Below are 57,671 nucleotides of genomic sequence, written 5' to 3'. Positions count from 1 at the left end.
CCCCAGGCTCGACCGGCTCGTGATCAAGGCGCTGCCGGACGCCGCGGCCCGCACCGCCGCCCTGCGCTCCGGCGGCGTGAACTGGATCGAGTACCCGAACCCGGACGACATCGACAGCCTAAAGGCCGACGGCGTCCAGATCGCCACGAACAGCTACGACCACCTCTGGTACTGGATCCTGGACACCTCCAAGGCGCCCTGGGACAACCCGCTGGTCCGCAGGGCCGCCAACTACGCGATCGACCGCAAGGCCATCGCCGAGAAGCTGCTGCACGGCACCGCCGACCCCGCCTACCAGACCGCGCCGCGCGCCACCGCCGCCTACGACCCCGCCGGCGACGTCTACTCCTACGACCCCGCCAAGGCCCGGCAGTTGCTCGCCGAGGCCGGCATCCCGAACGGCTTCAGCACCTCCGTCACCGTGCCCACCGGCGGCAGCGGCAACCTGCTGCCGGTGCCGATCGCCGAGGCCCTCCAGCGGGATCTCGCCGCCGTCGGCATCAAGGTCGAGCTGCGCACCACCGACTGGACCACGCTGATCGGCGCCGAGGCCAAGGGCCAGGTGGCGCTCGGCTCGGACGCCGTCGCCCAGTCCACCACGCTGTTCCAGTCCGAGGCGCTGCTCCCGCTGTTCATCGGCTCCAAGAGCCCGTTCTGGACCGGCCACTACGCCAACCCGCAGGTCGACGAGCTGCTCGCCTCCTCGGCCGCCGATGCCGACCAGGCCGCCCGGCAGGCCGGGTACCGCAAGGCGCTCGCCCTGGTCACCCAGGACGCGCCCTGGCTGTTCGTGGTCAACGACCGCAATCCGCGGGCCCTTTCGCCGAGGGTCCAGGGGCTCGTGCAGCCGCAGTCCTGGTTCCTCGACCTGACCACCGTATGGGTCCGCTGACCCGCGGACACCGCCTCTCCCCCGCCCTCGCCCGCCACCGCCGAAGAGCACCGCGCACCACAGGAAGGACGGCCATCCCGATGACCGACCCGCACCGACCGCACCACCACAGCGGGACCGTCCCGCCCGGCTCCGCACACGGCTCCGCACACGGCTCCGCGCACGGCCCCGAGCACGCCGCGCCGCCCAAGTGGGGCATCACCCTCCCGCTGCCCGGCCTGACCATCGACCGGCACCGGTTCCTGGTCGAGCGGCTGCCCGACCTCGGCTACACCGACGTGTGGAGCGCCGAGGGCGGCGGCACCGACGCCTTCACCCCGCTGGCCGCCACGGCGGCCTGGTCCCCCTCGCTGCGGATCGGCACCGGCATCGTCCCGGTGCACACCCGCGGCCCGGCCGTGCTCGCCCAGACCGCCGCGACACTCGCCCAACTCGCCCCGGGCCGACTGCTGCTGGGCATCGGCGCCTCGGTGCCCGCGCACGTCACCGACATCAACGGCATCCCGTTCGACGAGCCGTTCAAGCGGACCAGGGACGTCCTGCGCTTCGTCACCCGGGCGCTGCGCGGCGAGTACGTCACCGGCGGGTTCGACACCTTCGACATCACCGGCTACCGGCTGCCGCACCCCCCGACCGAGCCGGTCAAGGTCATCCTGGGCGCGCTGCGGCCCAACATGCTCCGGCTCGGCTTCAACGAGGGCGACGGCGCCATCACCAACCTGCTGTTCCCGCACGACGTGCCGAAGATCCTGGACGCCGTCGGCCCGCAGCCGCCCGGGAAGGAACTGGTCGTCAAGGTCTTCGTCTGCCCCACCGACGACACCGACTACGCCCACCGCGCCAGCCGGCCGTTCCTCGCCTGGATCCTCAACCGCGAGCCGTACCGCAAGTTCCACGAGTGGCTGGGCCACGGCGAACTCCTCGCCGAGACCCACCGCCTCTGGGCGGCCGGCGACCCGGAGAGCGCCCAGAAGGCGCTGCCCGACGAGGTCGTCGACGGGCTGTTCATCAGCGGCTCGCCGGAGGAGTGCCGGGAACGCATCCTCGCCTACCACCGCCCCGGTGTCACCACCATCCAGCTGTACGTGTCGCTGCCGCCCGAGGTGTTCGTCAGCCGCGCCAAGCTGCTCGACACCCTGGCCCGGCTCGGGCCGGCCGCCCTCTGACCGTCGCGCCCCACCCGTCCCATCCCCTGTCACCCTCACGACGCTCACGACCGGAGGCGAGCCGTGCCACTCGAAATCCGCGGCGGGGTCCGCGCCGCACCCGTCCCCGGCCACACCGCGCAGGAACGCCAGGCCCTGCGCTGGGCCCCCGACGGCCGCGACCGCACCGCCGACCCCGCGTACGTCACCCGCACCGCGCGGGAGAACGAGGAGGACGGGCTGGACAGCGCCCTGGTGGTGCAGTCCAGTTCGTGGCCCGACCCGTGGCTGGTGGCCTCGTGGGCCCTGGCCGCCACCACCCGGCTGCGCATCGCGGTCGCCCACCGGGTCGGCACCACCGCGCCGACCGTCGCCGCCCGCTCCCTCGCGACCCTGGACCGCCTCTCCGGCGGGCGGGCGGCGGCCCACGTCATCATCGGCTCCAGCGACCACGACACGGCCCGCGACGGCGACCTCCTGGACAAGCAGGAGCGCTACCGCCGGGCCGACGAGTACCTCGACCTGTTCACCCGCTACCTCGCCGCCGACCAGGACATCGACCACAAGGGCGAGTTCTACACCGTGACCGCCGCCCGGCCCGGCCTGCACCCCAGACCCGGCGGCGAGCTGCTCTCCTTCGGCGGCTCGTCACCGCAGGGCCTCGACCTGGCGGCCCGCTACGCGGAGGTGTACGCCGTCAGCCCGCTGCCGCTGCCGGACACTCGGCGGCGGATCGCCCAGGTCCGCACCGCCGCCGCCGCGCACGGCCGGACCCTGCGGATCTGGCGGCACGTCACCGTCGTCCTCGCCGACACCGACGAGGCGGCCCGCGACCGCGTCCGCCGGCTGCGCCGCGACGCCCTGCGCCTCACCTCCGGTAGCGGCGGGCCCTGGACGGAAGCCGTCCAGCTCGACCGCGACCGCGAGCGCGGCCGCTCCGACCCCTCCCGGGGCGACGAGCAGGTGGCCGCCTACATCCGCCGCTCCCTCACCGCCGCCTACGCCGGCTCCCCCGCCACCGTCGCCGCCCGCATCGGCCTGCTCCGCTCGGCCGGCGTGGACATCGTCCAGCTCGACCTCCCCGTCGAGACCGACCAGGACCGCGAGCTGCGCCGCAGCCTCGTCCGCCACCTCCGCGCCGGCCTGGGCACCCCCGCCGACCGCCGCGTCTGGTGACCGGCGCCCCCGTCCGGCCGGGGTCGAGGCGATCACCGCCTCGCCCCCGGCCGCGCCGGTCCCCTGACAGTGCCCAGATGTCTAGATGTTGGGGTTGATCGGACGGTCGCTGTCGGAGTGGTGCCAGTCGAACTCCTGGGTCTGCCCCATGCTCGCGTTCCGCCCCAGCGTCCAGAGTCCGTAGGAGGACCGCGGGCCCTGGTTGCCGACGTAGGTCAGGCAGGCACCGACGGCGTTGCACACACCGCGGTCGGTGTCGAACGTCCAACGCTGCTTCGGGTCACCCCCGTTGCACCCCACCGCCGTGGCGCCCGGGCCGTCGGACGGGCCGCTCGGGACGTGGCCCGACAGACAACGGCCGTCGTTGGTGCTGTGGATGAGGCCGTCCGGCGAGACGAACCAGAACTGGTTCCAGGAGCCGTCGCACGGGCGCAGGACGACCGGCCGGCCGTCGCCGTTGGTCTGCCGGTACTCGTCCATGCAGTAGTAGGTGCCGTTGGGGCCGCCGCTGGCCGGGCGGGCGAGCGCCACGAGGGAACCGTAGGCGTAGGGCTGCGGATTGACAGGGTCGGCCTGCGCGGCGGCGACGGGCAACGAGACGCTCAGGCCGATCGCGAGTGCCAGGGCTGAGACGATCTTTCGGGCGGACTTCATGAGGTCCGACACCTCCCTCTCTGACGGTGTGTCACTGCGGAATGCGGCCATCCTGACAGCGGGGGTGAGGGCCTGGGCCAGCTTTCCGAACGATCCCGAACAAACGGGAGTGTATGGATCTCGCCATTTGATTCACCTCAGTTGACAGGAACCCCCGGCGCGAAGAGGCTGTTCACGCAGGCTCGGCAGGGGGAGGACAGAGCTTTGACCTGGTCACCTATGCGCACCACAGCGGCCCGGTGCACCTGCCGGGCAGTCGAGGCCAACTCCGCTGTGACGCCAGCCAGTTCGCACTCCCTGGACGCACTCGCCGAGTCCCTCGCCCTGCTCCGGCAGGAGGCCGGCAGCCCCTCCTACTCGACCATCGTCCGGCGGATCAGCTCCGTCCGGGCAGCCCGCGGCGTCCCGGCCGGGGAACGCACACCCGGGCGGATCACCGTCTACGACTGCTTCCGCAGCGGACGCCAACGCCTGGACGTCGAACTGCTCTCCGACATCGTCCAGGCCCTCGGCGCGGACCCGGGCCCCTGGCGCCGCGCCTACCGCGCCGCCTCCCGGTGATCGCCGGCTATCCGCGGCCCGAACCCGGAGCGGCCGGGCCGGCCGGGGCCGCCTCCGGCTTCGTGTGGAGGATCTCGCGGGCCTGCTCCGCCGCGCGGACGATGCTCTCGGAGACGAAGTCGACGAAGCGGGCGATGTTCTCCAGGCGGGTGGCGGCCGGGGTCTGCGGGCCGAGGACGCCGACGCCCTGCCGCGCGACCTCGACGAGGTGGGCGGTGGCGCGGGCGCTGGCCATCATCGACTGGTACCAGACGTCGTCGTCGACGACGTAGCGCTCGCGGCGGCGCTCGTCGCGCTCCCGGCGGACGAGGCCCTGGCCGTCGAGGAACGCGATCGCCTTGGAGATGGACGGCGGGCTGACCTGGAGGTGCCGGGCCAGCTCGGACGCGGTGAGGCTGCCGCTGTCGGTGAGGGTGAGGCAGGCCAGCACCCGGGCCGTCATCTTGGGCATGCCGGAGGCCATCAGGACGGTGGTGTACGTCTCCTGGTACTCGCGCACGGCCTCGGCGTCGCGCCCGTGGGCCTGCGGGGGCGCCTCCGGCCCCCGGGGCGCGGCCGGCCTGCGCCGTTGGGCGCGGCGGCGTTCGGTGGCGCGGTGGGCCAGGTCGGCGCGGTAGGCGGTGGGGCCTCCGTTGCGCATCACCTCGCGCGTGACCGTCGAGGTGGGTCGGTCGAGCCGCCTGGCGATCTCCGCGTAGGCGAGGCCGTCGGCCATCCCCAGCGCGATCTGCTGGCGTTCCTGCTGAGTGAGCCTGCCTCCCGGCACCGCGATTCTCCCTTCACGCTTCCCTGAATGCCCTCACCATAGCGTTCACCCCCATTCCAGTGCAACGAAGACGGCGGCTGGCGTTGCGTTAAATCCAAAGCCACTGCAACGATAATTCCGCTTTCACCTGCATCGATACCGATTTCAAGCAACGGACTTGTTGCCACTATCCGTGAAGGCAACGTAGCGTTTCCATCATCAGAAACAACGAGCCGCAGCAGCCCGCCACCCCCACACCCGGAAGAAGGCACCCCATGACCATCAAGCAGCCCGTCTGGACCGGCATGGTCTCCGTCGACGACACCGCCCTGGCCGTGACCGACACCGGCGGGCCCGGCCGTCCCGTGGTCTACCTCAACGGCTCCTACGCCGACCAGTCGCACTGGCGGCGCGTCATCGCCGACCTCGGCGACGGCTACCGGCACATCACCTTCGACGAGCGCGCCCGCGGCAAGTCGAAGCGCTCGGCGGACTACTCGTTCGAAGCGTGCCTGCGCGACGTCGACGCCGTCCTCACCGCGAGGGGCGTGGACCGGCCGATCCTGGTGGGCTGGTCCTACGGCGCGATGCTCGCGGTGCACTGGGCCGCCCGGAACCCGGACCGCGTCCTCGGGGCAGTGTCCGTGGACGGCGCGTTCCCGCACGAGTGGCTCGACGACGCCACCCGGGAGCAGATCCGCAAGCTGTTCCGCCGGCTCAGCCCGCTGTTCCCGATCGCCCGCCGACTCGGCATGGCCGCGCGGATGAGCGCCGAGCAGCACGCCGAGATCAATCTTGAGATCAACGAGCTCTGCGCGCCCGCCGCCCTCGACCCGGTCTTCGACCAGGTGACCGCACCGGTCCGGTACGTGGTCGCCACGGGCGGCAACCTGGGCGGCGAAGCGAAGCTGATGGAACAGATCCGCACCAACCTCGACCCGGTGCTCGCCCGCAACCCGAACATCCGGGTCAGCACGAAGGTCGCGAGCAACCACTCCAAGATCCTGCGCAAGGACTTCCACGCCATCGCCGACACCGTCCGCGACCTCGCCGCCACCCCCGCGAGCGTGGCCGGCTGAGCCCCGCACCGACCCGAACCGGCCCTGCGGGGTCACCGCGAAGCGCTCGCACGACGGGCGGCCGTTCGGGCGAACTTCCCTCGGAATTACCGCGTTCGGGTGACGCGCGGCCGGCCTCGCCCGCCGGGGCCGTTAGCGTGACTGACCGTCATCGGCCGTCCGGTCGGACGGAGCTGCGCACAGCTCGGGGGCCGGGGAAAGCCGGGAGGCGGAGGCCTTCGCCGGATTCCCCACGCGCTGTCCGCTGTCCGCTGTCCGCTGTCCGCTGTCCGGGGACGATCCCGACACCGTGCTTCACCAGCTGGGAGGTTCTCCGCCATGCCCGTGTCGAGTCGATACCTGAACGCCTGGGAGGGCTTCTGGCGCGACGCACCGGCGGAGGCCGGCGCGGTGATCTGGGACGCGGAGCCGGCACTCACCGCGAGCGTGCACCTCGCGCTGTTCGACCCCTACCTCGTCGACCCGGCGCTGCCCGTCGTCGACGTCGGCTGCGGCAACGGCACCCAGACCCGCTTCCTCGCCGAACGCTTCGACCGCGCCCTCGGGGTCGACCTGTCCACCGCCGCCGTGGAGCTCGCCCGCACCCAGCATCCGGACGGGCGGGCCGAGTTCGCCCGGCTCGACGCCACCGACCGGCAGGGCGTGCGGGAGCTGCACGCCCGGCTCGGCGATGCCAACGTGTACGTACGCGCCCTGATCCACCAGTGCGAACCGGCCGACCGCCAGCCGGTCGCCGACGCCATCGCCGCCCTGGTCGGGGATCGCGGCCGGGCGTTCGTCGTCGAGCTGTCCTCGTCGGCGAAGGCCGTCCTGGCCGGCCTCGCCCAGAGCCCGCAGGGCCCTCCCCCGAAGCTGCGCCCCGTCTTCGAGCACGGCCTCGCCCCCGCCGAGGTCGTCGACTCGGCCTTCGGCGAACTGTTTCGCACCGCCGGGCTCACCGTCCTCGCCTCCGGCGAACTGCCGTTGTTCCTCACCGAGTTCGCGCCCGACGGCAGCCGGATCGACCTCCCGTCCCACTGGCTGGTGGTGGGCGCGGCCGGCACACCGCAGAGGTGACCCGGTGGGGGCGGCCGCCGGAACCGACCGCCCCCACCGCGTCACCCCCGGGTCAGCCGGGCTCCGCGGCCCCCGCCAGCCCGACCTGGGGGTGCGTCAGTTCCGTGGCGGGGCGGTCTGCCAGACTCCGGGAATGAGACGTCAACGGATCCTGGACCAGTTCATAGCTCGGGGGCCTGCCCGGGGGCAGGCGGGATGACCGGCGACGGACCGGACCTGCCCGGGGGTGCGCGCCGGGTCCCCTACCGTGATCCCGGGCTGCCGGACCACCGGAGTCCGCTGCGCTTCCTCTGGTGGCTGGTGCGCAGGCAGCGCGGCCGCGTCCTGCTCGGCTCGACCTGGGGCAGCCTGTGGATGTGCGCCCTGATGCTGCCGCCCTACCTGATGTCCAGGACGATCGACGAGGGCCTCCGGGCCCGCGACAGCGGCGCGCTGGTCTTCTGGGTGTCGGCCGTCCTCGTGGTCGGCGCGCTCATCGCCGTCCTCGGGATCCTGCGGCACCGCACCATGACCTTCGTCCGGGCGGACGCCGCGTACCGCACCGTCCAGGTCATCACCCGGCACGTCAACCGGCTGGGGACGACGCTGCCGCGCCAGGTGTCGGCCGGTGAGCTGACCCATCTCCAGGCCGGCGACATCGGCCGGATCGCGCAGACGCTGACCATCACCGGGCCCGGGGTCGGCGCGGTCATCGCCTACCTCGCCACCGCCGTCCTGCTGGTCCGGATCTCGGTCCTGCTCGCCGCGGTGATCCTCCTCGGGGTGCCGCTACTGGCCCTCACCGTCGGCCCGTTGCTGGGGAAGCTGCACGGCGCCGAGGGAGGCTACCGCGAGCAGCAGGGGGCGCTGACGGCCCTGGCCGGCGACCTGGTCGCCGGGCTGGGTGTGCTGAACGGCATCGGCGGCAAGCCGATGTTCGCCCGGCGCTACCGGGAGCGCTCGCAGGCCCTCGTCCCGCTCGGCTACCGGGTGGCCTCGTTCACCAGTTGGGTGCAGGCGCTCGGCGCCTGCCTGCCGGTGGTCTTCCTGGCCGTGGTGACCTGGCTCAGCGCCCGGATGGCGGCCGCCGGTTCGATCACGGTCGGTGAACTGGTCTCCGTCTACGGCTACGTGGCGGCCCTGCTGGTGCCGGTCTCCGCCTTCGTCGAGGGCGCGGACGACCTGCCGCGCGGGCTGGTCTCCGCCCGCCGGGTCATCGACATCCTGGCGCTGCGGCCGGATTCGACGCGCAGCCGGACACTGACGACCCCGCCGGAGGCCCCGGCGGGGCTGAGCGATCCCGACTCCGGCCTGCTGCTGCGGCCCGGGCGGCTCACCGCGCTGGCCGCCGCCCGGCCCGAGGAGGCCCGGACCGTCGTCGAGCGGCTGGGCGGCTACACCGACTCGGACGCCACCTGGGGCGACACCAGGCTCTCCGACTGGGTGCCCGCCGAACTACGGCGCCACATCCTGGTGTCGGACGACGACGCGTACGTGTTCGGCGGCACGCTCCGCTCCGCGGTGTCGATCCGCGGCGACCGCACCGAGGAGGAGCTGCGGCGCGCCCTGCACGCCGCCGCGGCCGAGGACATCGTCGACGCCCTGCCGGGCGGCCTGGACGCGCCGCTCGACGACCGCGCCGGCAACGTCTCGGGCGGGCAGCGCCAGCGGCTGCGACTGGCCCGCGCGCTGCTGGCCGATCCCGAGGTGCTGCTGCTGGTCGAGCCCACCTCGGCGCTGGACGCGCTCACCGAGGCGGCCGTGGCGGCCCGGATCGGCGCCGTGCGCGGCGGCCGGACCACCCTGGTCGTCAGCACCTCCCCCCTGGTGCTCGGCCGCGCCGACGAGGTGGTCCACCTGGTGGACGGCAAGGTCCGGGCCACCGGCACCCACGGCGAGCTGCTCGCCCGCGACCCCGGCTACGCGGCGCTGGTGTTCCGCGGCGGCAGCGACGACCACCCGGCGAGCGCCCCTGCGGACGCCGAGGAAGGCATGGTCCGATGAGCAACCCTGACACCCCCGACGCCCCCCGCCGCCTCCCGGTCGCCGACACCGCGACGGTGCGCCGGGCCAGTTGGCGCCTGCTGGCGGACGACGGCCGGGCGATGGGCGCGATCGTCGCCCTCACCTGCCTCGCCGCCCTCGCGGGCGTCGCCGGGCCGTGGCTGCTGGGCCGCATCGTCACCCGGGTCGAGAACGGCGAGCTGACGGTCGGCCAGGTGGACGGCTTCGCCGCGGCGGTCCTGGGGTTCGCCCTCGCCCAGCTGGTGCTCACCCGCTACGCCCGCTACCTCTCCCACCGGTTCGGCGAACGCGCCCTGGCCCGGCTCCGCGAGGAGGTCGTCGACCGGACGCTCGCACTGCCCGGGCGGTACGCGGAACGGGTCGGCGCCGGCGACCTGGTGACCCGCTCCTCGCTGGACGTGGGCACCGTGGCCGCCACCCTGCGCAACGCGGCCCCGGACGTCTTCATCGCCGTCGTCCAGGTGCTGGTCATCCTCACCGCGACCTTCCTGCTCGACCCGCTGATCGGGCTCTGCGCCCTGGTGGGCCTGCCGATCGTCTGGGCGGTGAGCCGCTGGTACCTGTCCCGGGCCCGGGAGGCCTACCTCGCCGAGGGGGCCGCGGCGGGCGGGGTCACCGAGGTCCTCAACTCCACGGCCCACGGCGCCCGGACCATCGAGGCGTACGGGGTCGGGGCGCGCCAGGACGGCGTGGTCGACCGGGCCGTCGACACCGCCTACCGGGCCGGGGTGCGCACTCTCTTCCTGCGGACCGTGCTGTTCCCGGTCACCGAGTTCGCGCACGCGCTGCCGATGGCGCTCGTCCTGCTGGTGGGCGGCCTCGGCCACCTCCACGGCTCGGTGACGCTGGGCGCGGTGGTGGCGGGCGGCCTCTACATGTGGCAGCTCGTCGACCCGCTGGACCGGGCGCTCAACTGGGTCGAGCAACTGCAGCGCAGCGGTGCGTCGTTCGCCCGCATCAAGGGCGTCGGCCTGGTGTCGCAGGAGCCGCCGGCCACCGGACTGCGCCCCGCCGACGACCGGATCGAGGCCGTCGGCGTGCGGTACGCCTACACCGGCTCGCACGACGTGCTGACGGACGTCGACCTGGTGGTCCGGCCGGGCGAGCGGCTGGCCGTGGTCGGCCCGTCCGGCGCCGGCAAGTCGACCCTCGGCAAGCTGCTCGCCGGCGTCGACGCCCCGGACGCGGGGCGGATCCTGGTCGGCGGCGTGCCGGTCGCGGACCTCGCCGCGGCGGGCGAGCTGGGCAACCGCGTCGTGCTCATCACCCAGCAGCACCACGTGTTCATGGGGACGCTCCGGGAGAACATGACGCTGGCCGCCCCGGACGCCGAGGACGCGGCGGTGCTGGCCGCGCTCGCCCTGGTGGAGGCGGACTGGGTGCGCGACCTCCCGGACGGGCTGGACTCGCTCCTGGGCACCGGCGGGACCGAACTCGGCGCCGCGCAGACCCAGCAGCTCACCCTGGCCCGGGTGCAGCTTGCCGATCCGCACACCCTGATCCTGGACGAGGCGACGTCCCTGCTCGACCCGACCACGGCCCGGCAGGCGGAGCGGGCGATGGCGGCCGTGCGCTCCGACCGCACGGTCATCTCCATCGCCCACCGGCTCCAGACCGCGCACGACGCGGACCGGGTCGCCGTCATGGCGGCGGGCCGCATCGTCGAGCTGGGCACCCACGACGAACTGGTCGCCGCCGGCGGGGCGTACGCGGCGCTCTGGCGGTCGTGGAGCGGGGAGTCCTGACCGGCCGCCGCTGAGAAAGCCGCCCGGGGGCGCCTGCGGTCAGGGGGTGTCGGTGCGCTTTTCGAGCCGGGTGCCGTGGCGCAGGGTGAGCGACATCAGGTCGCTGGGGCCGTCGAGTTCGAGGCGGTGCCAGCGGCCGCGGGGGACGACCACCGCGCTGCCGGCGGGCAGCGGCACCAGCTCGTCGGCACCGCCCCCCGCGCCGTCGCCGTCCCCGCCCGCGGGTCGGAGGTAGAGCCGCGCGCCGCCGGCGAGGCAGCACACCGCCTCGTCGGCCTCCGGGTGCATCTCCCAGTGGTCGGCGTGGACGTCGGCGTCGGTCTCCACGTGGAAGGCGCCGAGGTGCCAGATGTCCGGCGCGCCGCCGGCCATCTGCCGCTCGGCGGCGCGGACTTCGCCGTCGGGGTGGAAGTGCAGGGCCGAGGCGAACAGGTCGACGGCGGTGGGCGTCATGGCGGTGTTCCTTCCGGTCAGCAATTTCTATACGCGTAAGAAAACTAACCCCACACCATCGCCGCTGTCGACCCCTGGGGAAGAATGGACCCATGCCGACCGCACCGCGCAGGACCTCGGGCCGACCGCCCCGCATCTCCCGTGAGCAGGTCGTCGAGGCGGCCCGCCGGATCGTGACCGAGGAGGGCGCGGACCGGCTGACCATGCGCCGCCTCGCCTCCGAGGTCGGCAGCACGCCGATGGCGCTCTACCACCACGTACGCGACAAGGAGGAACTGCTCGTCCTGCTGCTGGACGACCACGCGGCACGGACACTGCGCCGGCCCGAACTACCCGCCGACCCGCGCGACCGCGTCGTCAGGTCCGCCGCCGCGATCCACGAGGCCCTGGCCGACTGCCCCTGGATCGTCGAGGTGCTCACCGCCGACGACCTGATGTCCGCGTCCGCGCTGTGGTTCGTCGAGCAGATCGTCGACGGCCTCACCGCGTGCGGCCTCACGCCGGAGCGGGCCGTGCAGGGGTACCGGACGATCTGGTACTACACCGCCGGCGAGCTGGTGGTCCGGGCGGCGGCGGCCCGGCGGCGCGCGGACGACGAGCGCGCCACGTACCGGGAGCAGGTGTTCGCCGGCCTCGACCCGGACGAACTCCCCCGCCTCGCCCAGGTCGCGGACCGCTGGGCCGCGCTGACCACCGACGACACCTACCTGGACGGCCTGCGGGCCCTGGTGGACGGCCTCGTCGCCGCCCGTTGACGCCTCGGCCCGCGGGCCCCCGGGTGCCTCAAGTCCGTTCCGGGAAGCGGGGCTTGGACTTGCCGTCGCCGAACGGGCCGGTCGAGTGCTGGAGCGAGTGCAGGATGGCGAGGCCCTGGCTGACGATGCCCGCCGCCATCTGGTTGACCCCGTCGCTGCCGTTGAGGACGGTGAGCTCGGCTCCGGACATGCCCCGGGCCGCCGCGTCGGCGAGGGCCGGCAGGTTCTCCACGATCCGGTTGGCCGCGATGAGCTCCTGGTTGCCGCCGCGCAGGGAGTCGGCCCGGGCGGTGTTGGCGTCCGCCTGCGCCTGGGCGAGCGCCCGCTCGCTGTAGGCGCTGCCGTCCGCCTCGAACTTCACCCGGTCGCGGGCGGCCTCGGCCAGCGTCCGCTGCCGGTAGGCCTCGGCGTCCGCCGGGCGCCGCACGTCGGCCTCCAGTTGCTGGGCGGCCAGCGCGGCCCGGCGCTGGGCGAGCGCGGTCTGCTCCTCGATGACGTCCTGGGAGGCCCGGGCCTCGGCGAGCGGCCCGGCCTGGGCGGCCCGGGCCCTGGACTGCTCGGTCTCGGCGAGGAACCCGGCCCGTTTGATCGCGGTGTCGCGCTCGTACTCGGCCTTCAGCGCGGCCGCCTGCTGCTCCCGCTCGGCGGCCTCCTGGTCCGCCTTGGCCTGGGCGATCCGGGCCTGACTGGCGACCGCCGCCACGTGCGGCGCGGCCAGGTTGTCGATGTACCCGGTCGAGTCCTCGATCTCCTGGATCTGCAGCGCGTCGACCACGATGCCGAGCTTCTCCATCTCGCCGTGGCTGCCCGCCATCACCTCCTGGGCGACCCGGCTGCGCTCCCGGATGATCTGCTCGACGGTCAGCCCGCCGATGATCGAGCGCAGGTGGCCGGCGAAGATCCGGCCGACGAGCTCCTCCATCTGGTCCTGTTCCGAGAGGAAGCGGCGGGCCGCGTTGGCGATCGACACGGCGTCGTCGCCGACCTTGAACACGCAGACCGCGCGCACGGTGAGCCGGATCCCCTGCTGGGTCACGCAGTCCTCGGCGATCTCCGCCTCCCGCAGGGCCAGGGAGAGCATGCGGACCTTCTGCTTGACCGGCAGGACGAGGCTGCCGTGCCCGGTGACGATGCGGAACTGGGTGTCCTGCGCCTGGTGCTTGGACCCGGAGATGAGCATCGCCTCGTTGGGTGCGGGAACGTGCCAGAAGAACATGACCGACCACCTGACCAGCTGGGATCCGAAACCGCGATGAGGGCGGCAACAGCTCTACTTAGGGCGGCAACAGCTCGACGATCACCGAGCGGGCCGAGATCGCGTCCACCACGACCACCCGGACGTCCCGGCCGACCGGCTCCGAGCACCAGGCCGCGAACACCTCCGAACCACCCCGGAGGGCGACCAGGACCTCGCCCGGGCCGCCCGCCGGAATGGGCACCGTCACCTTGCCGACGGCTCCGACCGGGCTCTGCCGGGAGTCGTCGACCGCGGGCGTGCTCTCTCGCGCCACCGGCGCCTCCGGTCCCCACGTCGCACCACCGGGTCGAGGACACCTGCGGCAACCGCCGACGGCGGCGGTGTCTCGACCCCTTCCACGGTACTCCGGCAACCGCCCCGCCACCGGCCGTCGCCGGCGACCACCAGGGCCGGCCGGACCGGCACCGGTCAGGGCACGGCCAGGGCGACCGCGAAGCCGTGGTCCGGGATGTCGAGGAAGCGCCGGTTGAACCGGACGAAGGGCTCGATGAGCAGGTCCACGAAGACCAGGAAGGCCACCGTACCGATGCCCACCGGGCCCCCCAGCAGCCAGCCGCAGAGCAGCAGCACTCCTTCGATCAGCCCCTTCGCGCACCAGAACGGCCAGGTCCAGCGGTGCCGGATGGTGATCGCCAGCAGGTCGATGGCCCGGATGCCGAAGCCGCTCATGATGATCAGCGCCGAGGCGTAGGCGCACAGCAGCGCGCCGAGCAGCATCAGCGGGTAGCTGCTCAGCCCCAACCAGGCCGCCGGCCGCAGCCATTGGAAGAGGTCGATCAGGCTGCCGCACAGGAAGAAGGTCACGAAGGGCGAGACCACCGGGCGTTTGCGGTTCCACGCCGCCCACGCCCCGATGCACACCACCGCGACGGCCGCCTGGCACAGGCCGATGGTGAGCGGCAGGTGCTTGAGCACGCCCAGCGAGAAGACGTCGAGCGGGTCGGTGCCCAGATCGGACTGGATGAAGAAGTGGGCACCGGTCGAGAAGACCACGCAGCCGGCCAGGTACACCAGCGCCCTGGGCAGTAACTCGCCCAGCCGCCAAGGTTTTCCGTTCGGATCGACGCCAGGGGGACGGTGCGACGCCATGGGTTCCTCCAGGGGGACGGGCGTCCGGCCCGTTGCCGCCCCCAGAGGCGCGGAGGCGGGCAGCGGCGCGGACACCGGGCTGTTCGGAAGCCGGGGCCCCGCCACCGAACTCCCGTCACACAGCTGGGAGTTCGACGCAGGGCCTCGGTCAGCCGCCGCCCGACGCCGTCACCGCGGCCGGTTCAGGCGAGCGACTGGTAGGCCAGGAAGCCGCCGAAGAGGATGACCCCGATCCCGGCGACCAGGTCGACGCCCTTCAGCAGCCGGGCGCTGAAGCGCCGGCGGAACACCACGACGCCCGTACTCAGCAGGGTGAACCACAGGAGCGTGCCGCAGCCGACGCCGACCAGCATGGACACCGAGGCGGGCAGCGTCCCGGTGACGTTCGCCGCCGTGGCCGCGGCGAAGGCGGCGGCCCAGTAGCCGATCGTCGCCGGGTTGGAGGCGGTGGCCGCCAGCGCCGTGCGGAACGCCGCCAGCGGGCGGACCACTTCGGGGTTCCGCTCGTCGTCGGTGGCCGCCTGGACCCGGAAGGCGGAGCGCAGCGAGCGCGCGCCGATGTACACCAGCACGGCGGCCCCGGCCAGCCCCAGGGCCGTCCGCAGCGCGGGGACGTCCAGCAGCCTGCCGACCCCGGCGAGGCCCAGGCCGGCGTAGGCGATGTCCACCAGGGCCGCGCCCAGGCCGATCGCCCAGCCGGTCGGGAAGCCGTCGCGCAGGACGCTGCGCACGCACAGCAGGCCGATGGGGCCGAGGGGCAGGGCGACCAGGAAGCCGAGGCTGAGCCCGGCGAACCACGCGGGGAGGATGTTCACCGCAGTCCCCCGCAGGTCACCGCGATCATTCCGGTCCGATGAAAGTCCCGGTGAAAGTCCCGGCTCAGGTCCCGGCTCAAGGCCCGGCGGAAGGCCTGGTGCGAGCACGTGCGCGACAATTCGCTCTGCCCCTCGTCACAACACCCGCCGATCAGGTCACTCGACGAGCTCCGATATGCCGAACCGTACCTCATCCCCTTCGGCGGGACTGAGATCTTCCGGCGCGTAGAACAGCTCGTACACATTGGTCGACAACAACTGACCGAGCCTGGTCAGCGCATACACGTCCGTGCCCCGTTCCTCCAGCCAGCCCTTGTCGATGAGCTGCTCGATCTCCGCCCCGAAGACGGCCTCCATGGTGACGCCGAACCGGTCGTGGAAGTCCGGCCGGTTGACCTCGCACATCTTGAGGCCGCGGATCATGACGCGGCGCATTTCCTGTTCCTTGGTGAGGTACGTGGCGAAATCCAGCGGAATTTGACCACTTCCGACCATCTCGTAGTACTTCTTGAGCGGCTTGACGTTGACGAACAGCCGGTCGTGGATCACGCTCTTCGACGAGACGCCGAATCCGATCATCGGCCAGGTCCGCCAGTAGTACTCCAGGAAGCGCGAGTAGTCGGCGCAGCGGTCGGGGTGGTAGTACCCCGTCGAGCTGCGCCGGGCGAAGCCCGCCGCCTCCAGCGCGTCGATGGCGTACTCGTACATCCGGCGCTCGTCCTGCGCCGAGGGGAGCGCCATCTTCCCGGACGTGATGAGCGAGTGGAACGCCGTCTTGGGCCAGATCTCCAGGCCGTAGGCCGTGATGCAGGCCGGTTCGAGTTCGATGGCCCGGTCGACGCTGCGCTTCCAGTCGTCCACGGACTGGTCGGGCAGCGGAAAGATCAGGTCGATGTTGGTGTGCGTGAACCCGCCGTCGACGACGGTGCGGAAGGCGCGTTCGGCGGTGGCCAGGTCGTGCGAGCGGTTGCAGATCTCCAGCAGCCGGTCGTCGAAGGCCTGGACGCCGACACTGAGCCGGGTGAACCCGGCCTCCCGCATCCGCGCGATCTTGGCCTCGTCGACCGTCGAGGGGTCGAATTCCAGGCCGATCTCCGCGCCCTCGTTGAATTCGAACGATTCCCGGCAGGCGTCCAGCAGCCGGGCCGTCTGGTCGCCGGTGAGGATGCCCGGCGTACCGCCGCCGAAATACACCGCGTCGACCCGGAACGCGGGGAAGGCCCGATTGGCGGCGAAGGCGCGGATCTCGCGTTCGAGCGCGTCGACGTACTGGGCGAAGTGCTGCTCGTTCCGGTTGATGTAGACGGTGTAGTCGCAGAATCCGCACTTGGTGATGCAGAACGGGACGTGCAGGTAGAGCACCGCGTTCTCGGGGCGGAAGTACTCGTCGTACTCGTGGTGCCGGTATTTGAACGGGTACGTGTGGATGTTCCGTCGGATGATCTTCTCGGCCATCTGCGGTCGCTCCTTCGTCGGGGCCGGCCTGGCGTGGTGGTGGACGGGTCCGGGGGCGGAGGCCGTCAGCAGAGGACCTGGAACGGGCGGACGTCGGCGGCCGCGTCGAGGGCCGGCCGGTCGTTGGGGACCACCGGGCGCCCGCACGAGACGAAGAGGTCGTCGTAGCGCTCCCGCGACCGCTCGCGGTAGTCGGCGGCGGAGCGGGCCAGCATCTTGACGACCTCCTCCGCGAGCATCAACTGGTACTGGCAGGACTCGGTGTTGAGGACGTTCACGTCGCCCGAGGCCACGTGGTTCTCCTGCCGGCAGCCCCCGCCGCACAGGTAGCGGGCCCAGCAGGACCCGCACACCCGGTGCTCGTCGACGGTGCGCCGCCACTCGGGGTGCTCCCGGGTGAGGCCCTCGGCCCCGGTGCCCACGTCGAAGCCCTGGTCACCGACCAGGCGGTGGCAGGGGCTGACGCTGCCGTCCGGGGAGTGCGTGTAGTACGTCCGGCCGCCCGAGCAGAACGCCAGCGCCGCCGCGCCCTCGGTGACCATCTGCACGGCCCGCTCGTACTCCAGCACGCCCTTGAACCGGTTGTCGGGGGCGAACAGCCGCGGGTAGTGGACCAGGAAGTCCTTGAACTGCTCCACGATGCCGGGCTGGAGGAAGTGGTTGATGTACTGGATGCCCTTCGGCTCGGACAGCTTCCGGTCCCCCAGCGTGAGGGCGATCGGCACCGTCGTGCCCTGCTCCACCGGGTAGACGCCCGGATAGATCTGGAAGTAGTCGAAGAGGTCGAGCCCCCACAGGTCGAGCACGCTCTCGGTGAGGCTGGGCTGCGCCGTCGCGATGGTCATCCGGGCCACCAGGGTGACGTCGTCGCCGCACGCCTCGCGCAGCCGGAACAGGTTGCGGATGATCCGGTCGTAGGAGCCCTTCCCGTTCTTGGACGGGCGGTTGGCGTCCTGGACCTCGCGGCCGCCGTCGATCGAGACCGAGACGATGAACCGGTGGTCGCGGAACAACTCCTCGACACCCTGGGGCATCAGGGTGAGGTTGGTCGAGATCCGGTGGACGAACTCGGTGCCCGAGCGCCCGGTGAGGTCGCGGGCGCGTTCGCAGATCTTGCGGATCACCGTGAAGTTCGCCAGCGGCTCCCCGCCGAAGAACTCGAAGCGGACCCGCTGCCCGGGCGCGGCGTAGCGGTGGATGAAGTCGAAGATCCAGGCGATCGAGTGCTCGCCCATCGCCTCGGTGATCCGGCCGTAGTCCCCGCCCTCGGCGAAGCAATACGTGCAGGCGAGGTTGCACACGTTCGTCAGGTTGACGTTGACCGCGAAGTCGGCGCCGTCGGAGAGCGCGCTCTCCCGGAGCCGGATGCGGTTGGCCTCCCGGCCGGTGGCGGCGCCGGCCTGCAGCCGCTCCCACGCCCGCCGCTCGTCCAGCCGCAGGTGGTCGACGCCGGAGGCCAGCCGCTCGGCGGTGTCCGCCGGGGCGAGCAGCAGCCGGTGGCTCCCGGTGATGAGGACGGCCGACAGGTCGTCGCTGAACGGCAGGACGCGGTAGTCGGTCCCGTGCCGCATCGGACCCGCCTGCTCCGTCGTGCTCGCGGGCCCGGTCATGACCTGGCGCGGGGCTGGAAGAGCGGCAGCGGCGAGACGTCCTCGTTCAGCGTTCCGGCGGAGGCCTCCACGGTCGGGAAGTGCGCGCGGTCGAAGACCTGGTGGAGGCTGGAGGTGCACTGCGGCGGTACGGCCACCTGGACGCCGACCTCGCCCGCCGTGCTCTTGGCCGCGATGTACCGGAAGCTCTCCTGCGGGGCCAGGTCGATGACCTGCCAGCCCTGGTCGGCGGCCGGGTCCCCGTAGCGGCGGTGGTAGGCCCGCACCGGCGCGGCGGAGGTGTTGCGCACCTGGACGTGCAGGGCGCGGACGTCGCCGTGCCAGTCGAAGCGGGCCAGGTCCAGGCCCTCGGCGGCGGGGAGTTCCGGCACCCGGGCGCGCGGGCGGGCGTCGGGCAGCAGGACGATCGGCGAGCGGGCGCCGCAGCCGATGCAGGCGCCGGCCGCGTCCAGGCCGACCAGGTCGGCGTTCAGGCCGTAGCGGGTGATCTGGAGCTGCCCGCACCGGTGGCACCAGGTGTTGGTCGACTCCGTGTCGTACACGTTCCCCAGGTAGACGTGGTTGAGCCCCATGTCCATGGCGACCTTGCGGGCCCGTTCCAGCCGGTCGACGGGGGTGCGGATGGTGTTGGTCATCTTGTAGTCCGGGTGGAAGCGCACGAAGTGCGTGGGCACGTCGGGACTGAGCCGCTCGCCGACGAACCTCGCCATGTCCCGGGCGGTCGCCTCGTCGTCGCTGAGGTCGGTGACCATCAGCGTGGAGACCTCGACGTGCTTCCCGGCCCGGAACACCTGCTCGGTGCCCTCCAGGACCGGTTCCAGCCAGCCCTTGGTGATCTTCCGGTAGTACTTCGGGTCCAGGGACTTGATCGACACCGAGAAGATGTCGATCACCGGGATCAGTTCCTCGATCGCCTCGCCGCTGATGAAGAACGCGGACTTGTAGAGGTTGACGATTCCCGCCGCCTTGGCGAGGGCGGCCGTCTCCACGACGAACTCGTGCCACACCACCGGGTCGTTGTAGGTCCAGGAGATCACCTTCACGCCGTGCCGGACGGCGATGTCCACGACCTCCTCGGGCGTGTAGTGGTAGACGTCCTTGTCCTCCACGTGGCGCGCCTGCGACGTCTTCCAGTTGTGGCAGTAGTCGCAGTTGAGCATGCAGCCGACGTTCCCCATCGAGAGGATCCGGGCGCCGGGCGCGTAGTGGAACACCGCCTCGGTCTCGATGGTCTCCTCGGTGGCGTGGACCGAGCGCCCGTAGTTCAGGGTCACCAGGCGGCCGTCCCGGTTGGCCCGGACCATGCAGAATCCGTGCTGGCCGGGGCGGATCCGGCAGTTCCGGGGGCTGAGATGACATCGGACCACGCCGTCGTCCAGGCGTTCCTCCAGCCTGGCGGGGCGCGGTTCCTTGTCCCAGGTGTTCTGCGACATGGCTGTTCCTTCCGTGCGGTGGTACGGACACGGTGGTACGGAGGCGGTGGTGCGGCGGCGACGGGTCGGGGCCGGACGGATCGGGGCCGGACGGGTAGATCCCGGACGGCCCGGCGCGGTCGTCCGCACCGGGCGGGCCCTCCGGATCAGGCCGTCGCCGGAGGAGGTGCGGTCACGTGCGCGGGGCACGCCGGGACGGGGCGCGCCGGGGCGGCGCGGTCGGGCAACCCGAATTCCCGCACTGCAGTGCGGAATTCGACATCGGCCCGCCCGTACATCCGCCCGTACATCCGCCCGTGGTCCGGAACCCCACTGTCCCGGTTTCTCGCTTTCACCGGGCGGGCCGGTTCCGCGCGGGTTTCCGCGGTCACGAACGTCAAGCGGATCTCACTTTCCCTCATGACGAAGCCACTGCTGAGAAAAACGCCTCGCGAAGAGGCCGAAGCGGAGCGGGAGTTCGGTGAGAAATTCGCCAACTGCGATGAGCTTCGGCGTATGGGCTCCCGCCTGTCAAGAAGTCCGCGTGCCGCCCGATCCGGCCAACACCTCGAAGCGGACAGCGCCCTCCGGTCGCAGCGGGGCGCAGGTTAGGCAAGCCTCACAAACGGTGATCTCGCGCCTGCCCAGCGGGTTCCCGGGCCGGGGAACGGCGGGGGCCGATCCGGCGGGGCGGCGCGGCCGGGATCGCCCGATGTGGGAGGAGGGCCGAAAATCGCCGCCGGTCGGCGGAATACCTGCTGTCACAGAGCCGATCGGCCGCCCCACCCGCCGCTCGCCGAGCACCGGTAAAGGCGGTCCCGAGGGGGGGCGTGTGGAGCGGCCGGGGCAACGAGGGGGCGGCTGTTGGGAATTCAGGGGGCGGTGGGGCCGGACGGGGAGAGGATCCGGGAGAGGCCGAAATCGAAGCGCTCGGTGAAGGCGGCGTCCTCCATGTGCGGGACGACCCGGGCGAGCGCCGGGTAGTCGCCGGCGGCGAGGGCCGGGCCGAGGGTGTGCACGCCGCCCTGGGCGGCCAGGGCCTGCTCCTCCTGGGTCAGGCCGAGGGTCAGGTACTGGATGGTCCAGAACACCCAGGACGCGCGGCGCTCGTCCAGGCCGCCGTCGAGGAGCGCGGCGATCATCGCGTCGGCGAAGCGCAGGGTGCCGGGCTCGGCGGCATAGGTGCCGGCGACGATGACCGCGCCGTCGCGGTGGGCCAGCAGGCACCGGCGGTAGCGGTGGGCGAGTTCGCGGGCCCGCTCGTGCCAGGGCGCGGGCAGGTCGTCGAGCGGGATCTCGCCGACGATCGCGTCCGCCATGAGTTCCAGCAGGCGGCCCTTGGTCTTGGCGTGCCAGAGCACGGTGTTCATCCGGACGCCGAGCCGTTCGGCGACGCCGCGCACGGAGACGGCGGCGGCGCCCTTGTCGTCCAGCAGGTCGAGGGCGGCGCGGACCACCGTGTCGGCGTCGAGTCGGGTCCGGGGGGCATCCGGGGCTTGCTTCTTGGTCACTGACCTAGTCTACTGGAGCCAAGTCATTGGTCACTGACCAAGAGAGGGATGAGTCATGGAACAGGTCGTCATCGCCGGCGGGGGCCCGGTCGGGCTCTGGCTCGCCGCCGAACTCCGGCTGCAGGGCATCGAGGTCACCGTGCTGGAGAGCCGCGCCGAACCCGACCCGCACTCGCGGGCCACCACCGTGCACCCGCGCACCCTGGAACTGCTGGCCTCCCGCGGCCTGGTGGAGCCCTTCCTCGCCGAGGGCGTCCGCATCCCCGGCGGGCACTTCGCCGCCCTGCCGCCCCGGCTGGACTTCAGCCGGCTGGACACGCCGTACCCGTTCACGCTCGCGCTCCCCCAGGTGCGCACCGAGGAGCTGCTGGCCGAACACCTCCGCTCGACCGGCGCCCGGCTGCTGCGCGGACACCGCGTCACCGGGCTGGACCAGGGCGACGACGCGGTCACCATCCACGTCCACGGCCCGGACGGCCCCTACCGGCTGCGCACCGCCTACCTGGTCGGCTGCGACGGCACCCGCAGCACCGTGCGCGAGGCGGCGGGCATCGGCTTCCCCGGCACCCCGGCCACCGCCTGGGCCTGGATGGCGGACGCCGTGCTCGACGCACCGCCGCGCTGGCGCTCCGTCTCCAACGAGCAGGGCACCGTGATGGTCTTCCCGCTGCCCAGCGGGGTGCACCGGGTGGTCGGCAACGACACGGCGACCGTCCACACCAAGCCCGGCCCGCTGACCTTCGAGCAGCTGCGCGCCAAGGTCCGCGGGATCACCGGGACGGACTTCGGGATGCGCGAGGCCGGCTGGATCTCCACCTTCGGCAACGCCTCCCGCCAGGCCGACCGGTACCGGCACGGGCGGGTCCTGGTGGCGGGCGACGCCGCGCACTCGCACTTCCCGGCCGGCGGGCCCGGACTCAACGTCGGCATGCAGGACGCCGCCAACCTCGGCTGGAAGCTCGCCCGCACCATCACCGGCGCCGCCCCCTACGGCCTGCTCGACAGCTACCACGCCGAGCGCCACCCGGTCGGCGTGGAGCTGCTGCGCTCCACCCACGCCCAGTCCGGGCTGATGACCGACCACTCGCCGACGACGCTGGCCCTGCGCGGTCTGCTCGCCGAACTCATCACCGGCGTCGACGAGTTCTCGGACGAACTGGCCGGTCGCGCGGCCGGCCTCGCGACCGCCTACCCGGCCGACCCCGGCAGCGGGGCGCACCCGCTGACCGGCTCCCGGGCGCCGGACCTGAGGCTCGCCGGGCCCGCGGACGGCAACGGCCTGTTCACGCTGATGCGAGGAGGCCGCCACGTCCTGCTCGACCTCACCGGCCGGGCCGGCGCCGAGTTCGCCGCCCTCGCCCACGCCACCAGCCCGGGCGTCACCGTGCACAGCGCGCCGCTCGGCACGTCACGGCCCGCCTGGCGCGGTGTCACCGCCGCCCTGGTCCGGCCCGACGGGCACCTGGCCTGGCTCACCGAGGAACAGCACCTCCCCGCACTGGTCAAGGCCGCCCACACGGCCGTCACGGCGACGACCGCCCACCCTTCCGCCGCGGTCCCTCTACGCTGAGGACCGGTCGGCCCACGGGCGCCCCCTCCGGAGCCCCGAGGGCCGGCGGCAGCCGCTCGCGCAGGTCCGCGGCGCCCGCCCCGCCGACCTGATACCGCTCACCACCACACCGGCCACCCGCCGAACCCGCACCGGAGGCGCCCGATGACCACCCTCCACCTCGGCGTCGACGCCGGCGGCAGCCACACCCGCGCCGTCCTCCTGGACGCCGCGGGCGCCGTCCGGGGCCGCGGCGAGAGCCCCGGCGCCAACCCCGCCGGAGAGGGCCCGGAGCCGGCGCTCGACCGGCTGGCGGCGGCGGTCACGGCCGCCCTCGACGGGCGCGGCCCGGGCCGGATCGCCGCCTGCCTGATCGGCCTCGCCGGGTACCGCTCCCTACCGGACCCGGACGCGTTCGCCGAGCGCTGCCGGGCCGCCCTCGGCCTCCGCCACCCGGTGCGGCTCGTCCCCGACACCGTCCCGGCCCTGGCCTCCGGCGGCGTCACCGACGGCCACGGCACCGTCCTGATCGCGGGCACCGGCGCGATCTGCGTCCGGCTCGCCGGTGCCCGCACGCTCGCGCGCGGCGGCGGGCTCGGCTGGCTGCTCGGCGACGAGGGCGGCGGCTTCTGGCTCGGCCGCGAGGCCCTGCGCCACGCCCACGCCGACCCGGCCGGCCCGCTCGGCACCGCCGTCCGCGCCCGCTGCGCCGCCGACTCCCCCGAAGCCCTGCTCCACTGGGCCTACGCCGGCCCGCCCCGCCGGCTCGCCACCCTCGCCCCGCTGGTCTCCCGGCTCGCCGCGCAGGGAGACCCGGCCGCCCGCGCCATCGCCGACACCGCCGCCGACCACCTGGCCGGCCTCGTCCGCGCCACCGCCGCCCCCGCCGAACCGCTGGTCCTCACCGGCTCGGTGGCCACCGCCCCCGGTCCGATCCGCGAGCGCCTCCACCACCTCCTCGCCGACCTCCACCCCCGCCTCCCCCGCACCGACGCCGCCACCGCCGCCGCCCACCTCGCCACCCGCCTCGCCGCCGGGCGGTAGGCGGTAGGCCGTAAGCGGTAGACGGTCCCGACGGATCACCAACTCCACTGCACCCCACCGGAAATGGCATGCACGCCACTAGCCAACCGGTCAGTAACGCCCCTACCGTCGAGCTCCCGTGGCTTCGACGGAGGAGCTCCCCTTGCGCCTACGCCCCCACCCCCTGCGCTTCCCGGCCGCCGCCGCAGCGTCGGCCCTGCTCGTCACCGCCGCCCTGACCACCACCCCCACCGCCGCCGCCCCCGCCGCCCCGACCGCCACCGCGGCCGACTACTGCGGCGGCCACTGCCGGGACATCCTGCCGCCCGGCGAGAACGGCAACGCCACGCTCGCCGAGATCCTGCTCAACCGGATGTTCGGCAGCCGCCCCGCCCACACCGACGACCAGCTCGGCCCGTACGCCGCCCTCGCCTCCGGCTACCCGGGCCTGACCGAGGCCAAGCTGCGCGACTTCTTCAACGACGCCTCCTTCGGCGTCCCCGCCGACCAGGTGGCCAGCACCATCAGCCCGCGCGCCGACGTCACCATCGTCCGCGACAAGGCCACCGGCGTCCCGCACATCACCGGCACCACCCGCTACGGCACCGAGTACGGCGCGGGCTACGCCGCCGCCCAGGACCGGCTGTGGGTGATGGACCTGTTCCGGCACGTGGGCCGCGGCCAGCTGTCCGGCTTCGCCGGCGGCGCCGCCGCCAACCGCCAGCTGGAGCAGAACTTCTGGCAGGCCGCGCCGTACACCGAGGCGGAACTGCAGCAGCAGATCGACGCCCTGTCGGCCCGCGGCGGCCGGGCCGCCCAGGCCCTCACCGACGCGAACGCCTACCTCGACGGCATCAACCAGTACGCCAAGGAGTCCTACAACGCCCGCACCTTCCCCGGCGAGTACGACCTGACCGGGCACATCGACCCGATCACCAACGCCGGGTCGATCGAGCCGTTCAAGCTGACCGACCTGGTCGCCCTGGCCTCCGTGGTCGGCGCCCTGTTCGGCTCCGGCGGCGGCGGTGAACTCGCCTCCGCCCAGGTCAAGTCGGCCGCCGAGGCCCGCTACGGCAAGGACGCCGGGGACGCGGTCTGGAAGTCGCTGCGCGAGGCCGACGACCCGGAGGCCGTCCAGACCCTGCACGACGGCCAGCGCTTCCCCTACGCCCCGGTCCCCGACGCCCCGCAGGGCGAGGCGCTGCCCGACCCCGGCTCGGTGGTGCCCGAGCGGATGATCTACGACGCCACCGGCACGGGCGCCGGCGCCGCGAGGACCGCCGCCCCGGGCGTGCTGCCCGGCAACCTGCTCACCGCCAAGCACGGCATGTCCAACGCGCTGCTGGTCTCCGGCGCCCACACCGACGACGGCCACCCGGTCGCCGTGTTCGGCCCGCAGACCGGCTACTTCGCCCCGCAGCTGCTGATGCTGGAGGAGATCCAGGGCCCCGGCATCAGCGCACGCGGCGCGGCCTTCGCCGGCCTGAGCTTCTACGTGCAGCTCGGCCGCGGCCAGGACTACGCCTGGAGCGCCACCTCCGCCGGGCAGGACATCACCGACACCTACGCCGTCCCGCTCTGCACCACCGACGGCTCCCCGGCCACCACCGCCGCCAACTCCTACCTCTGGCACGGCCAGTGCGTCCCCTTCGACCGGCTGGAACGCAAGAACACCTGGAACCCGACCACCGCCGACTCCACCGCCGCCGGCTCCTACACCCTGGTGATGTACCGCAGCAGGTACGGCCTGGTGACCGCCCGCGGCACGGTCGGCGGCGCCCCCGTGGCCTTCACCTCGCTGCGCTCCACCTACCGGCACGAGGCGGACTCCATCATCGGCTTCCAGGAGCTCAACGACCCCGGCGCGGTGCACGACGCGGCGGGCTTCCAGCAGGCCGCGCAGGACATCAACTACACCTTCAACTGGTTCTACGCCGACTCCCGCGACATCGCGTACTACAACTCCGGCAGCAACCCCGTACGCGCCCCCGGGGTCGACGCCGGCCTGCCGCTGCGCGCCGAACCGGCCTACGAGTGGGCCGACTTCGACCCCGCGACCAACACCGCCCGGTACACCCCGGCGGCCGAGCACCCGCAGTCCGTCAACCAGGACTACTACATCTCCTGGAACAACAAGCAGGCCGACGGCTTCACCTCGGCCGGGTTCGGCAACGGCTCGGTGCACCGCGGCAACCTGCTCGACGACCGGGTCAAGACGCTGCTGCGCAACGGTGGCAAGGCGAGCCGGGTCTCGCTCACCCAGGCCATGGCCGGCGCCGCCCTGGCCGACCTGCGCGCCGAGGACGTCCTGCCGGACCTGATCCGGGTGCTGCGCAGCGCCCCCGTCACCGATCCGGCCGCCGCCACCGCGCTCCAGCAGCTGGAGGCCTGGCTGGCCGGCGGCGCCCAGCGGAAGGAGACATCTCCGGGCAGCCACGGCTACGCGGACGCCGCCGCGATCCGCGTCCTGGACGCCTGGTGGCCGCTGGTCGCGGAGGGCGTCATGCGGCCCGGCCTCGGGGACCAGCTGTTCGCGGCCCTGACCGGCGCCCTGCAGATCAACGAGTCGCCCTCCGGCGGCCAGACCGGTCCCGGCAGCGGCGGCCCCGTGAGTGCCAACGAGGCGATCCCGCACAAGGGTTCGGCCTTCCAGTACGGCTGGTGGAGCTACCTGGACAAGGACCTGCGGTCCGTCCTGGGCGACCAGGTGGCCGGCCCGCTGGCCCGCCCGTACTGCGGCGGGGGCGATCTGGCGGCCTGCCGGGGCGTGCTGCTGGACACCCTGAAGCGGGCGGCCGCCCAGACCCCGGCCCAGGTCTACCCGGGCGACGCGGACTGCTCCGCCGGCGACCAGTGGTGCGCCGACACGATCATCCAGCGCCCGCTCGGCGGTGTCACGGACGACAAGACCACCTGGCAGAACCGTCCGACCTACCAGCAGGTGGTGCAGTTCCCGAGCCACCGCTGAACCCATGCCGCTGTCTTCCACCCGGGCGGGGCACCCGCGTGGAAGACAGCGGCCCGGGCCCGACGGGCGGGGACGGGGCGCAGCACCTAGCGTGGTCCGGGGCGACCGGGGCGGCACCGCCGCCGAGGTCGGCGACCCCCGATCCCCGCAGAGGCCCCACACAGGCCCAGGAGGTAAGCCGACCATGACCGTCTCCCTGTCCGATCTCACCGGGGACTACGTCCTCGACCCCGCCCACACCCGGATCGGCTTCGTGGCGCGCCACGCCATGGTGACCAAGGTCCGCGGCTCCTTCACCGCCTTCGAGGGCAGCGCCCACCTGGACGGCGCCGACCCGGGCCGTTCCACCGCCCGGGTGACGATCCGGACCGACAGCATCGACACCGGCGTCGAGCAGCGCGACCAGCACCTGCGCACCAACGACTTCCTGGACGTGCCGAAGTTCCCGACCATCGCCTTCGCCACGACGGCAATCGAGCCGCGCGGGGACGGCGAGTTCCGGGTGACGGGCGACCTCACCGTCAAGGACGTCACCCGCCCGGTCACCATCGACGTCGAGTACACCGGCAACGCCGTCGACCCCCAGGGCAACCTGCGGGTGGGCCTGGAGGGTTCGGTGACGATCAGCCGCAAGGACTTCGGGGTGACCTGGAACGCGGCCCTGGAGAGCGGCGGCGTCCTGGTCGGCGACAAGGTCGTCCTGGAGTTCGACGTCTCGGCCGTCCGGCAGGGCCAGTAGCGGCCGCAGGAACCCCTGAGGCCCGCCATCCCCCGCCCGCCATCCCCCGCCCACCGGGCCCCGAAATCCGCCGGACCGGGCGCCGCAGGTCCGGTTAGGCTCCTGACATGGCGACAGACGGCTCCCTCGCAACCGGCCAGCGCTCCCTCGGCGATCCCACCCTCGACTACCCGTTGTGGCCCCCGCTCACCGCGGGCTGTCCCCGCACCGGCACCGAGGACGTGTCCTACCCCGTCGAGGTCGACTACGCCTACCTCAAGGCCGACGCGGCCGCCCTGTTCGCCCCGGGGGCGGACGCCGGGGCGCCGCGCGGCGGGCTGGAGCGGTGGGCCCCCCTGTTGCCGCCGCTGCTCGCGCCGGGCCTGGGCGAGGGCGGCACGCCGCTGGTCGAGCTCGAACCCGGGGTGTACGTCAAGGACGAGGCCCGCAACCCGACCTGGAGCCACAAGGACCGGCTGAACCGCTGCACCACCAGCGCCGCCGTGGGCGTCGGCGCGCCCGGGATCGCGGTGGCCTCCTCCGGCAACCACGGCGCGTCCGCCGCCGCCTACGCCGCCCGGGCCGGGCTGCGCTGCGTGGTGTTCACCGGGCCCGACTTGCCGCCGGCCGTCGACGCGTTCCTCAACGCCTACGGCGCCGTCGTGCTGCCGGTGCCGTGGGAGGCCCGCTGGCCGCTGCTGCGGCAGGTCGTGGACCGGCTGGGCCTGCACCCGGTCAGCAACCTCACCACCACCCACACCGGCCACGCCTACGGCCCCGAGGGCTACAAGACGGTGGCGTACGAGATCTTCCGGGACATCGGCGTGCCCGCCGCGGTGTTCGTGCCCACCGGCTACGGGGAGCTGCTCTTCGGCGTCTGGAAGGGCTTCAGCGAACTGCACCGGCTCGGCCTGGCCGACCGGGTGCCGCGCATCGTCGCCTGCGAGTCCGCGTCCGGCGCGCCGCTCGCCCTGGCCGTCCGCCAGGGCCTGCCGGCGGCCCGGGTGACGGTGGGGCCGAGCGAGGCGTACTCGATCGCCTCCCCGGTCGGCGGTTACCGGGGCGTGGTCGCGGTCCGCGAGAGCGGCGGCCGGGTGCTGACCCTGGACGACGGCCAACTCGCGGCCGCCCAGGCCGAACTGGCCCGCTCCGGGCTCTGGACGGAGCTGTCCGCGGCGGCCGGGCTCGCGGGGCTGCGCAGCCTCGGCGGCGTCGAGGGCCTCGGGGAGGCCGAGGGGCCGGTGGTGTGCGTGTCGACGTCCAGCGGTTTCAAGGACCGGGGCGTCGGCGCGCGGTCGACCGCGCCGGTCGCCCCGGAGTGGGACGAGGTCCGCCGCCGGCTGCACACGGCCGGAATCCGAGGCTAGCGGGCTTCCGCGCCAACTCCCCCCCGCCGTTGGAGGCCTGCTGTTCGCCGTCCGGTTCTCCGGCGTAGGGTTGGCGTTCGCCGCGGCCGCCCAGGCTGGTCCGGATCCGCACCGCCCCCGCTCCTCCCCGTGCGTCGAAGGGCTGTCACCGTGTTCCGTTCCCCCCGCCGTCTGCTGCCGCTGGCCGTCGCCGTCGCGGCGGTGCCCGTACTCGCCCTGCCGGTCGTCCCGGCCTCCGCGGCCTCGTACGGCACTCCGACGATCACCTTCTCGGCCGGCTACCTGTCCGGCGCGGTCGGCGCCACCGGCGACCCGACGGTGTCCGTGGCGGTGGCGCAGAGCGGGGCCGCGGCCTCGGCGCTGACCGTCGCCGCCTCGGCGAGCACCCGCAGCGCCGTCGCGCGGACCGGCGACGTGGCGGTGACGGGCACCGGCGGCACCCGCACCCTGGCGGTCGCCGCGCAGGGCGTCGGCTACACCGACCTCACCATCAAGGTGACCGGCCTGGGCGGCAAGACCGCGACCCGCACCCTGCACTACGCGGCCTCCCCCGCCGTCCAGTTCCCGGCCGCCAGCCGCTACCTGACCGGTTCCAGCGACGCCTCCGCCGCGGTGGACGCGGGCGGCGGCTACATCCTGGTCGGCGACGACGAGTCCAACGTGCTGCGGCTGTACGACCGCAACGCCTCCGGCGCGCCGGTCCGCACCTGGGACTTCAGCTCCGCGCTCGGCGTCTCCAAGGAGATCGACATCGAGGCCGCGGCCCGGGTCGGCGACACGATCTACTGGACGGGCTCGCTCGGCAACAACAAGGACGGCAAGGTCAAGCCGGACCGGCACACCGTGTTCACCACGAAGGTCACCGGCTCGGGCGCCAACACCCAGCTGTCGCTAACCGGTTCGTACCACGGCCTGCGCGACGACCTGATCGCCTGGGACGGCGCCCACGGCGACCGCTACGGCTTCGCGGCGGGCGCGGCGGACGGCCAGGCGCCCAAGCAGATCGACGGATTCAACGTCGAGGGGCTGGAGTTCGCCCCGGGCAGCACCACCACCGCGTACATCGGCTTCCGCGCGCCGCTGACCCCGGCGGTCACCGGCGGCCGCGCGCTGCTCGTCCCCGTCACCAACCTCCCGTCGCTGCTGTCCGGTTCGGCCTCGCACGCGACCTTCGGCGAGCCGGTCGAGCTGGACCTCGGCGGGCTCTCCATCCGCGACCTGCGCCGCAACGACCTCGGCCAGTACCTGATCGTGGCCGGCTCCTGGTCCGCCGAGGACAACTCCGCCCCGTACGCCCTCTACCGCTGGAACGGGCAGCCGGGCTCCCAGCCGGTCAAGCTGGTCGACCTGCCGACCAGCGACGCCGGCGCCTGGGAGGCCGTCCCGGACGTGCCGAACCTGGACGCCCCCGGCGCCCGGGCCCAGCTGATCACCGACGACGGCTCCGCCGACCTGTACGGCGACGGCACCGCCGCCAAGGACCTCGCCCAGCCGGAGTGGAAGAAGTCCCGCTCCACCTGGTTCACCCTGAACTGACCTGCGCCCGGCCGGGGCGGGCCCACGAACCGCCCGCCCCGGCCGGCCCCGCGGACCGCCCGGCTCAGAGTTCGACGAGCACCTTGCCCCGGTTCGCGGAGCGGTCCACGTACAGGCTGCGGTAGGCGGCCGGGATGTTGTCGAAGCCCCGGTGGACGGTCTGCTGGTAGCCGAGGTCGCCGCTGCGGACGAGGGCGCCCAGTTCCTGCCGCAGCGCCGACCAGTTCTCCTCGGTGAACCACTCCAGCGAGAAGATGCCGCGGATGGTGGTGCGCGGGAACATGATCATCGGCAGCAGTCGCGGGCCCGCCCAGTCGCCGCCGACCTGGCTGCCCCACTGCCAGCAGACCGCGACCCGGCTGTCCACGGCGAGCTGGGAGAAGACCGCGTCGGTGAGCGCCCCGCCGAGGCTGTCGAAGTAGCGGTCGATGCCGGCCGGGGCGAGCTTGGCGATCTCCTCCCGCAGCCGCTCGGGGTCGTCGCCGTCGCGGTAGAGCAGGACCGCGTCGAAGCCCAGCTCACGCAGCCGGGCGGCCTTGGCCGGGGTGGCCGTGGTGCCGATGACCCGGGCCCCCCGGTGCCGGGCCAGCTGTCCGACCACCGATCCGACCGCCCCGGACGCCCCGCTGACCAGCACGGTGTCCCCCGGCCGGACCTTGAGGAACTTCTCGACCGTGCCCCAGGCGGTCATCCCCGGACCGCCGAGGACGCCGAGGGCGGTGGAGAGCGGCAGGGCGTCGTCGTAGTCGCCCCGGTCCAGCCGCCGGTAGGCGGGGAAGACCATCGGGAAGGTGCCGGTCTGCCAGAGCGCCGGGGCGCCGTTGCTGATCACGTGGCTGCGCCAGCCGCCGAAGCCCTGCACGAGGTCACCGACGGCGAAGGCGGCGTCCGGCCCGGCCTCCACCACCTCCATGATGGAGTCCGCGCCCATGTGGTCGCCGATCGGGGTGTCCAGGGCGATCCCCTGGAGGTACGGGTCGACCGAGACGTACCTGGTCCGCAGCAGCATCTCGTCCGCGGCGAGGCGGACGTCCACCTCCTCGACCACCTTCCGGTACATCCGCTCGACGTCCGGCACGCCGTCCACGTGCTCGCGGACGACCCACTTCTCGACCCTCATGAGGTGACTCCAAACCGCCGGTCGGCGGGCCCGACCGGTTCGATGACCAGGGTGGGCGGCGGCGCGCTGTCGTCCACGGCGGCGGTGAACGGCCGGCCGTCGTCGCGGCAGATGAACTGGACGACGTGCCGGCCGGCGGCGGCCGCCCGGATCAGTCCCCCGGTGGTCGCCCACACGCCGGAGAGGTAGAAGTTCGCCAGGCCGGGCAGCCCGGGCCCGTTGCGCTTGATCTCCTCCTCCAGCGTCTCGCCGCTCTCCACGAACGGCTGCCAGCCGAGCACCGTGCCGTCGTAGTTGCCGGTGTAGCGGACCTGGGTGAGCGGGGTGGACACGTCCTTGACCGCGACGGCGTCCCGCAGACCGGGGTGGTGCCCGTCCAGGAACTCCACGATGGCGTCCCGCACCCGCCGCTTCTCGCGCTGGTACTCGCGGCCGCGCCCCACCGGCAGGGTGTGCAGTTCCTCGCCCCGCCGCAGCCGCGGCGCCTGCTCCGGGCCGGTGCTCAACTCCCGCCAGGGGGCGATGTCGCAGAAGTAGCTGGCGTAGACGACGGTCGTCGCGGCGGGCGACAGCTCGGGGTAGTGGCGGCTGCGGAACTGGACGTTGATGCTGGGGTGGCGGATGCCGGTGAGCCGGTCGGCGACCTCGTCCTCCAGCAGGTAGGTGGTGCACGGGTCCCCGGCCGGGAAGGGGCGGCGCAGGCCCAGGAAGACGGTGAGGTAGCCGGGGAAGACCATGCCGGGCTCGGTGATGGTCCGGGTGTACAGCCGGCGGTAGGTGTCGTTCAGGTAGCGGCCCTTGAGCAGGTCCAGCATGGTGGTGCGTCCGTCGCAGGCGGCGACCACGATGTCCGCCCGGATCTCCCGTCCGTCACTCAGCCGCACCCCGACGGCCCGGTCCTGCTCGACCAGGATCTCGGCCACCTTGGTGTTGTAGCTGATCTCGCCGCCGAGCCGCCGGTAGCGCTGCTCGATCGAGCGGGCCAGCCCGAGCGAGCCGCCCTCCGGCACCCCGGCCGACTGCCCGGCGTGCGAGGCGAGTTGGAAGTAGGTGGGCAGCACCGGGAAGTTGGGGTGCTGCTCGTAGAGGACGAAGTTGAACGCCTCGCGCAGCAGCGGGCTCCGGAAGCGCGCCGAGTAGTCGCTCATCAGCACCGTGATCGAGCGCCGGATGACGTTGAAGTACGGCAGGAAGGAGGCGAGCATCCGCCAGCGTTCGGCCCGGCCCATCAGTCCGACCGGCTTGAGGAAGGGGTAACGGACCAGGGCGCGGCGGAACTTGCGCAGCCCTTCACAGAACTGCCGGATCCGACGGGCGTCCTCCGGGGCGAGGTCGAGCAGGTGCGCTTCGAGGCGGTCGGGGTCGGAGTAGAAGTAGACGGCGCGGCCGTCCCGGGTGCGCACCACGTTGAAGACGTCGAAGTTGCGCATCACCTTGCCCTGCAGCGCGCCGAGTTCGAGCCAGATCTGGTGCATCTCGTTGCCGGGGCCGCTGCCGAGCAGCCAGCTCACGCAGCAGTCGAAGGTGAACTCGCCGCGGTCCCAGGCCGTGCAGCAGCCGCCGGGGAGTTCGTGCATCTCCAGGACGGTGGTGCGGTAGCCGTTCATCTGCGCGTAGCAGCCGGTCGACAGGCCGCCCAGCCCGCCCCCGACGATCACCATGGTCTGCCTGCTGGTACTCGTTCCGGTCATTCCGGCACTCCCACGGTGGCCCGGTCGAGTTGCGGCAGTTTGCCCAACTTGCCCGCGTGCCAAGGTTCCTGGTTGTCACTGGGCCAGGCCCGGAACGGCCGGCCGAGCTCCCGGCAGAGGTACTGCGCGGCGTACCGGCCGCTGGTGGCGGCGCGGATCAGACCGCCGAGGCCGGCCCACTGGCCGGCCATCGAGAAGCCGCTCAGCCCGGGCAGCCGCATCCGGTCCCGGTTGACCAGCCGGTTGGCGGCGTCCTCGGCCTCGGAGAAGGCCTGCCAGGCGAGGATGCTGCCGTAGGTGTTGCCGGTGAACCGCTCGGTGGTCACCGGGGAGGCGACGTCCACGAGTTCGATCCGGCGGCCGAGCCCGGGGTACGTCCGCTCCAGGAACTCCCGGACGAACGCGGCGACTTCCTGCTTGCGCGCCCGGTAGGCGCGGCGGTCGCTGACCCGCAGGTCCTTCCAGGAGCGGTAGTCGCTGAAGTAGGTGCAGTGCAGCACCGACTTGCCGGGCGGCGCGAAGCCCTCCGCGTAGTCCGAGCGCATCTGGACGACCAGGCTGCGCTGGAGCGAGCCGGGCAGCCGGGCGCCCTGCTCGGGGGGCAGCAGGTAGGTGGTGCTGTGCGGTTCGCCCTCGGGCAGCGGGCCGTCCACGCCGACGAAGGCCGAGACCACGGCCGGGTACAGGTTGCCGGGCTTGTCCAGCAGCTCGCCGTACAGCCGGTCGGTGGCGGGGCTGGACCAGCGGCCTTCGAGCAGCCGGTCGAGCACCGTCGGCCCGTCGCAGGCGGCCACCACGTGGTCGGCGAAGTGCCGGGAGCCGTCCCGGAGTTGGACGCCGACGGCGCGGTCCCCCTCGACCAGGATCCGCTCCACCCGGCAGCGGTAGCCGATCACCCCGCCGAGCGAGGTGTAGCGCTCCTCCACCGAGCGGGCCAGCCCGAGCGAACCGCCCTGCGGGAAGCCCGCGTTGCCGTTGTGCGCGGCGGCCAGGGTGTACAGGTACGGCAGCAGCGGGAAGCCGGCCGGCTCCTGGAGGAACATGTTGGGCAGCGCCCGCCGCAGCAGAGGGTCCTGGAAGCGCTCGGCGAAGCCGCTCATCGGGGTCGTCGCGGTCCGCCAGAAGAGCCGGAACGCGGGCAGCACGGTGCGCAGGGTGCGCAGCCGCTCGGCCGGGCCGCGCAGCGGCGGCGGGGTGAGGTCCCAGGGCAGGTCGATGGCGGCGAAGCGGCGCAGGTCCCGGCAGAAGGCGCGGATCGGCTTGGCGTCGCCGGGGGCGGTGGCCAGCAGGTGCTGTTCCAGCCGGTCCGGGTCCCCGTAGAAGGTGACGGCGCGGCCGTGTTCGTCGACGACGCGGTTGAAGACGTCGAAGCGGGTGATCGACTTGCCGTCGAGGGCGCCGAGTTCGCGCCACACCTGGTTCGCGCCGGTGCCCTCGGCGGTGCCGATCAGCCAGTCGATGCAGTAGTCGAACAGGTAGCCGTGCCGGGACCACGCGGTGCAGCAGCCGCCGGGCAGCACGTGCTTCTCGAAGATCCGGGTCTCCAGCCCGCTCATCTGCGCGTAGCAGCCGGTGGAGAGCCCGCCGATGCCCGCGCCGATCACGATGACCCGGGGCGGGCCCCCGGGGGCCCGCTCCCGGCTCGACCAGTCCGGCCCGCGCTCAGGCCCGGCCATCGGCGGTGCCTCCGGCCAGGATGGCGCCCGCCAGTTCGGCGTTGCGGGCGGCGAATTCGGCGTCGAGCATCTCGGCGTGGCTGCCGTGGCCGGAGTGGACGGCGGTGCCGGCGCTGGAGGCGCCGTGCCAGGAGCCGTGCTCGCCGCCCGCGTGCAGCGCCAGCCGGTCCCGTTCGCAGACGACGTTGAGCGGGGCCTTCAGGACGCCCAGGTTGGGGGTTCGGCTGCAGAACGCCAGGTAGTCCCGGGCCTGTTCGAGGGTCTCCTGGGCAACGATCCGGGAGCCGGTGTGCCGGTGCAGGTGCTCGTGGAGTTCGCGCTCGAAGACGGCCAGGTGCTCCTCGCCGAGCTCGAAGGGCTCGGGGATCCGGTAGGAGTCCACCACCAGGACGGAACTGACCGTACGGCCTCGGCGTTCGAGCTCCCGGGCCACCTCGAAGGCGAGGTTGCCGCCGAGCGAGTAGCCGAGCAGGACGTACGGCCCCGACTCCTCCAGCTCCTCGACCAGGTCGGCGTAGCGGGCGGTCTTGTCGTCGCCGGCGAGGTAGTTGAAGGCGGCGAGCCGGTGGTCGGGCAGGTGGGCGGCGAGCTGGCGGTAGACCAGGCCGTGGCCGCCGGCCGGCGGGAAGCAGAACACCGTCCGCCCTTCGGGCGCCCCGGGGTTGAACCAGAGGTACGGCTGGCCGCCGGCGACTTCGCCGGTGATGATCTGCTCCAGCGTGCGGGCCATCCCGTGCAGGGTGGTGACCTTGAAGAGCAGGCCGACCGGGATGCTGATGTTGAACTCGGTCTGCAGGTGGTGGATCAGCTCGATCAGCCGGATGGAGCTGCCGCCGAGTTCGAAGAAGTCGTGCTGGAGGCCGACCCCCGCCACGCCGAGCAGGTTGCTCCAGTGCTCGGCGGTGCGGATCTCGTAGAGGGTGACGGGCGGTTCGTGCTGCGCGTCGCCGGTGTCGATCCGGGGCTCGGGCAGGGCGGCCAGGTCGACCTTGCCGTTGGGGGTGAGCGGCAGGGCGGGCAGTTCGGTGAGGTGGGAGGGGATCATCACGGTGGGCAGGTGCTCGGCCAGGTGGCGGCGCAGTTCCCGGCGGTCCAGGGTGGTCCCCTCGGCGGGGACCAGGTAGGCGGCCAGCACGGCTTCGCCGGTGGCGTCCTGACGGACCGTCACGCAGGCCTGGGCGAGTTCGGGGCGGGCGGTGAGGTGGGCCTCGATCTCGCCGATCTCGATCCGGTGGCCGCGCACCTTGACCTGGTTGTCGATCCTCCCGAGCAGGTGGGCGGTGCCGTGGGCGTCCCAGTGGCCGAGGTCGCCGGTGCGGTAGAGCCGGACGGGCGGGCCGTCGAGCTCCAGGGTGGTGAAGCGCCGGGTGGTCTGCTCCGGGTCGTTCGGGTAGCCGGCGGCGACACCGGCGCCGCCGATCCACAGCTCGCCGGGCACGCCGGGCGGTACCGGCTCGCCGTAGTGGTCGAGGATGTACAGCGCGCTGTTGGGGAAGGGCCGGCCGATCGGCACCATCCGGCCGGGCTCCAGGGCGTCCGCGCCGCCCTCGTAGTAGCTGGTGTCGATGGTGGCCTCGGTCAGGCCGTAGGAGTTGACCAGCCGGGTATCCGGCCCGCACAGGGCGCGCAGCCTCCGGTGCTCGGCGGCCTTCCAGGAGTCGGAGCCGACGACCAGCAGCCGCAGGAAGTCCAGCCGCAGGCCCTCGCGTTCGCAGTGGGCCAGCAGGCCGCGGGCGACGGCGGGCACGAACTCGCCGCAGTCGACGGCCTCCTCGCGCATGGTGCGGTACAGCCGGGCGGTGTCGAACAGCAGGTCGCGGTCGACCAGGACGAGGGTGCCGCCGGTGCTCAGCGCCCGGGCGAGGTCGCCGGAGAACACGTCGAAGGCGGTCCCGGCCATCTGGAGGTGCACCCGGGCCTCGGTGTCGAGGCGGTACTCGGCGCGCCAGCCCGCGGTGACGGCGGCGAGGTTGCGGTGGTCGACCCGTACGGCCTTCGGGCGGCCGGTGGAGCCGGAGGTGTGGATGACGTAGGCGGGGCGGTCCGGGTCGGCGGCGGGCAGCGGGCCGCTCTCGGCGGCCGGCCGGTCGAGTTCGTCCAGGGTGACGGGGCGGACGGGCGCTTCGGTGCCGAACGGGTTCCGTTCGGCGACCACGACGAGGGCGGCTCCGGCGTCGGTCACCTGGTAGGCGAGCCGGTCGGCCGGGTGGCCGGGGTCGAGCGGCAGGTAGGCGGCGCCGGCCCGCCAGATCGCCAGCAGGACGACGATCAGCTCGGGTGACTTGTCCAGGCAGACCGCGACCACCGAGCCTTCGCCGACGCCCAGTTCGCGCAGCCGCAGGGCCGTCCGCTGGGCCCGCCGGTCGAGTTCGCCGTAGGTGAGGCGGCGGACGCCGTCCGGGCGGGGGGAGGTGACGGCGACGGCCTCGGGGTGTTCGGCGGCGGCCTTGGCGACGAGTTCGGGCACCGGGGTGTCGTGGTCGGCCCGCCGGTCGGCGCCGCTGAACCCGGTGAGGATGCGGCGGCGTTCGGCCTCGTCGAGCATCCGCAGCCGGCCGACCGGGCGGTCGGTGCCGGCGCTGGTCATGGCGTCCAGCAGGTTGCGGTAGTGCGCGGCCAGCCGCTCGACGGTGGCGGCGTCGAAGAGGTCGGAGTTGTACTTGAACACGCAGTGGAAGCAGCCGTCCGCGCGGTCCTCGTAGGCGGACAGCGTCAGGTCGAACTGCCCTTCTTCCTCGGGGAGTTCGATGTACTCCAGGCGGTAGCCGAAGCGCTCCACGGCGACCTTGTGGGTGAGCAGGATGAACATCGCCTGGAACACCGCCGAGCGGCTGGGGTCGTGCTGGAGCCCCAACTGCTCGACCAGCAGCGGGAACGGGTACTCCTGGTTGTCCAGGCCGCCGAGCACGCTCTCCCGCACCCGGGCCAGCAGCTCGGCCACGGTCGGCTCCCCGGCCAGGCTGACATGCAGCGGCAGCGGGTTGACGAAGTAGCCGTAGACGGAGGCGAACTCCTCCTGGGTGCGGCCGGTGACGGGGCTGCCGACCACGATGTCCTGCTGGCCCGACCAGCGGTGCAGCAGCAGGTAGTAGGCGCTCAGCAGCACCATGAACGGGGTGGCGTGGTGCGCGCGGGCCAGCTCGTGGACACGTGCGGTCAGGTCGGCGTCGAGCCGGAAGAACGCCGAGGCGCCGTTGTGGGTCTGCACGGCCGGCCGGGGCCGGTCGGTGGGCAGGGCGAGGGCGGGCATCTCGGCCGGCAGGTGGCCGCGCCAGTAGTCGAGCATCCGCCGGGCGTCGGGGCCGGCCAGGAAGCGGTTCTGGTGGTTGAGGAAGTCGAGGTAGCGGGCGGCCACGGCGGGGAGTTCGGGGGTGCGGCCCTGGCGCAGCGCCTCGTAGACCTCGAACAGCTCCTCGATGAAGGTGAAGGTGGAGATCGCGTCCGAGACGATGTGGTGGACGGCCTTCATCAGGACCCAGCGGTCCGGTCCGCGCCGGAACAGCCGCAGCCTGACCAGCGGGTCGTTCGCGAGGTCGTACGGCCGCCGGTACTCGGCGACGATCAGCGCGTGGATCTCCTCCCAGGGGCGGCCCTCGACGTCGAACAGTCCGGTGTCGGCCACCGCCTCCGGGCGGATCCGCTGGACCGGCCGGCCCTCCTCGGCGGTGAAGGCGGCCCGCAGCCCGGGGTGCCGGGCGACCAGCGCGCGGAAGGCGGCGAAGACCAGCTCGGGGTCGAGCTCGGCGCGCACCTCCACCGCGCCGCCGATGTTGTAGGCGAAGCCGTCCGGGTGCAGCTGGCGCAGGAACCACAGCGCCTGCTGGTTGTGGGTGAGCGGGTAGCGGGCCTCGTCGGTGTGCAGCTCGACCTCGGCCTGCTCGGGGCCGCCCTCGGCGTCGAGCCGCTCGGCCAGGCCGGCGACGAGCAGGTCGACCAGGTCGCCGACGGTGCCGTTGCTGAGCAGCGCCACCACCGGCAGGGCGACGCCCAGTTCGCCGTGCACCCGGGCGCGCAGCTCCATCGCGAGCAGCGAGTCCAGGCCGTGCGCGCCGAGTCTGGTGTCCGGGGCGATCCGCTCGGCGCCGATCCGCAGCACGGCCGCGGCGGCGGCGGTGAACCGCTCGGTGACGAGCCGGTGCCGGGTCGGCGGATCCGCCGTACGGTAGGCGTCCAGGAAGCCGCCGGTCTCGGCCGGGGCCTGCTCGGCGGCGCTGGCGGCCAGGTCGGCGACCAGCGGCGGCGGCGCGGGGTACCAGGCGAGGAAGGTCGGCCAGTCGACCACGGTGGCGACCAGCAGCTGGGCGCGGTCCTGGCCGAGGACGCGCTCCAGCACGGCCGTGCCGGCGTCCGGCGGGAGCGAGCTCATGCCGCGGGCGTCGCGGTAGTGGGCGACCAGGCCCAGTTCCTCGATCATGCCGGTGGCCCAGGGGCCCCAGTCGAGGCTGAGCGCGGGCAGGCCGGCGGCCCGGCGGTGGTGGGCGAGGGCGTCCAGGAAGGCGTTGCCGGCCGCGTAGTTGGTCTGCCCGGCGGTGGTGAGCAGCGAGGCGACGGAGGCGAACAGCACGAAGTGGTCGAGCGGTTCGTCGCGCAGCAGCCGGTGCAGCAGGTGGCCGCCGACCACCTTGGGGGCGTATCCGGCGTCGAAGGCGGCCCGGTCCATCTGCGGCACCAGCACGTCCTTGACCTGCCCGGCGAGGTGGAACACCCCGCGGATGGGCGGGCGTTGGCGCTGCCGGTAGTCGGCGAGCCAGGCGGCGAGGGCGGTCTCGTCGGTGACGTCGACCGGGGCGAGCAGCGGTTCGGCGCCGAGCGCCTGGAGTTCGCGCAGGAAGGCGATCCGCTCCCCGGCCGGGCTGGCGGGGTCGGTCCGGTACCACTGGTCGCGCTCGGGCAGCGCGGTGCGGCCGACCAGGATCAGCCGCCGGGCGCCGCGCCGGACCAGGGTGCGGCAGAGCAGCCGGCCGAGCGCGCCGAACGCGCCGGTGACCAGGTAGCTGCCGTCGGGGCGCAGGACCGGCGGCAGCGGGCGGGTGAGGCCCTCGGCCTGGCGGAGCCGGCTGGTGCGGCGGTGGCCGGCCCGCAGGGCGATCTCCTGCTCGTCCCGGGAGGCGAGTTCGGCGAGCAGCGCCTCGGCCTGGTCGAGCGGGTCGGCGGCGGGGTCGAGGTCGATCAGGGTGCCGCGCTGGGCGACGAGTTCCTGCTGCCAGAGCACCCGTCCGATGCCCCAGGCGGGTGCGCCGAGCGGCTCGACCCGGTCGGCGGGGTCGGCGGCCTGGGTGCCCCGGGTGACGATGTGCAGCCGGGCGTCCGGGAGGGCGGCGGGCAGGGCCTGGGCGAGGGCGATCAGCGCGTAGCCGCCGAGGGTGGCGAGCTGGTCGAGCCGGTCGGCCGTGGTGGTGTCGAGGGCGGGCTGGTCGAGGTTCCACAGCTGGACGACGGTGCGGTAGCCGGGGCCGAGGTCGGTGAGGAGCCGGGTGAGGTCCTCGGCGGAGTCCGGGCGGACGGTCGAGCGCCCGTCGCCGGGCCGGTAGCCGGTGCCGGGCCGGACCAGGTGGCAGCGGGCGCCGCGTTCGGCGGCCAGCGCGGCGAGGCGTTCGGCGAGGCCGCCGGCGTCGGCGAACAGCAGCAGGTCGCCGAGGTCCTGGTCGGCGGGCGCGGCCGGGGCGTCCGTCCAGGCGAGTTCGGTGAGCCAGCCGTCGATGGTGGCGAGGCCGACCGAGGCGGGGGCCTGCGCGACGTCGGCGACCCGGAAGCCGGTGATCCGGCCGACCGGGGTGCCGTCCTCGGTGTACAGGGCGAGGTCGCCGACGAGTTCGCCGCCGCCCTCGCGGGTGACGGTGGCGTGCGCCCAGATCGGCCGGTCGCCGACCTGGTCGAGCCGGACCTCCTCGATGGACACCGGCAGCCGCACGCCGCCGTCCTCGGGGGTGAGCAGCCGGGTGGCCAGCAGGGTCTGGAAGCAGGCGTCGAGCAGCACCGGGTGCAGCTGGTGGTCGGCCGCCTCGGGGCCGAGCCGGTCGGTCGGGCTGATCCGGGCCAGTGCCTCGCCGGGGCTCGCCCACACCTCCTGGACGGCCTGGAAGGCGGGCCCGTAGTCGTAGCCGCGGGCGGCCAGGAGCCGGTAGCAGTCGGGGCCGTCGAAGCGCTGTCCGCGCGAGCGGATCGCCTCGGCGTCCAGCGCCGGCCCGTGGGCGCGGCGCTGGCCGGTGCGGACCCGGCCGCCGGCGTGCACCACCGGTTCGCCGCCGGCCGGGGTGGAGGCGATGGTGAAGCGGGCGTCCTCCGGGGCGTAGCCGAGCTGGACGGGGGTGGGCTCGGTGTCGGAGAGGAACAGGGCCCGGTTCAGCTCGATCTCGGCGAGCACCACCTCGGTGCCGCCGGTGAGGGCGCGGACGGCCTGGGCGGCCATCTCCAGGTACCCGGCCGCCGGGAAGACCACCTGGCCCTCGATCCGGTGGTCGGCCAGGTAGGGCAGCCGCTCGGGGTCGAGTGCGGTGGTCCAGGCGGGTTGGGCGCTCGCGGTGCGGCGGCCGAGCAGCGGGTGGTCGACCTCGCCGAGCCGCACCTGCCGGACGGCGCTCGGCTCGACCCAGTACCGGTCGCGCCGCCACGGGTAGCCGGGCAGCGGCACCGGCCGGCCGGCCGGGTGCAGTGCGCGCCAGTCCGGTTCGACGCCCAGGGTGTGCAGTTCGGCGAGCGACCGGGTGAAGCAGGCGGGCTCGTCGGCGTGCCGGCGGATGGACGCCAGGGCGTGCGCGCCGTCGACGCACTCGCGGATCGCGTGGCCGAGCACCGGGTGCGGGCCGATTTCCAGGAACAGGCCGTGCCCGTCCTGGGCCATCCGTTCGACGGCGGCGCGGAAGCGCACCGGGTTGCGGACGTTGTGCCACCAGTACCCGGCGTCGAGTTCGGGGCCGCGGGCGAGGCCCTCGCGGGCGGTGAGGTAGAGCGGCAGCCGGGCCTCGTTGGGCTTGAGCGCGGCGAGCGCGGCGGTCAGCTCGTCCCGGATCGGGTCCATCCGCACGCTGTGGTACGGGACTTCGACCTCCAGGAAGCGGGTGAACACCTCCTGGCCGCGCAGGTCCTCGGCGAGTTCGCGCAGCGCGTCGGTGTCGCCGGCCAGGGTCACGGTGGAGGGGCTGTTGACGGCCGCCAGCGAGACCCGGGCGCGGTACGGGCGGATCCGGCGCTCCGCCTCGGCCTCCGGGAGGCCGACGGCGAGCATGGTGCCGGTGCCGGACAGCCGCTGCTGGAGGCGGCTGCGGGCGAGCACCACCCGGACGGCGTCGGCCAGGTCGTACACCCCGGCCTCGTGGAAGGCGGCGACCTCGCCGGTGCTGTGCCCGACCACCGCGTCGGGGCGCAGGCCGTGGCTGCGCCAGAGCGCGGACAGGCCCAGCTGGACGGCGAAGTTGGCGGGCTGGGCGAGCCAGGTCTCGGCCATCCGGGAGTCGGCCTCGTCGCGGTGCAGTTCGTCGAGCAGGGACCAGCCGGCCTGCTCGCGGATCTCCCGGTCGCAGGCCTGGACGGCCGCCCGGTAGACCGGTTCGTTCTCGTACAGGCCCCGGCCCATGCCCCACCACTGCGGGCCCATGCCGGTGAACACCCAGGCGAGGCGGCGCTGTTGGCGCTCCCGGGCGCGGCCCTGGAGCACCCTGGGGTGCGCCTCGCCGCGCTCGTGGGCGGCCAGCGCCTCGTCCAGGTCGTCCTGCGTGGAGTAGACCACCGCGAGCCGCTCGGGCAGGTGCTGGCGCCGGTGCGCCAGGGTGTGGCCGAGGTCGGCGAGCGGCACCCCGGCGGCGAGCTCCCGGCGGATTCCGGCGGCGAGTTCGGGCAGTCCGGCGGCGTCCTTGGCGCTCAGCGGCAGCACGGTGCAGGCCGGCTGCGGGGCCGGGGCGGCGGGCCCGGCGCTCGGCGCCTCCTCCAGCAGGACGTGCGCGTTGGTGCCGCCGAAGCCGAAGGAGTTGACGCCGGCCCGGGCCGGCCCGTCGTGCTCGGGCCAGTCGACCGGGGCGGTCGGGATGTCGAAGGGCAGCGCGGCCAGGTCGATGCCGGGGTTGGGCCGTTCCAGGTTGAGGTGCGGCGGGATCCGCCGGTGCTTGAGGGCGAGGGCGGTCTTGATCAGCCCGGCGACGCCGGCGGCGGCCTCGGTGTGCCCGATGTTGGTCTTCACCGAGCCGACGTAGCAGCGGTCGCCCGGGCGGCGGCCGACGCCCAGCACCCGGCCGAGCGCGGCCGCCTCGATCGGGTCGCCGACCGGGGTGGAGGTGCCGTGCGCCTCGACGTACTGGAGGCTGCCGGGCACCACCCCGGCCTCGGCGCAGACCCGTTCGATCAGGGTGACCTGGGCGTCCGCGCTGGGGACGGTGATGCCGTTGGTGCGCCCGTCCTGGTTGACGCCGCTGCCGAGGATGACGGCGTGCACCGGGTCGCCGTCGCGCAGCGCGTCCGACAGCCGCTTGAGGACGACCACGCCGACCCCCTCGGCCCGGACGTAGCCGTCGGCGGAGGCGTCGAAGGCGCGTGAGCGGCCGTCGGCGGACAGGAAGCCGCCCTTGGTCTCGGCGATCGTGTACTGCGGCGCCATGTGCAGCAACGCGCCGCCCGCCAGGGCGAGTTCGGTCTCGCCGCGGAGCAGGCTCTGACAGGCGAGGTGCACCGCGACCAGGGAGGAGCTGCAGGCGGTGTCGATCGAGACGCTGGGGCCGCGGAAGTCGAAGCAGTGCGAGATCCGGTTGGACACCATCGTCATCATGGTGCCGGTGGCGGTGTGCGCGGCGAGCGTGCGGAAGTCGAGGTCGGCGAACTGGAGGATCTTGTAGTCGAGGGTGAAGGCCCCCATGTAGACGCCGACGTCGCGGCCGGCCAGCTCGCCGGGGCGCAGGCCGCCGTCCTCCAGGGCCTCCCAGCTGACCTCCAGGAGCTTGCGCTGCTGCGGGTCCATGTGCTCGGCCTCGCGCGGGCTGATGCCGAAGAAGTCCGGGTCGAAGGTGTCGAACCCGTCGATGTAGCCGCCCCGGCCGCCGATCAGGCGGCCCGGTTTGGAGCGGTCGCGGCTGCCGAGCGTGCCGGTGTCGTAGCGGTCGGCGGGTGTCGCGGTGAGGCAGTCCCGGCCCTCGACGAGGTTGCGCCAGTAGGTCCGGTGGTCGTTGGCGTGTCCCGGCAGGCGGCAGCCGATGCCGGTGATCGCGATCCGGTCGCAGGGCACGGCGAAGGGCGAGGTGGTCATGATCCAATCCGAGGGTGATGGCGTGGCGGCGCGGACACGGGCGGAGGAAGAGCGGCCTCGCGGGCAGGGTCAGACGGACGGCTCGGCGGCCTTCACCTGGCGCCAGGGGTGCAGCAGGGTGGCGCCCACTTCGCCGGTGGCCGGGAAGGCGGCCGGATCGGCGAGGCCGACGGCGGTGGGCACCCGGCCGGGGCGCCAGGTGAAGCTGCCGAACACGTGGTCCCACAGCGAGAGGTCGGAGGCGTAGTGCCCGGCCTCAGCGAGGTCGGTGCTGTGGTGCAGTCGGTGGAGCTCGGGGCCGGCCAGCAGGTGGCCGAGGAGCCCGAGGCGGACGTCGATGTTCGCGTGAACGAAATACCCCTGCGCAAGAATGAATATTCCGACCACGAACACGGATTCCGCCGAGAAGCCGATCAGCGACAGCAAGAGTTGCACCACGGACTGCGCGACGAACACGTCGAGAATATGGTTCACGCCGTTGTTCGCGACATTCACCTTGTCCGGCACGTGGTGAACGCCGTGCAGGCGCCAGAGCCACCGGTTGTGGTGGGACCAGCGGTGGACGAGGTAGTCGCCGAGCGAGCCGACCAGCAGCGCGAGCGGGATCTCCACGGCGAACGGGAGCGCCGGACGGGCCGCCCCGAGCACCTGCACCAGCGCCGTCACCAGCCCCACCGCGACCGCGCCGCCGACCATGCTCAGCACGAAGTACACGGTGTACCAGCGCAGTTCACGCCCGCTCGGATGCCAGTCGGTCCGGTACGGGATCACCCGCTCCAGTACCGCCAGGTACCCGAGGACGCCGACCAGCACGAGGGGGGAGACCCGGTCGGGCTCCCAGTGGAAGTGCAGTGTGGCGACGGCCGTGCACAGCACCCCCAGGAGCAGAAGCGGATGAGCGAGCCGGCGTGCAATGGCGGACAGCACGCGCCCCCTTGGTTATTCGCGAACTAATGACTGGAAACGTCAGAGACTCTAGCGGGAGCGGTCAGCTGCGGCAGTCATTCGACGTGTTAACGCCATAAATAACCCGATCGGAGGAAGATCCGCGCACGAAGTTGACGCTAGGGCGGCGCGAAAGGGGCGCGTTTGTTCGTAGGCACTGGAGAAACCGGAGCGCAGCGAGGCCGGTTTCGCGCCGGGCGAGGTCGCACGCCCCCCTGTGGCGGGGTGCGGTCCGGACCCGGATCCGGCCACCGGTCCCGCGAGGGCGGCGCGGGTGGCACGGGGCGAGCGCGAACCGGGCGCGCGGGCGTGGGCGAACCGGGCAGCGCGGGCGTGGGCAGGGTGGGCAGCGCGGGCGGCGGCGCCCCTCAGGATCCCGCCAGCTCCGCCAGCCGCCACGCCGCGTCCGGCCGGTACGCCGCGAGGCGGTCGCGCAGGCCGCGCAGCTCGTACCCGACCAGGGCCGGCAGGGCCGCCGCCGGGGCGGTCTCCAGGGCGGGCCCGAGCAGCTGGACGGCCGTCTGCGGGTCGTGCGCGCAGGCGTGGCAGTCCGCCACCCGGACGGTGAACAAGAGCCGGCTGGAGGGGAGCTGGGCCGGGCCGAGCAGGCCGAGCGCGGTCTCGGCGGCGGTCAGCGCACGGCGGGCCAGCCGGGGGTCGTCGACGACCGCGGCGAGATCGCGCAGCGCGGCGGCCGCGCCGGACTCCACCCGCAGCCGCATCGAGGCGATGGAGAGCCAGGGCGCGTCGTCCTCGTCCCGGGCGCCGATGTGGTCCAGGTGCAGCCGGGCGCGGCCGAGGTGCCGGATGGTGGCCCGGACGTCGCCGGTCAGGGCGTGCGCACGGGCCTGGCCGATCTGGCCCATCGCGCCGGCCCAGTGCCGGCCGGGGGCGGCGCGGCCGGTCTCCCGGGCGTAGCCGAGGGCGGCGGCCGGGTCGCCGTCCATCCGGGCGAGGGTGCTCATGTCGCTCAGCGCGGCGACCTGGGTGGCCTGGTCCCCGGCGAGCTCCGCCCAGGCGAGCGCGCGGTCGAAGCAGGCCATCGCGGTGGCGTTGCGGCCGTCCTGCATCCGCAGCGCGCCCGCGGCGTGCGCGTGCTCGGCGGCCAGCCGGGCGAGCGGGCGGCGCTGCGCGGCGGGGGCGGCGGCGAGCCGGGCGAGCACGGCCTGCAAGGTGCGTTCGACGGCGGCGGCCAGGCCCGGCAGGCCGCCGGCCTCGCCGGAACGCAGGTGGGCGGCGAGCAGCCCGGTGAGGGCGTGTGCGGTAGCGGCGTCCAGCGGCGGCGCGGCGGCCGGGTTCGCGGCGCAGAACTCGGCGTGCAGCGCGGCGAGTTCGACCGGGCCGGGGACGTCGCAGCCGTCGGCGCCGTGCAGCGGGCAGAGCAGGCCGTAGTCGGGCAGCCGGGGCGGCGGCTGGGCGGGGGCGCTCCAGCGGGCCGGGCCGCCGAGCCCGTTCACGGCCGCGGTGGGCAGCGGGGGCCGCAGCAGGGCGGGCGCGAGGGGCGCCAGGGAGGGCAGTTCGGCGGTCTCGGCCCGCTGGCAGGCGGCCCGCAACTCACCGCCCGCGCCGAGGAGTTCGTCGATCCGGTCGGCGATCCGCGGGGTGACCCGGCGGGCGCCGTGCTCGATCTTGCTCACCGCGGTGTGGTCGTAGCCGATGCCGGCGCCGAGTTGGGCCTGGGTGAGGCCGGCCCGGCGCCGCCAGTGGCGCAGCCGGGCGCCGAAGTCCCGCCAGGCGCCGAGCTCCTGGGCGGGCGGGGCGACGGGTGGGGACGGAGGTGGGAACGGAGGTGCGGACGCCGGTGCCACGGCCACGCGGTTGCGGTGCACGGCTGCCTCCTCCGGTCGCTTCCCCCGGGCCCTCGCCAACCTTCCGACCATCAGGACGGTACTCGATGACACCCGGTCCGTACATGAGGTGGTCTCAACCACTCGGACAAAAGCCCAGCTTGACGGAATTTGCCAACCCTATGCATCGCGTGCACCAGCCATTGACCAGAGCATGACGCCGTGTGAGGGTTCCGGCACCCGAACGCGGACGGCCCGCACGGCCGTCCCCCAGACACGGCCCTGCGGTGCGCCACCAGCCATGCCGTCCGCGGTCGAGGACCCCCACATGCTAGGAGCCTCGATGCAACGCAGAGTTTCCACAGAACGGTTGCTGACCACGGCGACCACCCTGACCGTGCTGGCCGGCATGATCGCCGCCACGGCCGGGCCGGCCACCGCCGCGCCCACCCCCTCTCCCGCACCACCCAGCGCCCTCGCGGCAGCCGTCAACGCCGCCGACGCGGCCGCGGCCGCCGGCCTGGACGCACTGGCCAAGGGCCCCGGCGAGACCTACGAGCGCCGGGCCGTCACCCCCTGGCTCGGCGGCCTCTACTCCGTCGCGTACGACCGCAGCTACCGCGGCCTGCCGGTGGTCGGCGGCGACGCCGTGGTGCTCGCCGACGGCCAGGGCAAGGTCCGCGGCCTCCAGTCGGCCGCCACCGGGCCGGTCGGCGGCTCGATAACCCCGCAGGTCAGCGCCGCGAACGCGGAGAAGACCGCGCGCACCAAGCTGGCCGCGGTGGACTCGGTGGCCGAGCGCCGCCTGGTCGTCCGGGTCAAGGACGGCGCGAGCCGGCTCGCCTGGGAGACCGTCCTCAAGGGCCGTACCGAGAGCGCACCGAGCACGTTGCACGTCTTCGTGGACGCCGCCAGCGGCGAGGTGATCGACAGCTACGACGATGTCCGGGCCGGCACCATCAACAGCAAGTGGAACGGCCCCGGCCCTCTGACCATCAGCACCACCAACTCCGGCGGCTCGTACTCACTGCGCGACCCGAACCGGCCCGGCCTGACCTGCTCCGACTACAGCAGCGGCCAGGTGTTCAGCAAGTCCTCCGACTCCTGGGGCACCGGCAACCCCTCCAGCAAGGAGACCGGCTGCGCCGACGCCATGTGGGCGGCCCAGAAGGAATGGGACATGCTCCGCGACTGGCTCGGTCGCAACGGCCACAACGGCAACGGCGGCAGCTGGCCGGTCAAGGTCGGCCTCAACGACGTCAACGCCTACTGGGACGGCAGCTCCATCTCCATCGGCCACAACCAGAACAACGAGTGGATCGCCGCCCAGGACGTCGTCGGCCACGAGTTCGGCCACGGCATCGACCAGTACACCCCCGGCGGCGCCAACAACGAGAACGGCCTGGGCGAGGGCACCGGCGACATCTTCGGCGCGCTCACCAAGGAGTACGCCAACCAGCCCGCGCCCTACGACTACCCCGACTACCAGGTCGGCCGGCAGGTCAACCTGGTCGGCCAGGGGCCGATCCGCAACCTGTACCAGCCCTCACTGGTCAACAACGACCCGAACTGCTACTCCTCCTCCATCCCCAGCACCGAGGTGCACGCGGCGGCCGGCCCGCTGAACCACTGGTTCTACCTCCTGTCGATGGGCTCCAACCCGGGCGGCGGCAAGCCGTCCAGCCCCACCTGCAACAACTCCTCGGTCACCGGCATCGGCGTCAAGCAGGCCGGCCAGGTCTTCTACGGCGGCATGCTGCTCAAGACCAGCGGCATGACCTACAAGCGGTACCGCACCACCACCCTGACCGCCGCCAAGAACCTCGACCCGACCTGCAACTACTTCACCCGGACCAAGGCCGCCTGGGACGCGATCAGCGTGCCCGCGCAGAGCGGCGACCCGACCTGCACCCCGTCCGGCAACAACGACTTCTCGCTCGCGCTCGGCCCGGCCTCCGGTTCCGTCCAGCCCGGCGCCTCGACCACGGCGACGGTCTCCACCGCCGTCACCTCGGGCACCGCGCAGACCGTCAACCTGACCGCCTCGGGCGCCCCGACCGGGGTCACCGCGACGCTCAACCCCTCCTCCGTGCAGACGGGTTCGTCCGCGACGCTGACCCTGTCGGCCTCCTCGGGCGCCCCGGCCGGGACGTACGTGATCACCGTCACCGGCACTGCCGGCGCGGCCACCCACACCGCCCAGTACACCCTGACCGTCGGCGGCGGGGGCACCCCCGGCGGGCCCGCGCCCGACATCGACGTCGCCAAGGTCCAGGCCCACCTGACCCAGCTGAACACCATCGCCAACCAGAACGGCGGCAACCGCCGGGCCGGCAGCGCCGGGCACAGCCAGTCCGTGGCGTACATCAAGGGCAAGCTGCAGGCCGCCGGCTACACCGTGACCGAGCAGACCTGCACCTCCTGCACCTACCAGTCCAACAACCTGATCGCCGACTGGCCCGGCGGCCCCGCCGACCAGGTCACCATGTTCGGCGCCCACCTGGACAGCGTCTCGGCCGGCCCCGGCATCAACGACAACGGCTCCGGCTCGGCCACCCTGCTGGAGAACGCCCTCGTCCTCGCCCAGCAGAACCCCACCCTGACCCGGCACGTCCGGTTCGCCTGGTGGACCGGTGAGGAGCAGGGCCTCCAGGGCTCGCAGTCCTACGTCGGCCAGCTGAGCTCCACCCAGCGCTCCGCGATCAAGTCCTACTACAACTTCGACATGGTCGGCTCGCCCAACGCCGGCTACTTCATCAACAACATCACCTCCGCCGCCTCCGCACCGATGAAGGCCTACTGGGACTCCCTCAACCTCCAGCCGGAGGAGAACGTCGAGGGCCAGGGCCGCTCGGACGACTACTCCTTCCAGCAGGCCGGCATCCCCACCTCCGGCTACGCGGCCGGCGCCGACGCCGTCAAGACCTCCGGCCAGGCGACCAAGTGGGGCGGCAGCGCGGGCCGTTCGTACGACTCCTGCTACCACCAGTCCTGCGACACCACCAGCAACATCGACCCGACCGCGCTGAACCGCAGCGCCGACGGCGTGGCCTACACCATCTGGAAGACCTCCGTCGGCGGCACCACCCCCGCCAACGACTTCTCCCTCGCGGTGAACCCGGCCACCGCCACCGTCAGCCCCGGCGACTCGGCCACCGCGACGATCTCCACCGCCACCACCTCCGGCTCCGCCCAGACGGTCACCCTGACCGCCTCCGGCGCCCCGGCGGGCGTGACGGTCTCCTTCAGCCCGTCCTCGGTGCAGTCCGGCGCCTCGGCCTCGCTGACCATCGCGACCGCCGCGAACACGGCGGCCGGCACCTACAGCATCACGCTCACCGGCACCGGCACCGCCACCCACAGCACCAGCTTCTCGCTGGTCGTGGGCAACGGCCCGACCAACCCCGGCGGCACCTGGACGCCCGGCACCACCTACCAGGCGGGCGACGTCGTGACCTACAACGGGGTCAGCTACCGCTGCATCCAGGGTCACACCGCCCAGGTCGGCTGGGAGCCGCCCATCGTCCCCGCCCTGTGGCAGGCCGTGTGACCCGTAGGGCACCCGCCTGACACCCCGTAAGCCGCTGCGCCGCGGTCCGTCGAGGGGGACGGATCGCGGCGCAGCTGTGCGCCGGACGCACCCCCGGGCCTCAACCGGGCCTGACCCAGGCCTCAACCGGGCCTCAGCCGGGCCTCACCCAGGGTGGAAGGTCACCCGGACGTTGGTGTCGAGCGGCAGGACCAGGACGTTGCCGGTGTCCCAGGTCCAGTCGCGCGGGATGAGGACCATCCGGGCGCCGGACTGCGCCAGCAGCCGGAACCCGTGGTAGCGGTAGCGGAAGCGCTGCCCCTGCCCAGCGTCGGCCAACGCGTACTCCTGCACCGCGGGCCAGGCCAGGTAGAGGCGTTCCGTGGTGTCCACGATCATCGCCGGGCGCTGGTAGAGCCGCGCACTCAACCGGCGGGCGTCCTCCGTCCCCTTCGCGTGGGCGTACCCGGTGGCCGCCCAGAACGAGCACAGCACGACGATCGCCACGGTCACGGCGACGGCCGCGCGCTCGCCCGGGAGCGGGTACGGGCTCCCGGTGACGCGCGCGAACAACAACCGGGCCAGCACGGCGAGCAGCAGGGCACCGCCGATCAGCAGCGGGACGGCGTACTGGCCGAGGTCGATCGCCCCGAAGCCGGCGAGGAAGCCCAGGACCAGCAACGGGGCCACGGCCGCCGCGATCAGCACGCAGGCCGGGCGGACCCAGCGCGAGGCGCCCCGCCTGGTCGCGAGGTGGTAGGCGAGCGCGACCAGCAGCACCCCGAAGAGCAGGCCCCCGACCGGGAGGTAAAGCGCTGGGGAGCCCCGGAGCAGGAGGTCCGGCGTCCCGAAGCCGAGCGTGGCGGCGTCCAGCCCGAAGTAGTGGTAGAAGGAGTCGGTGTAGGCGAAACCGAGGAAGAAGACCAACGCGGTCACGAAGGTGGTCGGGCCGAGGACCGAGGCCAGGAAGCCGACCCAGTTGAACCGGGGAGCCTCCGGCGGCTTCGGTTCGCCGTCGGCCGGCTCCCCCGCCGTCCACCCGCTCAGGGTGTGCTCCCGGTGGGAGTTCCGGTACCGCCTCCGCCGGTCGGGAGCCCGGTGCCGCCGCTGTTCGGGGTCCCGGTGCCGCCGCCTCCCTCCGAGCCCTTGATCAGGCCCTCGGCCCTGATGTACCTGCTCTCGCCGTCGACGGTCACGGTCAGACAGAGCGGCCGCCCGGTCGCACTGTCGGTCGCCAGGACGAACTGCTGCGGCGCGCTGCGGCCCCCGGTCACGGTGACCTCCTTGCTCGGCGGCGTCGCGGGCGCGGCACCCTCCGAGCAGTCGGTGACCTGGCTGAGGACGGCCGTGAAGGTCTTGGTGGACGTGCTCCGCAGCGTCACGGAGGCGTAGACCCCGACACCCGTGGCGGACGCCGACACCTCACCCGCGTCCGCGAACCCCCCGCCGCCCCCGCCCCCCTTGGTCCGCGCGTCCTCCGTCCCACCCGGGCCGCCGTTCTGACCCGACGAGCCGCCGTTCTGGCCCGACGAGCCGCCGTCCTGGCCCGACGAGCCGCCGTCCTGACCTGACGAGCCGCCTCCACCCTGGCCGGTCGGGACGGTGGCGGTGCCGCCTCCCCCACCGCCTCCACCGGAGCAGGCCGCGAGGGCCGGGACGAGCAGGGCGCCTGCCAGCCATCGGGCCGCTCGCCCCGTCGCGCCGCCTTCGAGGTGCCTGGTCCCGGACATGCGTTCTCCCATCCGCGCAGCGAGCCGGGGCCGACCGGCCCCGCCGCACCGTACCGGTTCGCACACGGTGTGCCGGCTGCCGCGCGGGCGGCGGCCGGCCGGGAAACCCGTTCGGCGCAGCCCTGGCCCGGAGTCCGTAGAGTCGGAGCCGACGGACCGTCAGCCGCCCCGAGGAGAACACCCGTGACCACCGACACCCGCCCCGTACCGGAGCTGGCCGCCGAGGCCGTCGAGCAGTGGCGCACCGAGGAGGCCGACCTCATCGACCTGCTCGCCCGGGCGCAGCGCGGCATCGGCGGCATCGCCGCCTTCCGGCTCGGCCCCACGCCCACCGTGCTGGTCACCGACCCGGCCGCCGTACAGCACGTGCTCGGCCGCCACCCCGACCGCTACGTCAAGCGCTCGCACCGCGCGCGGATGCTGGTCGGCGACGGCGTGCTCTCCGCCACCGGAGACGCCTGGAAGCGCCAACGACGGCTGCTGCAGTCCCAGTTCACCGGCACCGGGATGCGCCGCTACGAGCAGCGGATCGCCGCCGCCGCCCGCCGGACGGCCGACCGCTGGGAGGGGTACGCGCGCACCGGCGAGACCTTCGACCTCGGCGAGGAGATGCGCGGATTCGCCCTCGACACCGTCTGGCGGGCCCTCACCGGGCTGCCGTTGGACGACCGCACCGACCATGAAATCCGCTCCGTGGAACGGGTGGTGGCGGCCATGCCGACCCTGCCCACGGACGCCGGGGACGCCCGGGACGCCGTCGCCGCCGACCTCGCCCGGATCGACGCCGTCGCGCTGGCCGCCATCGACGCGGCCCGCTCGGCGACCGACGTCGAGGAGCCCGGCGTGCTGCGGGTCCTGCTCGACGCCGCGGCCCAACACCCCGAGTACACCGACCGGTTGATCCGCGACGAACTCGTCACCCTGCTCGTCGCCGGGCACGAGACCACCGCCACCACCCTCACCTGGCTCTTCCTCCTCCTCGACCGCCATCCCGAGGCGCGCGGCGCGGACCCGCAGGCCCTGGTCAGCGAGGCCCTGCGGCTCTACCCCCCGGCCTGGCTGCTCCCCCGGCACGCCGTCGAGGACGACGTGATCGACGGCCACCGCATCGCCGCCGGCACCGACGTCCTGGTCTGCCCCTACCTCACCCACCGCGACCCGGCCCTGTGGCCCGACCCCGAACGCTTCGACCCCGCCCGCTTCACCGCCACCGGCGCCCGCCCCACCCAGCTCGGCGCGTACCTCCCCTTCGGCCTCGGCGCCCGCGCCTGCCTCGGCACCCAGTTCGCCGTCCGCGAGACCACCGCGCTGCTCGAACTCCTGCTGCCCGCCCACACCGTGCGGTTCCGCTCCGTACCGACCGGCTCCGCCTACAGCATCACCGTGCGACCCGACGGGCCGACGCCGGCGGTGCTGAGCTAACCGGTCCCGGTCCCGGTCGCGGGCGGGAGGAAGTCGTCGGCCAGCTCCTCGCCGGCGAGGGCGGCGTCGACGCGGGCGTCGATGTGCGCGTGGGTCACCGGGCAGTCCAGCGGGCGGTCGCGGTGGCAGTCGAGCATGTGGGTCAGGACGGCCGCGGCGCGCTCCAGGCGGCGGGCGCGGGCCGTCATCCCGTCCCGCTGCGCCGCCAGCAGCGCCTTCCGCTCCCCCGCCTGCTCGCTCGCCATCACGGCGGCCGTCCCGGCGAGCGGGATCATGCCGTCCACGTGCCAGAGCTGGACCAGGGCGAGGCGTTCCAGGGCCGCCCGGTCGTACTGGCGCACCCGGCCGCGGCGGGCGGCGGGGGCGATCAGGCCGCAGTCCTCGTAGTAGCGCAGGGCGGAGACGGAGAGGCCGAAGGCCTTCGCGACCTCGGTGATCGAGTAGAGCTGCTCCACGCGTCGTCTCCTTCACGGTTCACGGCCGGCGGGTTGCACTCAAGCGCACTTGAGCGTGAAAACTTAGGCAAGCCTAACTTTCTGCCGCAGCGAAGGGTTCGCCGCTCATGCCGCTCAGCACCGCCTCCGCCCCCAGCCGGACCTCACCCGGCCGCGCCGCCCCCGCCTCCGGCGCGCTGCTCGTCGTCGGCTTCATCCTGCTCAGCCTCAACACCCGGGTCGCGTTCGGGCAGGTCGGACCGCTCGCGCCAGTCGCCGGCTGGGGCCAGGGCACCGTCACCGTGCTCGGGCTGCTGCCCCCGCTGTGCATGGGCCTGTTCGCACCGCTCGGCGCCCTCGCCCGGCGGCGGATCGGCGAGGAGCGCGGGCTGTTCTGGGCGAGCGTGCTGCTCGTCGCGGGCGCGCTGCTGCGCACGGCGGGCCTGCCCGGGCTCTACGCGGGGACGGTGCTGGTGGGCATCGCGGTGGCGGTCGTCAACGTGCTGATCCCGGTGTTCGTCCGGGCCCGCTTCGCACCCCGGCGGATCGGCACCATGATGGGCGTCTACGCCCTCGCGATGGGCACCGGGTCGGCCGTGGTCGCCGCCCTGGTCGCGCCGGTCGCCGACGCGTGGTCCTGGCGGGCCGCGATCGGCCTCGCCGTCCTCCCGGCCGTCCTCGCGGCGGCGGGCATGGCGCCACAGCTGCGGGTGGAACGACGGATACCGGCCGCCGCCGCGCCGGTGCACCGCCGGCCCGTCGGCCGCACCGCGCTCGCCTGGAGCCTCACCGCCTTCTTCGGCATCCAGACCCTGGTCTTCTACGCCACCCTCGCCTGGCTGCCCTCGATCCTGGTCGACGCCGGCCTCAGCCGCACCACCGCCGGCACCGACCAGGCCGTCCTCATCCTCGGCCTCGCCATCGGCGGCTTCCTCGCCCCCGTCCTCGCCGCCGCCCGCGCCGACCAGCGGCCGCACCTGCTCGCCGTGGTGGCCGTCTGCGTCCTCGGCCTGCTCGGCGTCGTACTCGCCCCCACCACCGGCGCTCCGCTCTGGGCCGGCATCCTCGGCATCGGCATGGGCGGCGGCCAGGCCCTGGCCGCCGTGCTCTTCGCCCGCCGGGGCACCGACCACGACCACGTCGCCGCGCTCTCCACCATGGCCCAGACCTGCGGCTACCTCCTCGCCGCCACCGGCCCCGCCCTCACCGCCGCCCTCCACACCGCCACCGGCTCCTGGACGGCCCCGCTGCTGACCCTGGTCGGCCTGCTCCTGGCCGGCTCCGTCCTCAGCCTGCGCGCCGGCCACGACGCCCGGCCGTGACCGGCGTGCCTCCGCACCCCCGGCACCTGCGCCCCTCGATACTCCGGTAGACCCGCACGAGAGGACGCCGATGGAATTCCTGGTCGACATGGTGACCACCGTCCCGGACGGAACCACCGAGGAGGCGATCGCCGACATCCGGGCCCGCGAGGCCGACCGCTCCCGCGAACTCGCCGCCCAGGGCACCCTGTTGCGGCTCTGGCGCCCGCCGCTCGCCCCCGGCGAATGGCGCACCTGGGGCCTGTTCAGCGCCCCCGACGAGGAACGGTTGGAGCAGGCACTCGCCACCATGCCCCTGCGGGTATGGCGCCAGGACACCGTCACCCCGCTCTCCCCCCACCCCAACGACCCCGGCCGCCCGGAGGGCGCCCGATGAACGACGAAACCGTCCTGCGTGCCGTCCTCGACCGCTGGAAGGCCGCCGTCGACGCCCACCAGCCCGAACAGGTCGCCGACTGCTTCACCGAGGACGCGATCTTCCAGGGCCTCCACCCGTACACCGTCGGGCGCACCGGCATCGCCGAGTACTACGCCTCCCAGCCGCCCGGCATGACCGCCGCCTACAACGTCCTGGAGACCCGCCGCCTCACCGACGACCTCCTGCTCGGGTACCTGGGCGTCGACTTCGCCTTCCCCGACCGCCCCACCCTCACCGTCAACCTCGGCGTCCTGCTGCGCCGGTCGGCCGACAGCTGGTCCATCGCCCATTACCAGGTCTCGCTGCTGCCCTGAGCTGCGCTGCCACGTTCCATCGCCGTGCTCCGTCGGGCCGGTGAGAGCAACCCGACAGGAACAAAGATCGTCTGATCGCCCCCAGGGACAGTCCAGGGTTGTTATCAGGGTGATCACCGATGGGCAACGGCAGCTGGAAGCAGCAGAGTTGACGAGGTCAACAAGTCCGTCAACGCCGCCCCGGAGAAATCCCGATGCGCATCCGCCTCGCCGTCACCACCCTCGCCCTGGCCACCGCACTCACCACCAGCGCGGCCCTGCCGGCGGCCGCCGCCACACCTGCTTCCAACGCCCCGGCGCTGGTGAACCCGACCGTCCAGGGCATCCTCGACCACCTGCCCGACGCCGTCGTTGCGGGCGCGCTCATCAGGCAGGACGGCGTGGACGCCACCGCCGGCCCGGTCACCGCCGGCGCCTACCTCCGGATCGGCAGCGTCACCAAGGTGTTCACCAACACCGTGGCTCTCCAACTCGTCGCCGAGCACCGGATCGGCCTGGACACACCGGCACGGCAGTACGTCCCCGAGGTGCTGCCCGAGGCGTACGACCGCGTCACCGTGCGCCAGCTCCTCGACCACACGAGCGGCCTGCCCAAGCCCGCCCGGACTCCCGGCCCGGACGACGGACCCGGATGGCAGTTCAAGTCCGTGACGCCCGAAGACCTCCTGCGTGCCTCGTTCGCCACAGCCACCGACGTGCCGCCCGCACCCCCTGCCGAGCAGCAGTACAACGGGCTCAACTCCCTGGTCCTCGGGCTGATCGTCGAGAAGGTCACCGGCCACTCCCTCACCACCGAGCTGGAGCACAGGATCATCCGGCCGCTGCACCTGAGCCACACCAGCCTGCCCGCCGCCGACGACCCGACCATCCCCTCGCCCCACGCGGAGGTGCACCTCGACGGACAGGACGTGACCGAGCAGAGCCCGTACCCGTGGGCCGAGGGAGGGATCATCTCCACCGCCGCCGACCTGGACCACTTCATCACCGCGCTGTTCCGGGGCCGCCTGCTCCCGCCCGCCCAGCAGAAGCTGGTGTTCGAGGTGCCGAACGTGCCGAACGCCGCCGACAACACCAACTGCGTCGGCCAAACGGCCTGCTACAGCATCGGCGGGCTCATGCGCTACCAGCTCCCGAACGGCGAGTACGCCTGGGGCAAGACCGGCTCCCGCCCCGGCTGGGACAACGGCGTCTTCGCCACCCGCGACCTCCGACACCGCGTGGTGTACTCCCTCAACCCGACGGGGACCGGCAACGACCTCCCCTACATCAAGGCACTCGTCAACGCCACGCTCACCGGCTGACGACCGGAACCGTCCGGTGCACGGCGACCAACGCCCGAGGCCCAGGCAACCCGGCGGACCCTCCCGGTCACAGCACTGGCGACACGGCCCGCCCGCCGCCCCCGCCGGGCGGGCGGCGGGGCCCCCCGGGGGGGGTGCGCCGGGGGCACCGGGCGGTGGGCGAGGGTGAGCGACGCC

Annotated in this window: 41 protein-coding genes (1 of these 41 cut by a window edge); 21 read left to right on the top strand and 20 right to left on the bottom strand. The window is 73.5% G+C overall.

Annotated elements, in window-relative coordinates; translation table 11 throughout:
- The 3 genes from ACFV6D_RS17160 to ACFV6D_RS17150 all read left to right on the top strand — a co-directional run.
- On the top strand, positions 1 to 892 hold the 3' portion of the coding sequence (locus ACFV6D_RS17160; RefSeq protein ID WP_380560391.1) for an ABC transporter substrate-binding protein. The gene continues 728 nt to the left of window position 1, outside the view; only the last 892 of its 1,620 coding nucleotides appear in the window; its start codon lies beyond the left edge, outside the window; it ends in the stop codon at positions 890 to 892.
- A gap of 80 nt (positions 893 to 972) precedes the next feature.
- The gene (locus tag ACFV6D_RS17155) at positions 973 to 2,058 is read left to right on the top strand and encodes an LLM class F420-dependent oxidoreductase (protein WP_380560390.1); all 1,086 of its coding nucleotides are present in this window, start codon (positions 973 to 975) and stop codon (positions 2,056 to 2,058) included.
- Positions 2,059 to 2,121: 63 nt separating this feature from the next.
- Positions 2,122 to 3,213, top strand: coding sequence for an LLM class flavin-dependent oxidoreductase (locus tag ACFV6D_RS17150; RefSeq protein ID WP_380560389.1), 1,092 nt, complete (start codon positions 2,122 to 2,124; stop codon positions 3,211 to 3,213).
- 81 nt (positions 3,214 to 3,294) lie between these two features.
- Here ACFV6D_RS17150 and ACFV6D_RS17145 read toward each other — a convergent pair whose 3' ends face one another.
- A complete protein-coding gene (locus ACFV6D_RS17145; RefSeq protein WP_380339673.1) occupies positions 3,295 to 3,867 on the bottom strand; it encodes an RICIN domain-containing protein in 573 nt (190 codons plus the stop codon).
- Between the two features lie 273 nt (positions 3,868 to 4,140).
- On the opposite strand from ACFV6D_RS17145, the gene ACFV6D_RS17140 reads away from it, so the two are divergent.
- A complete protein-coding gene (locus ACFV6D_RS17140) occupies positions 4,141 to 4,428 on the top strand; it encodes a hypothetical protein (protein ID WP_380560388.1) in 288 nt (95 codons plus the stop codon).
- A 7-nt stretch (positions 4,429 to 4,435) separates the two neighbouring features.
- On the opposite strand, the gene ACFV6D_RS17135 is transcribed toward ACFV6D_RS17140, so the two are convergent.
- A complete protein-coding gene (locus ACFV6D_RS17135) occupies positions 4,436 to 5,194 on the bottom strand; it encodes a helix-turn-helix domain-containing protein (protein WP_380560387.1) in 759 nt (252 codons plus the stop codon).
- Positions 5,195 to 5,448: 254 nt separating this feature from the next.
- Between ACFV6D_RS17135 and ACFV6D_RS17130 the strand changes: the two genes are divergently transcribed.
- From ACFV6D_RS17130 to ACFV6D_RS17115, 4 genes are all read left to right on the top strand, one after another.
- On the top strand, positions 5,449 to 6,252 hold the full coding sequence (locus ACFV6D_RS17130; RefSeq protein ID WP_380560386.1) for an alpha/beta fold hydrolase: 804 nt from the start codon (positions 5,449 to 5,451) through the stop codon (positions 6,250 to 6,252).
- Between the two features lie 318 nt (positions 6,253 to 6,570).
- On the top strand, positions 6,571 to 7,308 hold the full coding sequence (locus tag ACFV6D_RS17125; protein WP_380339661.1) for a class I SAM-dependent methyltransferase: 738 nt from the start codon (positions 6,571 to 6,573) through the stop codon (positions 7,306 to 7,308).
- Between the two features lie 195 nt (positions 7,309 to 7,503).
- Positions 7,504 to 9,291: an ABC transporter transmembrane domain-containing protein gene (locus ACFV6D_RS17120; RefSeq protein ID WP_380560385.1), complete on the top strand. Its 1,788-nt coding sequence runs from the start codon at positions 7,504 to 7,506 to the stop codon at positions 9,289 to 9,291.
- Positions 9,288 to 11,057: an ABC transporter ATP-binding protein gene (locus ACFV6D_RS17115; RefSeq protein ID WP_063346364.1), complete on the top strand. Its 1,770-nt coding sequence runs from the start codon at positions 9,288 to 9,290 to the stop codon at positions 11,055 to 11,057. The genes ACFV6D_RS17120 and ACFV6D_RS17115 overlap by 4 nt, the downstream gene beginning before the upstream one ends.
- A gap of 39 nt (positions 11,058 to 11,096) precedes the next feature.
- Here ACFV6D_RS17115 and ACFV6D_RS17110 read toward each other — a convergent pair whose 3' ends face one another.
- The gene (locus ACFV6D_RS17110; RefSeq protein ID WP_063346365.1) at positions 11,097 to 11,510 is read right to left on the bottom strand and encodes a hypothetical protein; all 414 of its coding nucleotides are present in this window, start codon (positions 11,508 to 11,510) and stop codon (positions 11,097 to 11,099) included.
- Positions 11,511 to 11,602: 92 nt separating this feature from the next.
- On the opposite strand from ACFV6D_RS17110, the gene ACFV6D_RS17105 reads away from it, so the two are divergent.
- A complete protein-coding gene (locus ACFV6D_RS17105; RefSeq protein WP_063346366.1) occupies positions 11,603 to 12,265 on the top strand; it encodes a TetR/AcrR family transcriptional regulator in 663 nt (220 codons plus the stop codon).
- A gap of 28 nt (positions 12,266 to 12,293) precedes the next feature.
- Here the strand turns inward: ACFV6D_RS17105 and ACFV6D_RS17100 are convergent, their stop codons facing one another.
- The 8 genes from ACFV6D_RS17100 to ACFV6D_RS17065 form a co-directional block, all read right to left on the bottom strand.
- A complete protein-coding gene (locus ACFV6D_RS17100; protein WP_063346367.1) occupies positions 12,294 to 13,481 on the bottom strand; it encodes a flotillin family protein in 1,188 nt (395 codons plus the stop codon).
- A 58-nt stretch (positions 13,482 to 13,539) separates the two neighbouring features.
- Entirely contained in the window at positions 13,540 to 13,776 is a 237-nt protein-coding gene (locus ACFV6D_RS17095; RefSeq protein WP_063346368.1) for a hypothetical protein, read from the bottom strand.
- A 155-nt stretch (positions 13,777 to 13,931) separates the two neighbouring features.
- Positions 13,932 to 14,612, bottom strand: a complete 681-nt coding sequence (locus ACFV6D_RS17090) for a YitT family protein (protein ID WP_208869047.1) — start codon at positions 14,610 to 14,612, stop codon at positions 13,932 to 13,934.
- 182 nt (positions 14,613 to 14,794) lie between these two features.
- Positions 14,795 to 15,427 carry a LysE/ArgO family amino acid transporter gene (locus tag ACFV6D_RS17085; RefSeq protein WP_063346369.1) on the bottom strand — a complete coding sequence of 211 codons (633 nt, stop codon included), beginning with the start codon at positions 15,425 to 15,427 and terminating at the stop codon, positions 14,795 to 14,797.
- Between the two features lie 156 nt (positions 15,428 to 15,583).
- Complete coding sequence (locus tag ACFV6D_RS17080; RefSeq protein ID WP_063346370.1) at positions 15,584 to 16,882, bottom strand: coproporphyrinogen-III oxidase family protein; 1,299 nt, start codon at positions 16,880 to 16,882, stop codon at positions 15,584 to 15,586.
- Between the two features lie 65 nt (positions 16,883 to 16,947).
- Positions 16,948 to 18,453: a radical SAM/SPASM domain-containing protein gene (locus ACFV6D_RS17075; protein WP_063346371.1), complete on the bottom strand. Its 1,506-nt coding sequence runs from the start codon at positions 18,451 to 18,453 to the stop codon at positions 16,948 to 16,950.
- A 35-nt stretch (positions 18,454 to 18,488) separates the two neighbouring features.
- The gene (amrS, locus tag ACFV6D_RS17070; RefSeq protein ID WP_063346372.1) at positions 18,489 to 19,925 is read right to left on the bottom strand and encodes an AmmeMemoRadiSam system radical SAM enzyme; all 1,437 of its coding nucleotides are present in this window, start codon (positions 19,923 to 19,925) and stop codon (positions 18,489 to 18,491) included.
- Positions 19,926 to 20,776: 851 nt separating this feature from the next.
- Complete coding sequence (locus ACFV6D_RS17065; protein WP_063346373.1) at positions 20,777 to 21,415, bottom strand: TetR/AcrR family transcriptional regulator C-terminal domain-containing protein; 639 nt, start codon at positions 21,413 to 21,415, stop codon at positions 20,777 to 20,779.
- Between the two features lie 55 nt (positions 21,416 to 21,470).
- Here ACFV6D_RS17065 and ACFV6D_RS17060 point away from each other — a divergent pair, with 55 nt between their 5' ends.
- From ACFV6D_RS17060 to ACFV6D_RS17035, 6 genes are all read left to right on the top strand, one after another.
- Positions 21,471 to 22,985 (top strand): FAD-dependent monooxygenase, encoded by a 1,515-nt coding sequence (locus ACFV6D_RS17060; RefSeq protein ID WP_063346374.1) that lies wholly within the window; start codon positions 21,471 to 21,473, stop codon positions 22,983 to 22,985.
- A gap of 144 nt (positions 22,986 to 23,129) precedes the next feature.
- Complete coding sequence (locus ACFV6D_RS17055) at positions 23,130 to 24,008, top strand: N-acetylglucosamine kinase (RefSeq protein WP_063346375.1); 879 nt, start codon at positions 23,130 to 23,132, stop codon at positions 24,006 to 24,008.
- Positions 24,009 to 24,150: 142 nt separating this feature from the next.
- Entirely contained in the window at positions 24,151 to 26,955 is a 2,805-nt protein-coding gene (locus ACFV6D_RS17050) for a penicillin acylase family protein (RefSeq protein WP_063346376.1), read from the top strand.
- Between the two features lie 184 nt (positions 26,956 to 27,139).
- Positions 27,140 to 27,694, top strand: coding sequence for a YceI family protein (locus ACFV6D_RS17045; protein ID WP_063346377.1), 555 nt, complete (start codon positions 27,140 to 27,142; stop codon positions 27,692 to 27,694).
- Between the two features lie 107 nt (positions 27,695 to 27,801).
- Positions 27,802 to 29,040 (top strand): pyridoxal-phosphate dependent enzyme, encoded by a 1,239-nt coding sequence (locus ACFV6D_RS17040; RefSeq protein WP_063346378.1) that lies wholly within the window; start codon positions 27,802 to 27,804, stop codon positions 29,038 to 29,040.
- 150 nt (positions 29,041 to 29,190) lie between these two features.
- The gene (locus ACFV6D_RS17035) at positions 29,191 to 30,576 is read left to right on the top strand and encodes a hypothetical protein (RefSeq protein ID WP_380560384.1); all 1,386 of its coding nucleotides are present in this window, start codon (positions 29,191 to 29,193) and stop codon (positions 30,574 to 30,576) included.
- Between the two features lie 64 nt (positions 30,577 to 30,640).
- Here the strand turns inward: ACFV6D_RS17035 and ACFV6D_RS17030 are convergent, their stop codons facing one another.
- The 6 genes from ACFV6D_RS17030 to ACFV6D_RS17005 all read right to left on the bottom strand — a co-directional run bounded on the left by ACFV6D_RS17030 (position 30,641) and on the right by ACFV6D_RS17005 (position 47,066).
- Positions 30,641 to 31,696 carry a zinc-binding dehydrogenase gene (locus ACFV6D_RS17030; RefSeq protein WP_380379203.1) on the bottom strand — a complete coding sequence of 352 codons (1,056 nt, stop codon included), beginning with the start codon at positions 31,694 to 31,696 and terminating at the stop codon, positions 30,641 to 30,643.
- On the bottom strand, positions 31,693 to 33,387 hold the full coding sequence (locus ACFV6D_RS17025; RefSeq protein ID WP_380487554.1) for a phytoene desaturase family protein: 1,695 nt from the start codon (positions 33,385 to 33,387) through the stop codon (positions 31,693 to 31,695). The genes ACFV6D_RS17030 and ACFV6D_RS17025 overlap by 4 nt, the downstream gene beginning before the upstream one ends.
- Positions 33,384 to 35,063, bottom strand: coding sequence for a phytoene desaturase family protein (locus tag ACFV6D_RS17020; RefSeq protein ID WP_380560382.1), 1,680 nt, complete (start codon positions 35,061 to 35,063; stop codon positions 33,384 to 33,386). Before ACFV6D_RS17020 ends, ACFV6D_RS17025 begins: the two co-directional genes overlap by 4 nt.
- Positions 35,050 to 44,292 (bottom strand): amino acid adenylation domain-containing protein, encoded by a 9,243-nt coding sequence (locus ACFV6D_RS17015; RefSeq protein ID WP_380560380.1) that lies wholly within the window; start codon positions 44,290 to 44,292, stop codon positions 35,050 to 35,052. The genes ACFV6D_RS17020 and ACFV6D_RS17015 overlap by 14 nt, the downstream gene beginning before the upstream one ends.
- Before the next feature lie 69 nt (positions 44,293 to 44,361).
- Positions 44,362 to 45,219: a sterol desaturase family protein gene (locus tag ACFV6D_RS17010; RefSeq protein WP_380492466.1), complete on the bottom strand. Its 858-nt coding sequence runs from the start codon at positions 45,217 to 45,219 to the stop codon at positions 44,362 to 44,364.
- 386 nt (positions 45,220 to 45,605) lie between these two features.
- On the bottom strand, positions 45,606 to 47,066 hold the full coding sequence (locus ACFV6D_RS17005) for a helix-turn-helix domain-containing protein (protein WP_380560379.1): 1,461 nt from the start codon (positions 47,064 to 47,066) through the stop codon (positions 45,606 to 45,608).
- A 301-nt stretch (positions 47,067 to 47,367) separates the two neighbouring features.
- Here ACFV6D_RS17005 and ACFV6D_RS17000 point away from each other — a divergent pair, with 301 nt between their 5' ends.
- Positions 47,368 to 50,574 (top strand): M28 family peptidase, encoded by a 3,207-nt coding sequence (locus ACFV6D_RS17000; RefSeq protein WP_380560377.1) that lies wholly within the window; start codon positions 47,368 to 47,370, stop codon positions 50,572 to 50,574.
- A gap of 144 nt (positions 50,575 to 50,718) precedes the next feature.
- Here ACFV6D_RS17000 and ACFV6D_RS16995 read toward each other — a convergent pair whose 3' ends face one another.
- Positions 50,719 to 51,489, bottom strand: coding sequence for a hypothetical protein (locus ACFV6D_RS16995; protein WP_380560375.1), 771 nt, complete (start codon positions 51,487 to 51,489; stop codon positions 50,719 to 50,721).
- Between the two features lie 107 nt (positions 51,490 to 51,596).
- Positions 51,597 to 52,283, bottom strand: coding sequence for a hypothetical protein (locus ACFV6D_RS16990; RefSeq protein WP_380560373.1), 687 nt, complete (start codon positions 52,281 to 52,283; stop codon positions 51,597 to 51,599).
- A gap of 183 nt (positions 52,284 to 52,466) precedes the next feature.
- Between ACFV6D_RS16990 and ACFV6D_RS16985 the strand changes: the two genes are divergently transcribed.
- The gene (locus ACFV6D_RS16985) at positions 52,467 to 53,705 is read left to right on the top strand and encodes a cytochrome P450 (RefSeq protein ID WP_380560371.1); all 1,239 of its coding nucleotides are present in this window, start codon (positions 52,467 to 52,469) and stop codon (positions 53,703 to 53,705) included.
- On the opposite strand, the gene ACFV6D_RS16980 is transcribed toward ACFV6D_RS16985, so the two are convergent.
- Entirely contained in the window at positions 53,702 to 54,160 is a 459-nt protein-coding gene (locus ACFV6D_RS16980; protein ID WP_380560369.1) for a MerR family transcriptional regulator, read from the bottom strand. The two genes, ACFV6D_RS16985 and ACFV6D_RS16980, sit on opposite strands and share 4 nt — an antisense overlap.
- Before the next feature lie 107 nt (positions 54,161 to 54,267).
- Here ACFV6D_RS16980 and ACFV6D_RS16975 point away from each other — a divergent pair, with 107 nt between their 5' ends.
- From ACFV6D_RS16975 to ACFV6D_RS16960, 4 genes are all read left to right on the top strand, one after another.
- Positions 54,268 to 55,461 carry an MFS transporter gene (locus ACFV6D_RS16975; RefSeq protein ID WP_380560368.1) on the top strand — a complete coding sequence of 398 codons (1,194 nt, stop codon included), beginning with the start codon at positions 54,268 to 54,270 and terminating at the stop codon, positions 55,459 to 55,461.
- 70 nt (positions 55,462 to 55,531) lie between these two features.
- Entirely contained in the window at positions 55,532 to 55,837 is a 306-nt protein-coding gene (locus tag ACFV6D_RS16970) for a muconolactone Delta-isomerase family protein (RefSeq protein WP_380560366.1), read from the top strand.
- A complete protein-coding gene (locus tag ACFV6D_RS16965; protein WP_380492454.1) occupies positions 55,834 to 56,193 on the top strand; it encodes an SgcJ/EcaC family oxidoreductase in 360 nt (119 codons plus the stop codon). Before ACFV6D_RS16970 ends, ACFV6D_RS16965 begins: the two co-directional genes overlap by 4 nt.
- 194 nt (positions 56,194 to 56,387) lie before the next feature.
- Positions 56,388 to 57,494, top strand: a complete 1,107-nt coding sequence (locus tag ACFV6D_RS16960) for a serine hydrolase domain-containing protein (RefSeq protein WP_380560364.1) — start codon at positions 56,388 to 56,390, stop codon at positions 57,492 to 57,494.
- Positions 57,495 to 57,671 lie beyond the last annotated feature (177 nt).

It is taken from the genome of Kitasatospora sp. NPDC059812 (genome assembly GCF_042732075.1).
Taxonomy (GTDB): Bacteria; Actinomycetota; Actinomycetes; order Streptomycetales; family Streptomycetaceae; genus Kitasatospora.
This window is presented reverse-complemented; position numbering and strand designations above follow the sequence as displayed.

Bases quoted from the DNA above. Each gene is read 5' to 3' on its own strand.
- ACFV6D_RS17000 (WP_380560377.1), top strand. From the start codon at position 47,368: ATGCAACGCAGAGTTTCCACAGAACGGTTGCTGACCACGGCGACCACC.
- ACFV6D_RS16965 (WP_380492454.1), top strand. From the start codon at position 55,834: ATGAACGACGAAACCGTCCTGCGTGCCGTCCTCGACCGCTGGAAGGCC.
- ACFV6D_RS17090 (WP_208869047.1), bottom strand. From the start codon at position 14,612: ATGGCGTCGCACCGTCCCCCTGGCGTCGATCCGAACGGAAAACCTTGG.
- ACFV6D_RS17040 (WP_063346378.1), top strand. From the start codon at position 27,802: ATGGCGACAGACGGCTCCCTCGCAACCGGCCAGCGCTCCCTCGGCGAT.
- ACFV6D_RS17130 (WP_380560386.1), top strand. From the start codon at position 5,449: ATGACCATCAAGCAGCCCGTCTGGACCGGCATGGTCTCCGTCGACGAC.
- ACFV6D_RS17025 (WP_380487554.1), bottom strand. From the start codon at position 33,387: ATGACCGGAACGAGTACCAGCAGGCAGACCATGGTGATCGTCGGGGGC.
- ACFV6D_RS17155 (WP_380560390.1), top strand. From the start codon at position 973: ATGACCGACCCGCACCGACCGCACCACCACAGCGGGACCGTCCCGCCC.
- ACFV6D_RS17015 (WP_380560380.1), bottom strand. From the start codon at position 44,292: ATGACCACCTCGCCCTTCGCCGTGCCCTGCGACCGGATCGCGATCACC.
- amrS (WP_063346372.1), bottom strand. From the start codon at position 19,925: ATGTCGCAGAACACCTGGGACAAGGAACCGCGCCCCGCCAGGCTGGAG.
- ACFV6D_RS17080 (WP_063346370.1), bottom strand. From the start codon at position 16,882: ATGGCCGAGAAGATCATCCGACGGAACATCCACACGTACCCGTTCAAA.
- ACFV6D_RS17060 (WP_063346374.1), top strand. From the start codon at position 21,471: ATGGAACAGGTCGTCATCGCCGGCGGGGGCCCGGTCGGGCTCTGGCTC.
- ACFV6D_RS16960 (WP_380560364.1), top strand. From the start codon at position 56,388: ATGCGCATCCGCCTCGCCGTCACCACCCTCGCCCTGGCCACCGCACTC.
- ACFV6D_RS17075 (WP_063346371.1), bottom strand. From the start codon at position 18,453: ATGCGGCACGGGACCGACTACCGCGTCCTGCCGTTCAGCGACGACCTG.
- ACFV6D_RS17110 (WP_063346365.1), bottom strand. From the start codon at position 11,510: ATGACGCCCACCGCCGTCGACCTGTTCGCCTCGGCCCTGCACTTCCAC.
- ACFV6D_RS17115 (WP_063346364.1), top strand. From the start codon at position 9,288: ATGAGCAACCCTGACACCCCCGACGCCCCCCGCCGCCTCCCGGTCGCC.
- ACFV6D_RS17120 (WP_380560385.1), top strand. From the start codon at position 7,504: ATGACCGGCGACGGACCGGACCTGCCCGGGGGTGCGCGCCGGGTCCCC.
- ACFV6D_RS17020 (WP_380560382.1), bottom strand. From the start codon at position 35,063: ATGGCCGGGCCTGAGCGCGGGCCGGACTGGTCGAGCCGGGAGCGGGCC.
- ACFV6D_RS17105 (WP_063346366.1), top strand. From the start codon at position 11,603: ATGCCGACCGCACCGCGCAGGACCTCGGGCCGACCGCCCCGCATCTCC.
- ACFV6D_RS16975 (WP_380560368.1), top strand. From the start codon at position 54,268: ATGCCGCTCAGCACCGCCTCCGCCCCCAGCCGGACCTCACCCGGCCGC.
- ACFV6D_RS17045 (WP_063346377.1), top strand. From the start codon at position 27,140: ATGACCGTCTCCCTGTCCGATCTCACCGGGGACTACGTCCTCGACCCC.
- ACFV6D_RS17125 (WP_380339661.1), top strand. From the start codon at position 6,571: ATGCCCGTGTCGAGTCGATACCTGAACGCCTGGGAGGGCTTCTGGCGC.
- ACFV6D_RS17030 (WP_380379203.1), bottom strand. From the start codon at position 31,696: ATGAGGGTCGAGAAGTGGGTCGTCCGCGAGCACGTGGACGGCGTGCCG.
- ACFV6D_RS17100 (WP_063346367.1), bottom strand. From the start codon at position 13,481: ATGTTCTTCTGGCACGTTCCCGCACCCAACGAGGCGATGCTCATCTCC.
- ACFV6D_RS17145 (WP_380339673.1), bottom strand. From the start codon at position 3,867: ATGAAGTCCGCCCGAAAGATCGTCTCAGCCCTGGCACTCGCGATCGGC.
- ACFV6D_RS16970 (WP_380560366.1), top strand. From the start codon at position 55,532: ATGGAATTCCTGGTCGACATGGTGACCACCGTCCCGGACGGAACCACC.
- ACFV6D_RS17055 (WP_063346375.1), top strand. From the start codon at position 23,130: ATGACCACCCTCCACCTCGGCGTCGACGCCGGCGGCAGCCACACCCGC.
- ACFV6D_RS16990 (WP_380560373.1), bottom strand. From the start codon at position 52,283: ATGTCCGGGACCAGGCACCTCGAAGGCGGCGCGACGGGGCGAGCGGCC.